A 57,671-nucleotide genomic window follows, 5' to 3' on the forward strand; every position below is an offset into this window, starting at 1 on the left:
CTGCACGCAGAGGGTGCCGGTCAGGTCGGCGCGGACGATCTCGTCCTGCTCCGGCTGGATGGTCGCCACGATGTCGCGCATCGGACCGACACGCGGGCGTTCGATCTCGCTCTGGAGCAGCTTGCTGGCCGCCGGGTCGCCCGAGCCGCCCGCCGCCGGGTCGTCGAGGTACTCGTCCTCGTACGCGGAGAGCCGCCCGCCGGTGTACCCGAAGCGGCGCCGCAGCCGCAGGTCCATCGGGTCCTTGCGGGTCGCGCGGTAGAAGGCCTGCGAGACGGGGGCGCGCCAGTCCAGGACCATCGGGTCGCCGTCGACGTCGTGGACGTGGCGGCGCCCGATGTAGAACCGCTCGCCGGCCGCGCCCTCGGCCAGTTCCTCGCCGGGCGCGCGGAGGTAGTCCAGCCGCCCGAAGAACAGCGGGGTGTCGGCGAGGTCGGCGAGGGACTTGATGCGCGCCTCCATCTGCGTCTGCAGCACCTGGGCGTTGACCCAGTTGGCCGCGACGTTGCGGATGTCCAGCGACTCGGCGTCCTCCCGCATGGCCCGCAGCGCCACCCGGGACGCCGTCAGGTGGGCCTGTTCGCGCTCCAGCGGGTCGGTGGCGGCGCCGGTGTCGGGCGGGGCTGCGGGGGCGGGGGACTGCGGCTGGTCGGGGACGGGCGTGGGCACGGCGTTGCCTCCGGCGGAATTCGGACACGATCACGGCGCACGCGGGCCCGGCGGCAGCACAGCAGATCCCTGCGGCCTGGGTGGGCGGGCGTGGTTTCCGGCCGGTTTCCGTCCGGTCGGGCGCCCGGCGCGGCGGCGGGGCGGGGCCCGGACGGCCTGGGCGGGCCGGTCCGGGGCGAAGCGGCGATTGTAGCCACCGTGCGGCGGTGGCGCGACGTCTTTTCCGGGCGGCCTCTGGCGCAGTCTGTTCGCCGCCGCGCGCCCGGCGGGGCGAGTTTCGCCGGCGTCACGCGGACGGGGAAGCCGATCCGTTAGCGTCGCGCGGACGGGGAAGCCGATCCGTTAGCGTCGCGCGGACGGGCCGGACGAGGTGTCGAGGAGGGGCCAGCGGTGACTGCCGTCGAGGGCACGGAGGCAGCGGAGGGGACACGGCCTGGGGACGCCTGGTCGAGGAGGGCGCCGGCGGCCGTGCCGGTCTCCCGCCGCGCCCTGCTGCTCGCCGGCGTGGCGGTGGCCCTCTCCCTCGCCGGGCTCCTCGCCTTCTGCCTGCTCAGGCCGCCCTACATGGCCGACGTCGTCGTCTACCGCGCAGAGGGCCACGCCGCCGCCACCGGTGGCGACCTCTACGGCTTCACCGTCACGCCGTGGCACCTGCCCGCCACCTACCCGCCGTTCGCGGCCCTGCTGTTCATCCCCGCCTCCTGGCCCACCCTGCACGGCCTGAAGATCGTCACGCTGGTGGTCAACCTGGCGCTGCTCGCCGTCGTGACGTACCTGTCGGCGAAGCTGGCCGGCCGCTGGACGCAGTTGCGGTCCGCGCGCCGGCTGCCCGCCCTGGTCGGCGCCACGGCCCTCGCGGTGTGGCTCGAACCGGTCTTCCAGACCCTCACCTTCGGGCAGGTCAACCTCGCCGTCACGGCCCTGGTGCTGTACGACCTCACCCGGCCCGACCACGCGACGGGCAAGGGCTTCGCCATCGGGCTGGCCGCCGGCATCAAACTCACCCCCGGCTTCTTCGTGCTCTACCTGCTGGTCACCGGCCGGGTGCGGGCGGCGGCCACGGCCCTCGCCGGGTTCCTGACCTCGGCGCTGGTCGGCGCGCTCGTACTGCCCCACTCCAGCGTCGACTTCTGGGCGCACCGGATGTTCGAGACGGGCCGGGTGGGCAAGGTCTGGATCGTCGACAACCAGTCGCTGCAGGGCGCCGTGGCCCGCGTCCTGCACCTGCCCGCCCCCGGCATGCTGTGGGCGGTCCTGGCGCTGTGCACCGCCGTCGCCGGGCTCTACCTCGCCCGGCGGCTGCACGGTCTGGGCCAGGAGGCGTGGGCCGTGCTGTGCGTCGCGGTGACCGCGCTGCTCATCTCGCCCATCAGCTGGTCCCACCACTGGGTGTGGTGCGTGCCGCTGCTGGTGGTGGCGGCCTCCCGGGTGCGGGGCTCGCGCCGGCGGCTGGTGCTGCTGGTGGCCACCGCCGTCGTCTTCAGCGCCCGCACCATGTGGCTGCTGCCGCACGAGGGCACCCAGGACCTGCACTTCGCCTGGTGGGAACAGCCGCTCGCAGCGCCCTACCCGCTGCTGGGGCTCGCGTTCCTGGCGGGGGCGCTGGTCACGGTGCGGCGGCACGAGCGCCGGGCCGTGCGCCGGCGGACGGCGCCGGCCACCGCGGTGGCCTGAGGCCGGGAGCCGCCGCTCCCGGCCGGTCCGCCGCCCCCGGACACCTGCCGCCGGCGGGGGTCAGGCCTCCTCGCCCGCCGCCAGCAACTCGTCCGCGTCCATGATCCGGTAGGCGTAACCCTGCTCGGCCAGGAAGCGCTGCCGGTGGGCGGCGAAGTCCTGGTCGACGGTGTCGCGCGCCACCACCGAGTAGAAGCGCGCCTCGTGGCCGTCGGCCTTCGGCCGCAGCACCCGGCCGAGGCGCTGGGCCTCCTCCTGGCGCGAGCCGAAGGTGCCGGACACCTGGATCGCCACGGTCGCCTCCGGAAGGTCCACCGAGAAGTTCGCGACCTTGGAGACCACCAGCACCGACAGCTCGCCCTGGCGGAAGGCCTCGAAGAGCTTCTCGCGCTGCGCGTTGCTGGTGTCGCCCTTGATGACCGGGGCGCCCAGGTGCTCGCCCAACTCGTCGAGCTGGTCGATGTACTGGCCGATCACCAGGGTCTGCTCGCCCTGGTGGCGGCGCACCAGTGCCTCGGTGACCTGCTGCTTGGACGCGGTCGTCGCGCAGAACCGGTACTTCTCCTCGGTCTCCGCCGTGGCGTACGCCAGCCGCTCGGAGTCGGTGAGGTTGACGCGGACCTCCACGCAGTCGGCGGGCGCGATGTAGCCCTGCGACTCGATCTCCTTCCACGGCGCGTCGAACCTCTTCGGCCCGATGAGCGAGAAGACGTCCGACTCGCGGCCGTCCTCCCGCACGAGCGTCGCGGTCAGCCCGAGGCGGCGCCGCGCCTGGAGGTCGGCGGTGAACTTGAAGACCGGCGCCGGCAGCAGGTGCACCTCGTCGTAGACGATCAGGCCCCAGTCCCGGGAGTCGAACAGCTCCAGGTGCGGGTAGACGCCCTTCCGCTTGGTCGTCAGCACCTGGTACGTGGCGATGGTGACCGGGCGGATCTCCTTCTTCGTCCCGCTGTACTCGCCGATCTCCTCCTCGGTCAGCGAGGTGCGGCGCACCAGCTCGTGCTTCCACTGCCGGGCCGAGACGGTGTTGGTGACGAGGATCAGCGTGGTCGCCTTGGCCTGCGCCATGGCCCCCGCGCCCACCAGCGTCTTCCCCGCACCGCAGGGCAGCACGACGACGCCGGAGCCGCCGTGCCAGAAGTTGTCCACGGCCTGCTGCTGGTAGGGGCGCAGCGACCATCCGTCCTCGTCCAGGTCGATGCGGTGCGCCTCACCGTCGACGTACCCGGCGTGGTCCTCGGCCGGCCAGCCGAGCTTGAGCAGGGTCTGCTTGATCTGCCCGCGCTCGGAGGGGTGCACCACCACGGTGTCCGGGTCCAAACGCTCCCCGACCAGCGGCTGCACCTTCTTGGACTTCAGCACCTCCGCCAGCACCGGCCGGTCGGTGGTGGTCAGGACCAGGCCGTGCGCGGGGTGCTTGGTGAGGGTCAGGCGCCCGTAGCGGGACATGGTCTCGGCGATGTCGACGAGCAGGGCGTGCGGCACCGGGTAGCGCGAGAACTGCACCAGGGCGTCCACCACCTGCTCGGCGTCGTGCCCGGCGGCCCGCGCGTTCCACAGGCCGAGCGGGGTGACGCGGTAGGTGTGGATGTGCTCCGGCGCGCGCTCCAGCTCGGCGAAGGGCGCGATGGCCCGCCGGCAGGCGTCGGCCTGCTCGTGGTCGACCTCCAGCAGGAGTGTCTTGTCGCTCTGGACGATCAGTGGCCCGTTCACGCGTGTGTGACCCTTTCTGCGACCTCGCCCCGCCGCCCCGGCGGCTGGTGCCGGACGGGCGGCGGTCGACGACCCCCTACGACGGCGGACGCCCCGGGACGCGGGGCGGCCAAACGTCCAGTGTGCCGCATGGCAGCGGGGAAGCGGGTGGCTCGGGACACACGCCCGGCGGAGGGTCCCGGAGCGCCTACTGCGGGTAACGCGGCAGGTCGGTGGTGGAGATCGTCCACTCGCCGATGGCGACGTCCTCGCCGTAGACGAAGTCCTTGCGGATGGCGTAGCGGGGGCCCTCGGGGGTGTCGTGGATGTCGGAGAGGACGGTGCCGGTGCCGGTGCGCGGGTCGAACACGGCGTAGCAGGGGACGCCCATGAGCGGGTAGTCCCGCATCTTCCCCACCCAGTCGTTGTCCGGGTTGGAACGGGAGACGACCTCGATCGCGGCGAGCAGTGAGCGGGGGGCGAAGGGGCCGTCGTCCGCCATGTCGGAGAGAGCGACCACGATCACGTCGGGATGGCGGAGGATGCCCTGGTCGGGGGCCTCGACATCCGGGGTGCCGGTGTGGGCGGGCAACTCCGACGGCATGGTGTGCTCAAGGCGGCGGCGGACGCGCAGGGCGGTCAGTTCGTGGCGGCCGTTGGGTGTCGTCAGGTCGTGGACGATCCCCTCCCGGGTGATCTCCAGCTTCCCGGTAACGTCCTCCCGCACCCGCTCGACGACGTCACGCATCGCCCGGTAGCGGAAGCCCGCCTCCGGTACCTCCGATACGACGGGCGTGTCGGGAGCAGCCCCCACGGTGCGGTTCCTCTCCCTGGTCGGTCCTCGTGCTGGGCGAGCGCCGGCGGCTCGGGCTCAGGCCACAGTGTCCACCCTCGCGCCTGTCCTGCCATGCCTGGAGGCGCGGGGGCGGCGCCCACCGCCGTCCCGTCCTCACCCCGACGGATCCTCCGCCAGCTCCGCCACCCCCGTCACGCGGTGCAGCGGGAAGGTGCGGACCTCGTCGGCGGTGTGGTCGTAGGCGGTCACGAAGCCGCCCTCGACGCGCAGCGGGGCGATGACCCGCTGGCTGGCGGAGCCCTCGGCGCCCACGAAGCCGATCCAGACGGCGCTGCCGGTCAGCGCCGCGGCCTGCATCGCGGCCAGGGTCTCCGCCGAGGTGGTGCGCGGCAGCTCGCCGGGTGCGGCGCCGCTCTGGGCCACCGGGCGGCGCTCCGCGGTGGCGGCCATGTCGCCGGCGCGCACCGCCCGCACCGCGGCCGACAGCAGCCGGGCGTCGGGTGGCGGCGGGCCCTCCGGGACGGGGACGGGGGCCGAGCGCGGCGGGGTGCGGTAGGCGTCCGGGCGGGCCACGAGCACGTCGCCCTCCTGGGACTCGGCGGCCGGCGCGTACCCCAGCGCCCGCAGCCCGGCCAGCAGCTCCTCCGGCGGCAGTGTCGAGGCCAGCACGGTCGGCGCCAGGCGGCGCAGCCGCAGGCCCTCGGTGCGCCGGCCCGCGGCGGCGGCGGCCAGGATCTCGGCCAGCACCGCCTCGTCGTCGCAGCGCACGTAACTGGCGACGGCCCCGACCCGGACCTGGCCGTGGCGGCGCGCCACGTCGTCGATGAGGTACGCCAGGGGCTGCGGCACCGGCGTCGCGCTGTGCCGGGCGAGGAACTCCTGGAGCTCGGCGGCCGACCGGCCGGCGTCCAGGGCCCGGCGCACCGAACCCGGCGTGAAGCGGTACACCGTTGCCCCGCCCTTGGACTCCACGTCGGCGAGGACGTCCAGGGCGTCGGCGAGCGGACGGCGCAGCGGGCCGGGCGCCACCGCCGTCAGGTCCGCCTGGAGCAGCACCTGGTCGGTCGGCTCGGGCAGCAGCGGTGCCAGCGCCGCGGCGGCACGCCGGCGCTGCTCGGGGGCGGGGGCCGGGCCGGCGGCGGCGTCCCAGCTCCCGTCCCCGGTGGCCGGGGCGGCCTCGTCCGCCGGGAGGCCCAGCAGGGCGCGGGCGGGCGAGGCGAGCGCGCCGCGGCCGGTCACGCCGAGGGTCTCGGCCTCCTCCAGGGCCCAGCGGGCCAGCCGGGTGCGCAGGTCCTCGCCGCCGTCCTGCGGCGTGCCGGCGGGCGGCTGCGGGGTGCGGGCGTCCCCCTCGGCGGGGCCGGGGGCGCGCAGCGGGCGCTCCCAGTGCATCCGGTCCAGCAGGGCGCGGGCCGGCACGGAGGTCCCGGCGGGCAGCTGCGCCAGCAGGGTCAGCGCGCGGCGGCGCACCTCGGGGGCGGCGGAGCGGTCCAGGTGCGGGCCGAGGGCGGACAGGCCGCGGCCCTTGGCGTCGGCGCCGCCGACCAGGCCGGGGGTGCGGGTGGCGGCCAGCCACGCGGCGGCCAGCTGGACCCAGCGTTCCGCCTCGGGTTTCTCGCGCCACTCCTCGGCGTACGGGGTGGGCGCGTACCGTTCGTCGGCCTCCCCGTCGGAGGCCAGCAGCCCGGCGGCGTACGCCAGCTCCAGCCAGAACGCGGCCTGCTGTTCGGGCACGTCCAGCGCGGTGGCGGTGCGCCGCAGGTCCCGCACGCTCAGGCCGCCGGCCCGCAGCACCGGCGGGCCGCCCAGGTGCCACTCCTTGAGCAGTTCCTCGACGGTGGCCAGCGCGGTGAACGCCTGGCCCGCGGCGGCCTGGTCGACGGTGTGCGGGTCGCGGGTGGTGGCGGGCGCGAGGGCCGGCGGCAGCGGTTCGGGGGCCCGGTGGGCGCGGCCGGCGCGCAGGCCGAGCGCGGCCTCGCGCGGCAGCACCACGCCGCGGGCGCCGTGCGGCAGCAGCAGGCCGCGGTCCAGCAGCCACCGCAGGTGCGGTCCGGGCCGGTCGGTGACCGAACCGTAGGGCGGCCCCCACACCAGGCGCCGCAGGACCGCGGTGGACTCCTCGGGCGCCTGGTCGAGGAGACGGGCGAGTGCGGCGCGGTCCTCGAAAAGCGCGGACAGGGCCGCCACCGCGCTCACCGGGTCGTGGGTCGGTGGCAGCCCGGCGGCGGCCAGGACGTCCTGGAGCCGGCCCGGGGACATGCCGGCCGCCGCCTCCGCCACGGTGGGTCCGAGACCGGTGGGGGAGGGCCGGGTGGGGGCGGGGGAGAGCAGCTCGCGGGCGGTGCGCACCAGCCGCAACCGGTCCTCCGGGCCCCACACCAGGGCCCGGGTGCGCAGGGTCGCCAGGGCGTGGGGGAGCCGCTCGGCGACGGCCTCGGCGTCGGCGGGCGGGCCGTGGTCCGTCCCGTCGGCGAGGGGGGAGGGCGTGCCGTCGCCCGTCAGCAGGGCGAGCAGGGTCGCCGTGGGGCAGGGGTCGGGGGCGACGGCGAGTGCCTCGGCGGTCTGGAGGGCGAACCGGTCCAGGCGCTCCACCGCCCGGGCCACGGACGCGCGCGTGCCCGCCCGGGTGGCGAGCTGGGTGAGGTCGCCGGGGACCGGGTTCAGCAGGTCCGGCCGGGCCCGCAGCAGCGCGGACAACTCGTCGTCGGTGCGCGCGCGGAGCTCCTCGGCGAGCGTGCGCGGAGCGGAGGAGGGGCTCATCCGTCCCACGGTACTGGGCGTGGCTGTGCGGTGGGCCCCCGGCGGGCCGGGGCCGGGCCGGGCGTCGGAGCTGCGGGCCGCGGCTGCCGGGTCTACAGCCGGTAGGCCGGCGCGGCCCCGCGCGTGTCCAGCAGGAGCTGGGCCTTCATCGCCAGCCCCTGGAGGTCGTAGACGCGGTGGTGCTGGAGGAGGAGGGTGAGGTCGGCGTCGGCGGCGGCCTCGTAGAGGGAGTCGGCGCGCGGCACGGGGCGGTCCAGTACGTGCCACTGCGGGACGTAGGGGTCGTGGTAGGCCAGGTGGGCGCCGAGTTCCATCAGCCGGGAGGCGATCTCGCGGGCGGGCGAGCCCTGCTGGTCGGCGAGGTCCGGTTTGTAGGTGACGCCGAGCAGCAGCACCCGGGCGCCGCGGGCCGACTTGCCGTGTTCGTTCAGCAGCGCGGCGCCGCGCTGGACCACGTACCGCGGCATGCGCCCGTTGACCTCCTGCGCCAGCTCGACCAGGCGCAGCGGGTAGCCGGGGGAACGTCGTTCACAGGGGAGGTAGTTGGGGTCGATGGGGCCGGTGGGGCCGCCCACGCCGGGGCCCGGGCGGAAGGACTGGAAGCCGAAGGGCTTGGTCTCCGCGCACCGGATGACGTCCCACAGGTCGACGCCGATGTCGTGGCAGAGCACGGCCATCTCGTTCATCAGGGCGATGTTGAGGTGGCGGTAGTTGGTCTCCAGCAGTTTGGTGGTCTCGGCCTCGCGCAGGCCGCGGGCGCGGACCACCTTGTCGGTCAGCCGGTGGTAGAACGCGGCGGCGGCCTCGGTGCAGGCGGGGGTGAGGCCGCCGATGACCTTGGGGACGGTGGCGTAGGGGTGTGTCCGGTTGCCGGGGTCGTGCCGGGTGGGCGCGTGGGCCAGGTGGAAGTCGCGGCCCGCCCGCAGTCCGGAGCCCTCCTCCAGCAGGGGGCGCAGGTAGTCCTCGGTGGTGCCGGGGTAGACGGCCGACTCCAGGATGACGGTGGTGTGGGGCCGCAGGTGCGCGGCGAGGGCGCGGGCGGCCTCCCCCACGGCGCCGAGGTCGAGGGCGTGGTCGACCCGCGGCGGGGTGGGGGCGCAGATGACGGCGGTGCGGACCCGGCCCAGCGCCGCGGCGTCCTCGGTGGTGCGGAAGCCGGCGGCGAGCAGACGGCGCATCTCGGCGGCCGACAGGGCCCCGTCGGCGGGCGTGGTGTGGGGGACGAGGGGGTCGGGCCGGTGGGAGAGGGACGGCTGGGTCTCGGCAGTGCGGTGTCCCTCACCGTGGGCTGCGGCGGGCTGGGGGACGTAGCCGATGGTGGCGAGGCCGGCGGCGGTGGCGGCCTGGGCGAGGGGGAGGCCGAGGTGGCCGAGTCCGATGACGGCGAGGTCTGCGGGCATGGGCTGGCGTCCTTCCCGACGGTGCGGGCCTGGCACAAGAACGCCGACTCCGCATGTCCGATTGACTCATAAGTAGACTAAACGGACATTCGTTGCAGGTGGTGGATTGAGCGACGGGGCGGGTTCGCCGCCCGAACGGCCCCGGTGAACCCCGCCCCCGCCCCCGGATCGGCGCTCCGCGCTGTGCCGCCGGCCGAGCGCGCCGCCCCGCCCGCGCCGTGCTGAGGTGTCGTCACCGCGAAGCCGGGGATACCCGCCGTAGCGCGTCACGTCGTGGCGCGCCGGCGCACCCGCCCCCGCGCGGCGCGCCGATGCGGCGACGGGAACGGGAGGCGCGCAGTGGTGAGGACGGCGACACTGGGACCGGTCGGACGAGCCGAGGCGCTCGCACGGATGGCGGAAGGCGAGCTGGACGTACTGGTGGTCGGCGGCGGGGTGGTCGGCGCCGGCACCGCCCTCGACGCCGCCACCCGCGGCCTGACCACCGGCCTGGTCGAGGCGCGGGACTGGGCCTCGGGCACCTCCTCCCGCTCCAGCAAGCTCATCCACGGCGGCCTGCGCTACCTGGAGATGCTCGACTTCTCCCTGGTCCGCGAGGCACTGAAGGAGCGCGGCCTGCTGCTGGAACGCCTCGCCCCCCACCTGGTCAGGCCGGTGCCCTTCCTCTACCCGCTGCGACACCGGGGCTGGGAGCGCTGGTACGCCGGCTCCGGCGTGGCGCTCTACGACGGCATGTCGGTCTCCTCCGGCCACGGCCGCGGCCTCCCCCTGCACCGCCACCTCTCCCGGCGCGCGGCCCTGGGAGTCGCCCCCTGCCTGAAGAAGGACGCCCTGGTCGGCGCCCTCCAGTACTACGACGCACAGGTCGACGACGCCCGCTACGTCCTCACCCTGGTCCGCACCGCCGCCGCCTACGGGGCCGCCGTCGCCGGCCGGGCGCGCGTCACCGGCTTCCTGCGCGAGGGCGAACGGGTCGTCGGCGCCCTGGTCCGTGACGACGAGGCGGGCGGCGAGTACGAGGTGCGGGCCCGGCAGGTCGTCAACGCCACCGGGGTCTGGACCGACGACACCCAGGCGCTCGTGGGCGAGCGCGGCCGGTTCCACGTCCGCGCCTCCAAGGGCGTCCACCTCCTCGTCCCCAAGGACCGCATCCACTCCGCCACCGGGCTGATCCTGCGCACCGAGAAGTCCGTACTCTTCGTCATCCCCTGGGGCCGCCACTGGATCATCGGCACCACCGACACCGACTGGGACCTCGACAAGGCCCACCCCGCCGCGTCCAGCGCCGACATCGACTACCTCCTGGAGCACGTCAACTCCGTCCTGGCCGTCCCCCTGACGCGCGACGACGTCGAGGGCGTCTACGCGGGCCTGCGCCCCCTGCTCGCCGGCGAGTCCGACGCCACCAGCAAGCTCTCCCGCGAGCACACCGTCGCCCACCCGGTGCCCGGGCTCGTCGTGGTGGCCGGCGGGAAGTACACCACCTACCGGGTCATGGCCAAGGACGCCGTGGACGCCGCCGTGCACGGCCTCGCCGGCGGCCCGCCCGGCTCGACCTGGGGCCGGGTCGCCGACTGCGTCACCGAGGAGACGCCACTGGTCGGCGCCGAGGGCTACCGCGCCCTGTGGAACGCCCGCGCCCGCACCGCCGCCCGCACCGGCCTGCACGTGGCCCGTGTCGAGCACCTGCTGGGCCGCTACGGCTCGCTGGCGGAGGAGGTCCTGGAACTGGTCGCGGCCGACCCGGCACTGGGCCGCCCGCTGACCGGCGCCGACGACTACCTGCGGGCCGAGGTCGTCTACGCCTGCTCCCACGAGGGCGCCCGCCACCTCGACGACGTCCTCACCCGCCGGACCCGCATCTCCATCGAGACCTTCGACCGCGGCACCCGCTGCGCCCGCGAGGCCGCCGAACTGATGGCCCCCGTCCTGGGCTGGGACGCCGAGCAGACCGCGAAGGAGGTCACGCACTACGAGAAGCGGGTGGCGGCCGAACGCGAGTCGCAACGCCAACCCGACGACCTCACCGCCGACGCCGCACGCCTGGGCGCCCCGGACATCGTCCCGCTGTGACATCCGGACATCCCGGGCGCCGGCCCGCCGTGCCGCTCGGCTTCCGTCCGGTCCCCACGGCGGTGAGGCGAGGGCGGACGGCGTCCCGGGGCGCGGCGGCGGGACGCCCCGCCGTGCCCTGTCACCCGGACGTTCACCCTTCCCCCTTCCCGTCGCCACAGTCTCACCACGCCCCGAGAGACGGCCCCGGGCGGGGCCCTGACGGGCGGTCGGCGGGCCCGGGCCGTCCACCCGGGACTTCCGCACTCCCGTGAATGAGGGACAATGAAACCTCTGCCAGGGTGGGTCGTCCGAGTTGAACTGTTTTGGGCAGTGGAGTTCATGTGAAGGCAGTCAACTCGGCTGGATAACAGAGGGGATTCCGTGGGCGACGAGGGCGAGAAGGACGGCGAGAAGGGCAGGCTGCTCGCCGACCGCTACCGGCTCACCGCAGTCCTCGGCCGAGGCGGGATGGGCACGGTCTGGCGCGCCCGCGACGAGGTCCTGGGACGCGTGGTCGCGGTCAAGGAGCTGCGCTTCCCCGGCGGCGTGGAGGAGGACGAGAAGCGCCGCCTGATCACCCGCACGCTGCGCGAGGCGAAGGCCATCGCCCGCATCCGCAACAACGGGGCCGTCACCGTCTACGACGTCGTGGACGAGGACGACCGGCCCTGGATCGTGATGGAACTGGTCGAGGGCCGCTCCCTCGCCGAGGTGATCCGCGACGACGGCCCGCTGGAACCCCGCCGCGCCGCCGAGGTCGGCCTCGCCGTGCTCGACGTCCTGCGCGCCGCGCACCGCGAGTCGATCCTGCACCGCGACGTGAAGCCCTCCAACGTCCTCATGTCCGACGACGGCCGCGTCGTCCTCACCGACTTCGGCATCGCCCAGGTCGAGGGCGACCCCTCGGTGACCTCCACCGGCATGCTCGTCGGCGCCCCCTCCTACATCTCCCCCGAGCGGGCCCGCGGCCAGAAGCCCGGCCCGCCCGCCGACCTGTGGTCCCTGGGCGGCCTGCTGTACGCCTGCGTCGAGGGCGTGCCGCCCTACGACAAGGGCTCGGCCATCGCCACCCTCACCGCCGTCATGACCGAGCCGCTGCAGCCGCCCAAGCGCGCCGGCGGGCTGGAGAAGGTCATCGCCGGCCTCCTGGTCAAGGACCCCGACAAGCGTCTCGACGACGCCGGCGCCCGCGCCCTGCTGACCGAGGCGCTCGCCGAGCCGGAGCCCAAGGCTGCCGAGCCGCCCGCCGACGCCACCCGCGCCATGGCGCTGCCGCCGGCCCCCGCGACCTCGTCCCCCGCCGGGGCCAAGGCATCGAAGGCGACCCGGAGCGAGAGCGGCAAGGCCGCGCAGGCGGGCAAGGCCGCCGCGGGCGGAGCGGCCGCGGCAGGTGCCGCCGAGGCCGCCGCGAAGTCCCGGGCGAAGCCTTCCGGCGCCGCCCCTGCCGCCTCCGCGGCCGACACCGCCCCACCGAAGGCGCCCGGCGGCGGACCGGCTGCCCCCGCACCCGCCGGCGCGGGCCCGGCCGGCGTACCGCGGCGCGTCATCGCCATAGCGGCCGTCGTCCTCGTCCTCGTCGTGCTCGGAGCGGTCCTCGTCTACACCCTCGGGCAGGGCGACGACGAGCGCGCCGGCCGCCACGACGGCAAGAAGGCCACGCCGACCGCGTCCGGCAGTCCCAGCGGAAGCGCCCAGGCCACCTCCCAGGGCGGCCAGGGCGCGGAGTCCGGCGCCTCGAAGGACTCCTCGGGGCACGACTCCGGCGACGACAGCGACGGCAAGGCGTCCGCCGGCAGCTCGGGCGACTCCGAGGGCTCCGGCGACGGCAAGGGCGGTGCCACGGTCCCCGACGGCTACGCCACCGTCTCCGACGGCGACTTCCACTTCACCATGGCCCTGCCCAAGGGCTGGAAGCGCACCGACATCGCGGGGCAGCACTCCGGGGGCATCTACAACGCCGGCAAGGGCGAGTACCCCCGGGTCCAGGTCGACTACAACAGCAAGCCGTCCAACGACGCGGCGGCGGCCTGGCGCTCGCTGGAGCCCGCCATCTCCTCCTCCAGCAGCAACTACCACCGGATCAGCATCAAGTCGGTGAAGTGGCGCGGCTACCCGACGGTCGCCGACTGGTCCTTCACCCGCACACAGGGCGGCACCACCATGCGCGTCCTCAACCGCGGTTTCAAGGTGGACGCCCACCACGGCTACGCCATCATGATCAGCTGCCCCGCCGCCGACTGGTCGGGCGCGGAGTGCACCAGGCTCCGCGAGACCGCCTTCGCCACCTTCGCCGTCAAGGACTGAGGCGGCACCACCCACCGGCACGAACGGCGCCCCGGAGAGCACGGTTCCGGGGCGCCGCCGTCCGCCGGGCCGCCTGCCCGCGCCCGGCCGCCCTGCCGGCCCGCGCGAGGGCTTCCGGCGGCTGCGAGCCCTTCGGGGGGCGGCTGTTGGGCCGAGGGGCCTCCCTCGGACGGCCCGGGCACGTATCGTGAGAGACGACGGACGGTATGTGGCCGCACTCTTCGGATTCCTGACGGGTTCCGCCCGTATCCGGACCGCGGCGCACCCGGCGTCGGCGCGGGCCTGTCGGCCCGACCGAACCGCCGGGACGGTCCGCCGGGCGTCACGGACGACTTGAGGCGCTGCCCGGCAGAACGGACGGACGGAAAGCCGGGACCGTCCGGCGGGCCCGGCTGACGCGCTGGGCCGGCGCGCCGGACGTCCGGTGGGGACGTCCGGTGGCGTGACGGAAAGGGACACGGGGGAGCGGAGGAGCGCGGCGGGCAAAGGCCCGGTACGCGAGAGGTGTTCCCGGCCGCACCCGGAGGGGTATGCGGTCGGTCGACGGGGGCCTTGCGGTGGGGGAGGTGTCGTGGAGGAGTACACGGGGTGGGTGCTCGCCGAGCGCTACCGCCTGCCCGCACAGTCGGCCTTCGGACCCGACCCGGTCCAGGGCCCCGCTTTCGACACCTTCAGCGGACAGGAGGTGTGGGTCCACCAGGTCCTGCTGCCCGAGGTCGTCGACGCAGAGGTCCTGGAGCCTGCCGAGGCCTCACCCGGGGACCTCTCCGGGAGCCCCGCCGACGTCGACCACCCCTCGCGGGGGCGCGCCGACCGCAGCCCGAAGGACCCGGTGGTCCGCCGTGCCCTGGAGGCGGCGACCCAGGCGGCGCGCCTGCCCGACCACCCCTTGCTGGACCAGGTGTTCGACGCCTTCGAGGAGGCCGGCAGCCTCTGGATCGTCAGCGAACGCGTACCGGCCCGGCCCCTGGCCGCACTCCTCACCGACCGGCCCCTGACCCCCCACCGGGGCGCCGAGATCGCCGTCGACCTGCTCACCGCCGTCCGCGCCCTGCACGTCCACGGGTGGACCCACCGCAACATCACCCCGCACACCGTCCTGGTGGGGCCCGACGGCAGGGTGACGCTCACCGGGCTCGCCACCGGCGCCGCCCAGGACGCCCTGTGCGGCTACGACCGTGTTCCCGCGGACGAGTCGCTCTCCGCGGGCGGGGAATCCCCCGGGGACGCAACCGGTCCCGCCGACGCTGACGTGTCCGGCACGGCGGCGGCCCCCGACACCCCCTCGTCCGCCGTCACCGCCGACGCCCGGGAGGCCCGCGCCGGCCACCGGCCGCCCACCGGAACCGGCGCACAGGCGCACGCACCCGGGGCCGTGCCCCCGCAGCAGACCCCGGACGCCCCGGCCACCGCCCGGCCCGAACCCGCCTCGGGCGCCGGCGCGGCGGTGGCGCGGACCGAGGCCGACGAGGCCCTGCGGCGCGCCCGGGCCGGTGCCATCGCCGCCTACCGGGCAGGCGCCCGAGCCGCCGCGGCGCATGCCTCCATCGGCCCGCGCGTGCGCAACGCACACCTGGCCGGAACCCCGCCCACCCCAGGGGCCGGCCCGGCACGCGCGATCCCGCCGGCCGAGGAAGCCGGCCGCACCGACCCGCCCCCCGGGCCCGGCGCAGGGGCAGCCGCGGGCCTCGCCCCGGGCGGAGCCGCAGCGACGGACCCTGCCGGCGAGGGGCCCCGGGCGAACGCCCGCGCCGAGGCGCCGTCCGCCGCCGAGGCCCGCAACGCGTCCTCGCACCCGGCCGGGACGGCAGGCCGCCCCGCGACGGGCGGAACGCCGGGACAACCACCGCGGTTCAGCCCCTACGCCGACCACATCGACACCACCGCACACCACTCGACCTGGCCACCGGTACGCGCCGGCGAGGCACCCGGGACGCCCCAGGGGCCCGCCGGGCCTGTCCGCCCCACCGACCCCGCTGGTCCCGCAGGCACCGCGGGCCCGGGCGGAGTCGCCGGAACGCCCCTCGCCGGCGCCGGCCCCGCCACTCCCGGGCCGCGCGACGCCCCTTTCACGGACAGCTCCGGCCTTCCCGGGGGCGGCCGTTCCGGTGGTGCCGGTTCCGCCGGTGCGCCTGAGCCGGGCGCGCCCGTCGGTCGGGACGCCGGTCGGAACGGTGGCCGGTGGGACGGCGCCCGTCCGACGTCCCAGGGCTCCGCCGCCGCACCCGGTGCCGCTCGCCCAGGTGCCGCTCCCGCGACCGCGCCCGGCAGGCCTGCTCCCGCCGGGAGCCGGAGGACGGCGGCCACGGCACCGCCCCGGGGGCCGGCCTCCCGTCCGTCGGAGCCGCTCGCCGCGGAGCGGGCCCGCCACACGCGGCTCCTGGTGGTCGGCCCGGTCAGCGAGCGCTGGTCACCCGAGCAGGCGGCGGACCCGCGCGCCGGGCGACCCGCACCACCCCTCGGTCCGGCTACAGACCTCTGGGCGGTGGGCGTGCTCCTCCACCGTGCCCTCACGGGCAGGTCCCCCTTCCCCGAGGAGGACGGAGACGAACTGCTGCACCTGGTGAGCACCCGAGCCACCCCGCCCGCCCCCGGGTGCGGCCCGCTCCAGCCTGTCGTCGAGGCGCTGCTGCGGGGCGACCCGGCGCGGCGGCCGGGCGTCGAGGAGGTGCGTGCGCTGCTGCGCGAGGTGGTGCGCAACGCCCCCGAACCGCGGGCGGGCAGCCACCTGGTGGCCGTCCCCGCGCCCGGCACGGACGCCGACACCGACCCGCACCGGCTGCCGATCCGGCGTCGCCGCGGCGAACTGGTGCGCAAGGGACGGCACAAGAAGAGCCGCAAGCGGGGCCGCGACCGCAGGGCCACTCGCGACCCGCAACCCAGGGAGACAGGGCGGCCCACGGCTCAGGAGCCCTTGGCCGCCCCCGACCACCTGGCCGCGCCTGAGCGCACGACCGGCCCGGAGAACCTGGCTGGTCCCGATCGTATGGCCGGCCCCGCCCCGGCAGGCTCCCCTGACGGGCCCTCGTCCGTCCCCCCGGACCGCTCGGCCGCGCCGTATGCCGCCCGCGCTCCTCGCGGCCGTCAACCGTCCGACGCCCACCCACCGGCCGGGCAACCCGCCGCGGCCCCCGGCCGGCCCCACGGCACCGGCGGCCCGCAGCGCCCCGGAGCGCCCGCCGGTGCACCCCCGCAGGCAGGCGCGGTCCCGCCGCGCCCCGGCATGCCGCAGGGCCCCGGCGCTCCCCAGCTGCCTCCGCTCCCGGCGGCCTACCGGCCCGCCCACCCGACGTCGCCCGCCCCCGCTCCCGGGCGTCCGGCCGCCGCGCCGCGCCCCGCCACCCCGTACTCGCCGCGCCCGCCTGCCCAGGCACCCGGCGGCACGCCCTCCGCCCGGGCTTCACGGCCGGGGCAGGGGACTGCCGGCAGGCCGGCCCCCACGCACGCCGCAGACCCGGCCAACGGTCCCGCCGCCAGGTCGGGGACCGGTGCCGGGCCGCGCCCCGCGACCGGTCAGGGGCCGGATGCCGCCCCAGGCTCGGGTTCGGGGGCGGTCCGCCCCGAGGCTGAGGGAACCCCGCCGGCACCGAGCGTGCCGCGCGGTGCCGGCGGACGCGACGGAGGCCCCCGAGTAGAGAAGGACGAGAACGCCCGGCCGGGAAGAACAGCCCCCGTCGCAGACGATGGCGCCTCACCCCGGGTGCCCGGTGCCGTGCCCCCGTGGGACGCCGGCACCCACCCGCTCGAAGCTCCCGAAGCACCCGGGAAGCAGGAGAGGCGGGAGGGGCAGGAGAGGCCGCAGGGCCCACAGGATTCGGCGGAGTCGGCGGAGTCGGCGGATTCAGTGGAGTCGGCGGAACCTGCCGCGCCGGCCGAGCGCGAGGCGCCTCGGGCACCCGAGGTTCCCGGGGCACCCGCACCCGAGGTGACTGGAACTCCCGCACCCCACAGGAAGCCCGCGGCACACGCGCCACAGGAACCTGAGGCACCCGCGCCGGGGGATCCCCGGACGTCCGAGGCGCCCGCGCCCGACGAGTTCCAGGCACCCCAGGCATCCCGAGCGCCCGCGCCCGAGAAGAACCAGGCGCCGCAGGAGCCCCGGACACCCCGGGAGCCCCAGGCGCCTCAGGCGCACGCGTTCGGGGAGCCTCAGCCCCCCGCGCCCGAAGGCCCCCCGGAGCCCGACCCGCACGCCCATGTCGCGGACCCGACCGAGGAGCCCGCTCGCCGTGGCCCCTCGCATCCGGAGGCCGGTCACGCCGCGGAGGCGGGGGCCTGGCGTGGTGGTCCGCCGCCACTGCCCGCCCCGCCGCTCACGAAGCCGCCGGCCGGCCACCCCGGCCAGGGGCGGCCGTCGACCCCCCGCTCTGCTTCCGCCGCCGGACCCGCGCCCGCGGCTCCGGCGCCTGCCGAACCCTGGGACGCCGTCGCGCCCCGGGCCGTCGGTGAGTCGGCTCCGCCGGCCCCGCGGACACCCCGGACACCGCCCCCCCGGCTCCCTGCCCCGCCCCGGCCCCACGACGCACCGGGGCAGCTTCCCGCACGCCCACCGCGAGAGGTCCCCCCACCCGCACGCCGGGACGAGGCCGCACGCCCACCGCGTGACGTGCCCGTGCCGGCACGCCGGGACGAGACCGCTCCCGCACGGCGGGACGAGACCGCTCCCGCACGGTGGGACGAGACCGCTCCCGCACGGTGGGACGAGACCGCTCCCGCACGCCGGGACGGGACCACTCCCGCACGGTGGGACGAGGCCGGGGGTGCCCGGCGGGGCGAGCCCGGCGACGGGTACCGCCCCGCAGCCCGGGGGCCGTTCCGGCCCGAGGCGCCCTTCCGGGAGGCGGCCGTGCCCGGCCGGGCGGATGCCCCGCGGGACACGAGCAGCAGCCCCTCCGGTCCGGTCCGCGCGCATGACCGCAACGACGCGCTCGGGTACCACGACGCGCTCGGACGCCGCGCCCCGTCCGACCACCACGACCCGCTCGGGCGTCCCGACCCGTACGGCACTTCCCGCCGGTCCCTTCGGGACGGTGAGGACGGGCCGGCGGAGTACGAGGTCCTGGATCAGCCGGTGCGTGGCGGCGGCGCCGGGCGCAGCGGACCGCGTCGGCTGGGCGCGCTCCTGGCCGGCGGGGTGCTGCTCGTGGTGGCGGCGGTGGTGCTCTACGCCACCGTGTTCGCGCCCGGCGGCGAGGGCGGGGCCGCGGGCCACCGGGTGACTCCCGCGCCGGCCGGTTCCGGTGCCGCCTCCGCCCCGGCCGGGGCGGACGGCGGGGGAGGGCAGAGCAGTACGCCACCGACCGGCGCGCCCTCGGAGGGCGGCGAACCCGGCGCGGTCGCCGACGGGTTCGAGCTGCGCAAGGACCCCGCGGGATTCGAGGTCGCCGTCCGTGACGGCTGGCAGCGGCGCGGGGCGGACGAGCACGGCCGGGTGCGCTACGTGGGGGGCGACCAGGAACTGGTGGTCGTGGCCGGGCGCGACACCACGGCGAGGTACGGCACCGACCCGATGGCCTACCAGCAGGACAGCGAGGCCGAGTTGGCGCCCTACCGTGCGTCGAGCTGGTCCTCGGCGTCCGGTCTGCGGCGCATCGACGTCGGCGGCACCGCGATGGCGGAGGGCACCTTCACCTGGCGGGACGCCAGCGGACGCGAGGTGTACGTGCGGAACCTGGCGATGATCCGGGACGGCCGCTACCACGTCATCCAGGTGATCGGCCCCGATGACGACCACCGGACGGTGGACGCGCTCTACGAGCAGGCGACCGACTCCTACCGACCGGCCTCCTGAGCCGCACCCGCTTCCGCGACCGGTCCGGCCCCGGGCGGCCAGCCGGCGCCTGCGGCTCACCCGGACGGAGCAAGGGATCGTCACGCACTGCAACTGGAGGGCGGCTCGAACTGGTGGTGGGACCACGGGCTGACGGAAGGCGCCGGGGCCGGGCCGCGCGGCCGGGACGGGGGCGGCGCCGTCCGTCCAGGGAGAGGGCGCCCCTTGACTCAGAGCTCAAAGATCGCGTGCTGACGGGCTGTTCGACTCACGGGCATCGGCGTCGCACAGTATGCAGTAGTCCTACTCCCTTGCGTTGGTATATGCCTGAAGCGCTTGTTGGCGGCCTGCCGGTCAACCATGCTGTCTCGCAACCGGGTCACGCAGCGTGACCCTGTGGAGGCGCGAGGCGAGGTCTCCGCCGGTTCGGATGGTGTGAGCGGTGCAGGTGCTTCAGGTGCAGCTTGAGGTAAGACCCGACCCCGCGGAAGTGGGACGGGCACGGCGATGGACGCGCACGCGCCTAGCCGGCATGGGCATAGGAGTCGACGAGCCGTTGACCGAGACCCTGGTGTTGCTGGTCTCCGAACTGGTCACCAACGCCGTCGTCCACACCGGCGCGTCGGCCTGGCTGCGGGTGTGCCGGCCCGTCGACGCCGCGACGCCCGGCACGGTCCGCGTCGAGGTGCTCGACCGTTGCGCCCGCCCCCCGCACCCCCGGCACGCCGCCGAGGCGGACACCGGCGGGCGCGGCCTGGAACTGGTCGACTGCCTCGCCGACCGCTGGGGGTGGCAGGCGGACGGGACGGGCAAGCGCATCTGGTGCGAGGTCGACCTGGTGACGACCGCGGGCCGCGGCTCCCGCGGTGAGGACGCCCAGAGGTCCTGCACGGCCGCCGGAGGATTCTGAACGCCGAGGCGAACGGCGGCCCCTGCCAAGGGGGTTCGGCTGGATGGGAAGTCACGCGGACGAGCGAATTCCGCACCAGGTGTTGACGTGGGGTGTCCGAGTGATCACCCTTGGGTGAGCGACCGCCGCGAGGGGACGTCGAGGTGCCGGGGGGCTGGCGAGCTACTGCTCGACGGCCTCGGCGAGTGCGGACCGCTGACGTGGTCGGGCGGTGTTCGGGGGCGCCGCGCTCGGGGCGTGCACCGCCGCCCGCCGCTCGACCAGGTCCCCCCGAGCCGCCGCCCGGAGGTGTGCGCAGGGCAGGCCAGGACAGGACGGGCCGGGAGCGCGGGTGTTCAGGGCCAGAGCAGACCGCGGCGCCAGCCCTTGGGGGAGCGGCGGTAGAGCAGCCGGACGTGCCGGCGGTACCGGGCGTCCCCCTGGAAGAACTCCACCTCGGCCGGGCGCAGGGTGTAGAGCGTCCACCTCGGCACCGGTGCACCCGGATCCCGGTGGGCCTGCTCCCAGGCGTCCTGCGAAGCCCGCGCCAACTCCCCCGCCGAGCCCAGGGGGCGGCTCTGCCGGCCCACGAGCGCGGCGGCGAGGGCGCCCGGGGAGCGCCTGTGCAGGTCGGCGCTGCTCGCCTGCTCGGAGGCGGTGGCCACCGGACCGCGCACCCGCACCTGACGCCCCACCCGCGGCCAGTAGAAGCACAGGGCGGCATGCGGCCGTTCGGCGAGGTCACGGCCCTTGGCGCTGTCGCGGTGGGAGGCGAAGTGCCAGCCCGCCTCGTCCGCCTCGTGCAGCACCACGACGCGCGCGTCGGGTTCCCCGTCCGCACCGGCGGTCGCCAGCGTCATCGACTGCGGTTCGGGCACCCCCGCCTCGGCGGCGTGCCGGAACCACTCCCGGAACAGTGCCACCGGCTCGTCCGGGGCGCCGTCGGGATCGAAGTCCGGCAGCGGGTGCTCCCAGACCGGCAGGCGGCGGGCCAGTACGCCGACATCGCAGACCGGACGCTCCTGGCCGGCGGTGGATCGGGCCGGGGCGGGTGAGGGGTTGTCGTGCTCGGGCCCGGTGGCGCGCGGAGTGTGCTCGGTCATGGACGCGAGCGTAGGGCAGGACAAGGCGTACGCCGCAGCGCGGACGGGCGGGCGTGGGCGGGCCGCAGCCGCCGGCCGGTCCGGTGCGCAGGAGGCGGGCGATGACGGCGGGAATTGCGGGACATTACTGTCCCGGTGCGCTCTTCGCATTTCCTGGCAGGCCGTGCCGGAGAATTGCCGAGGGTGAGGGGCGCGTGTGTTCGGTCGCTGCCGGACAAGTCGGTTGAGGTGTTTCCCGATGATCTCCCGGTGTTCCGGTCCGGGCGACCTGGATTCGGTGTTCCGGTGTTCCGGTGTTCGGGTCCGGGCGACCTGGATTCGGTGTTCCGCTGTTCGGGTGCCGGCGGCCGGGATTTCCGTGCGCCGGTGTTCCGGTCGGGGCGGGTGGCCGGGTGCGCGTCCTTCCGGTCCGGTGTGCCGGTGCGGCTCGCGGCGTTTTACGCGAGGTGTTCCTCGACCTGCCGCCGAACCCCTCGCCGGCCGCGGGGGATCAGCGGGTCGGCTTCTTCCCGGTCACGCCGAGGTGCACCAGGAGCGCCAGCGTGGGCCGCAGTTCCGACTGCTTGACGCCGACGCTGGAGAAACCTTTCTGGTGTCCGGCCACGGCGGAGAGCATGGAGACCAGGGCAGCGGACATCGCCGGTGCGCTGACGTCCTTGTCCACCCGCCGCTTGGCCTGGAGCTCCGTGATCGACTCGGTGAGGGAGTTGGTCACGGTGGTGAGGATCCTGGTGCGGATGCGGTTGAAGCGCTTGTCGCCCTCGGCCGCGCCCAGGTCGACCACGCGCAGGATCGCGTCGTTCTTGCGCCAGAACGACAGGAACCCGTCCACCAGGTCCTCCGCGGTCTGCCAGCCGGCCTTGCCGGTCCACGACCGCCCCTCGACCAGTTCGCTCAGGGAGGCGGCCTCCCGGGCCATCTCCTCGGCGAGCTCCAGCACTGCCCCTTCGACGTCGGGGAAGTACTGGTAGAACGTGGCCGGTGAAGTGCCCGCCTTCCGGGCGACGTCGATCACCTTGACGTCCCGGTAGGGAGACGAACTGAGCATGTCGCTGAGGCAGTCGAGCAGCTTTTGCCGAGTTGCCTGACCACGGCGGCCCGCAACTCTCCCGTCTACGGTTCGCACTTGTCCTGTCATGTCGTCAGCTTATCGATGAGGGGGCGGCGCGCTATTCGGCCGCATGCAAATGGGGCGAGAGGGCGCGAGAGCTGCCGTGGTTATCCGTTCCTTTCCTGTGCGCGCGCCGGTGATTACCGGCGGAAAAACCCGGCGGAGGTCCGTCGCGTTCACGGGCGGAGCGGTTCCTTTCGCCGTGGCGGGGGCGCGGGGGAGCGCCCGCCGGCCGTGGCGCACGCCGGGCCGGGGCCCGGCCCGGACGGCGGGTACGCCGTTTCGGTGACGAGGGGCCCGGTGGCCGGTCCCCGGCGGCGGTCGGGGCCCTGAGGCGATGGCGGTGACGCGCGCACCGGACGGGGCCGGGCCCCCGGGACGGCCACCCGGGCAGGGTGACGGGTGGGGAAGGTGGGGGTGAGCGTCGTAGGTGACGTGTAAGTTCGCACCAGGTGGGGTGTGGCGGCAGCGGTGGATCAACCGGTGCCGCGCGCAGGCCGGGCGGAGGCGAGGACACCGTTAACCGCGGGTAACGCAGGGGAGGGCGGGAGATGCGGGAGCGGGCGGCCGGCTCGGGCGCGCCACGGGCCGCCCCCGCCTGCGTGTGCGCCGTCCCCGCCAGGAAGAATCAGGAAGCCTGCGGCCGTCGTGGGCCAGGTGGTGGAACACCGCACGGGGCGAGGCCCCTCGACGGTCCGGGGCGCAGCGACCGACGGCGGACCGGGCCGTGGCCGCGACCACGGCCCGCCCGTGGGTGGCAGGATCATTGGCAACGCCCCACGGGGAGGTGGCAGGCAAGGTGCAGCAGCTTACGCAGCACGATCCGCGCCGGATCGGCCCGTTCGAGGTGCTCGGCCGTCTCGGTGCCGGCGGCATGGGGCTGGTCTATCTGGCGCGGTCGGCGTCGGGACGACGGGTCGCCATCAAGACGGTCCGCACGGAACTCGCCGAGGACCAGTTGTTCCGCGTCCGCTTCACCCGCGAGGTGGAGGCGGCCCGGGCGGTCAGCGGCTTCTACACCGCTGCCGTCGTCGACGCCGATCCCCGTGCCGCCGTTCCCTGGCTCGCCACCGCCTACGTGCCGGCTCCCTCGCTGGAGGAGATCGTCGGCGAGTGCGGCCCGTTGCCGGCCCAGGCCGTGCGCTGGCTGGCGGCCGGCGTGGCCGAGGCGCTGCAGTCCATCCACGGTGCCGGGCTGGTCCACCGCGACCTCAAGCCGTCCAACGTCCTGGTGATGGAGGACGGCCCCCGGGTGATCGACTTCGGCATCGCCAGTGGTGTCTCCAACACCCGCCTGACGATGACCAACGTGGCCGTGGGCACCCCCGCCTACATGTCGCCGGAGCAGGCCACCGACTCCCGCAGCGTCACCGGCGCCAGTGACGTCTTCTCCCTGGCCTCCACCCTCGTCTTCGCCGCCACCGGCCACGCCCCCTACCGCGGCGGCAACCCGGTGGAGACGGTCTTCATGCTGTTGCGGGAGGGCCCCGACCTGACGGGCCTGCCCGAGGAGCTGCGGCCGCTCATCGAGTCCTGCCTGCGCCGGGAGGCCGCCGAGCGCCCCACCCCGGCCGACCTCCAGTCGCAGCTCGCCCCCCACCTGTTCGGCTCGGGTTCGGACGACAGCGGCACCGCATCGGCCTGGTTGCCGCCCACCGCCGTCACCCTGATCGAGGCGCGCCGCAACGGCCGCACCGCCCCCTCGGCCAACGGCGCCGGCCCCGCCGAGGCCCCGGCGCGGCCCCTGCCGCCGCAACTGCCGCCCGCCGTCCCGCCGCCGCCCTCGCAACCCCCGGTCGCCCCGCCCGGCCCGCGGGCCGCTGCCCCCGCGCCGGCCGGGGCCCAGCCGGCAGCCGGCACCGGGCCCGCCGGCGCCGAGGGCTGGGCCGGCGGTCTCGGGCCGGGCGCGCGACGCGGCGTGGACCCGCGCACCGCAGCCCCCGCCGCCCCACTGGGCCCTCCGCCCACCGCCCCGCCCACCGGCTCCGCCCCCGGCGGCGGTGTCCGGCTCGGCGGCGGCTCGCAGATCGGGCCCGGCCCCCGGGCCACCGACCCGCAGGCCAGAGCGCACGGCGCCGACGTGGCCACCGACTGGGTCCGTCCGCCCGGAGCGCGCCCCGCCCCGCGCCACGGCGGCCCGCCCTCACCCCGGCAGGGCCCCGGCGACCAGCCCGCCCGCCCCGGCCCGCCGACGACGCCCCCCGCGCCCGCGGTACCGGCCGAGGCGGAGGGCGCCGGCCGGTGGCGGCCGTGGCGCTTCCGGATGTCCAACGACGTGTGGGGCACCCCCGTCGTCGTCGACGACCTCCTCTACGTCACCTCCTTCGAGGTGCACGCCCTCGACACCGCCAGTGGGCGACGCCGCTTCAAGTCCCGCGAGGTCGCCTGGACCATGGCGGTCGCCGAAGGCCGCGTCCACGCCACCGACGGCCCGAGCCTGTACGCCCTGGACGCCGTCGAGGGCACCGACTGGTGGCGGGTGGGCGCCGACGGCTGGGTGTACGCGCTGAGCGCCGGCAACGGCACCGTGGTGACCTGCGCCCGTGGCGGCACCCTTCAGGGGTGGGAGGCGGCCACCGGCGAACCGCTGTGGCGCACCACGGGCCTCCCGACCGAGTTCGAGACCCCGCAGACCGCCGCCGCGCTCCTCCACGAGGGCACCGTCTACGCCTGGCTCGACGACCGTCTCAAGGCGCTGGACGCCCGCACCGGCGCCGAACGCTGGTCCTACCCGGTGGGGAGCGTCGAGGCCTGCGCGGGCGCCCCGGTGCGGCTGCTGCCCGCCTCCGACGGCGCCGTCTACGTCTCGGCGGGCACCCGCGTCCTCGCCCTCGACGCGGCCCGCGGCGACCTGCGGTGGCGGTTCGAGGCGCCGGCTGCCTTCTACAGCCGGCCCGCCTTCGTCCCCGGTCCGGCCGTGACCGGCGGCGGGGTCTACCTCGCGGACTACCTCGGCACCGTCTACGCCCTCGACGCCGCCGACGGACGCGACCGCTGGCGGATCGCCACCGAGCCCCGCCAGTCCACCGAGCCGGTGCTCGTCGCCGACGGCGCGCTCCACCTCGGCAGCGGCTCCGCGGTCTACACCCTGGACACCGTCACGGGGACCCCGCGGTGGCGTTTCCAGGCAGGGGGGACCGTGGTGGGCGCCCCCGTCGCCGCGGAGGGCCGGCTGCACTTCGGTGCCGCCGACCACTGCCTCTACACCCTGGACGCCAGGGGCGGGCAGCTGCGCTGGAAGCTGGAGACCGGCGGGGAGATCACCGGGGCGCCCGTGGTCACCGGCGGGGTGGTGTACGCGTGCAGCAAGGACCACTGCGTCTACGCCCTGGACGCGGCCAAGGGCACCGGCCGCTGACGGCCCTGCGTCCGGCCGTCCCGGGCCCCTCGTGCGGCCGGGGAGCGGCCGGCACCTGACGGCGGGCGGTGGCCGGCCACCGGCTTGGCCGACGTGGCCCGGCGCGGCGTCAGGGCGGCCCGTCCTCCTCCTCGTCGCGGGAGTGGTCCTGGTCGCTGCCCCACCACAGGCGCGGCGCGTGCCGCCCACGGCTCCCGGTGGCCGGGCGGGCCGTCGCCCCGGTGGAGCCCGGCGGCGCCGGACGGTCGCCCCCGTGCTGCGGCCCGGCACCTGCCGGCGGCACCCGCGGGAGCTGCTGCGTGCTCTCCGCGTCCCCGGCAGCGGCCGGCGGGCCGGCTCCGTCCGCGGCGGGTGCCCGGCCGGACTCCGCGGGGCCGGGCCGGGGCTCCTGCACCGCGGGAGGGCCCTGGTCCGGGGGCGCCACCGGTGACCACGGCGCAGGCGGGGTCGGGGCGTCGGACGCGGGTGGACGGCCGGCCCCCTCGTCGGCCGGATGACGGCCGTAGGGGGCCTGGGGGGAGTAGGGCTCGTAGGGCTGCCCGTAGGGCGCCTGGGGGCCCGCGGTGCCGGGACCGGGCCCGGGGTGGCCCTGCCCGCCCTCGGCCCAGCCGCCGGCCGCGGGCGCGGGCCCGCCCTCCCCCTGGTGGCCCCAGTCCTGACGCGCCGGCGGACCGACGGGGTAGCCCTGGTCGTCGTAGTCGCGGTAACCGCCGTAGGAGGTCACCTCGGGGTAGGGCTCAGCGGCCTCGCGGCGACGCCCGGCGCCACGCCGCCGGTACCGGGTGCGGCCGCGCATCACCGCCGCCGCCAGCAGCAGCAGGAAACCCGCCACGGCGGCCGTGCCCACACCCACCCCCAGCCCCCGCCCGCCGCTGCCCACGCTCAGGCCGCCCGCCGCCTGCCCCTGACGGACCATCCACAGCACGGTCACGGCGAGCACCACGAGCCCGGCGAGGGTCACCAGCGCCCGCGAGCGAAGGAAGAGCCCCAGGAGCGTCACCAGCGCCGCGAACAGCATCGGCAGCAGCAGGGAGCCGAACAGGCCGGCCTCGGTGCGGGTGATGCCGTTCACGACGTCCTCGATGCGCACCGAGCTGCCGAGGCGCCCGTTGTACCAGGGACGGAACGGGCTCCACAGGGCGGCGACCGCCCCGGCCAGGGCGATCAGTGACCCGAGAAGGTTGCGGACCACCGGCGTCGCCTCGCTTCCGTCGTCCCTCCCCCTCGTCCCGCGCCCCGTCCGGGTACGCACTCCCCGACGCTACGGCCGGGCGCCGGGCGCTGCCAGACGGCGGGGTCCGGACGTGGCGGGGCCCGGACACGGCGGTGGCCCGGGGCACACGGCCCCGGGCCACCACAGGAACTGACGGGCCGCTCGGCCCCGGCCACGTACTGCCACTCCCCCGCGGGGGCGTACGTGCGGGCGACACCGATCCCTCGTCCCGTCCGGGCGCGGCCCACCTCGGTGAGCCCGCTGCGTGCGCTCAGGCCACCGGGGCGGCCTCGGGCTCGCCGGCCTCGTCGGCCGGGTCGGCCGCGTGTGCCGGGTGGGGAACTGCCGTGGCGCCCTCGTCCCCGGCCTGCTCCGCGGTGCGGGGTGCGGCGATGGGTGAGTGGCTGTTGACGGTGCGGAGGTCGTCGTCGAGCGGCTTGCGGGGTGCGGCGATGGGTGAGTGGCTGTTGACGGTGCGGAGGTCGTCGTCGAGCGGCTTGCGAGGCGCGGCGATGGGCGAGTGGCTGTTGACGGTGTGCAGGTGCTCGTCCGTCTTCTCCGCCGTACCGGTCACCTTGTCCTGTGGGCTCATGTTCCTCGCTGTCCTTCCGTTGTATGCAACAGAACCGCCCGCCCGGCGACTCCCCCGAGGGCCGCCGGACGGGCGGTTGTCTCCGCCCGACAGGAGGGCGGAGACCTGGCCGTGTCGACGTTCCCCCGTCCCCCCGTCGTCGACTGGCTTGTGCACCACTATCCGCGCAGGGGATGAACGAAAGATAAACGTCGTCCCGGAGAGGCTGTCACATGCTCGGCGAAGGAGCGCGGGAGAGCAAGCCTGCGACCTCCGCGCTGCGGGGCGAGCCCATCTCCTCGTAGAGGGCCAGGGCGTCCCGCCATCGGACCATGGCCCGCTCCCGCTGCCCCAGCTCGTGGAGCGTCCGGCCGTGGAGGGTCAGGATGTCGGCGCGCCAGCGGGGCGCCCCGGAGGGGCCGAGGGTGGCCAGTGCCTGCTCTGCCCGCACTGCCGCCTCAGCGCTCGAACCGGCCTGGAGCAGCACCTCCGCCAGACGCATCCTCGTCATGGCTGCCCAGAAGGGCTGACCGCACGCCAGGAAGATCTTCAGCCCCTCCTCCAGCCGCGCGACGGCAGCCTCCCGCTGGTCCGCCTGGTTGAGGGCGATACCGAGCGAGTACAGGCCGTTGGCCAGCCGGACGCTCGCCTCCGTGCTGCGGTAGATGTCCACACTCTCCTGGGCCAGCTCCACCGCCTGTCCCACCCGGCCTGCACCCAGGTGGGCGCGGGCGAGGTTGCTCAGCGCGGCGGCCACCGACTGCACGTTGCCCATCTCACGGAAGGCGTCGAGCGCCTGCTCCAGGTAAGCCTGAGCATCCTCGTACCGCCCCGACGCGATGGCGTTGACGCCCCGCTCGTTTGCCGCCTGCGAGGTGGCGAACCCGTCCTGTGCGGCCGCTCCCAGCAGCATCGCAGACGTGGCGTGCGTGTCGGCGATGTCCAGCCTGCCCGCCACGGTGTGCGTGGTGGAGAGCACGATGTGGGCTCTGGCCTGCGCCACCACGTCCTCGTGCCGTTGCGCGGCCGTCAGCAGCGTCTTGGCCGCACTCTTGTACTGAAGGGCGTCCTCACCGGCCTCGGCGAGATAGTCGGCGGCCAACAACAGGTCAACGGCGCGGCGCACCGATGTGCGCCCTGTCGACTGCATGGCACAGGAGAGCAGACAGCGTCCCTCGGAGTACATCCACCGCAGTGCCGCGTCCCCGTCGGGAAAGTCCAGCCCCGGGGTGGTCGAGGTGAGCAGGTGGCCGGCCAACCAGTCGTCGGACTCCTCCAGGGCGTGCACTCGTACCGCCGTGGCCAGGTAGAAGTCCAGCAACCGCCGCAGCGCCGCCTCCTGCTCCGAGGGCTGCTCGTCCCGCTCGGCGCACGCCCGGGCGAAGAGCCGCACCAGGTCGTGGAAGCGGTAGCGGCCGGGTGAGGAGACCTCCAGCAGGCTGACGTCGACGAGCGACTCCACCAGTTCCTCGGCCGTGTCCTGGTCCAGGTCCAGCAGCGCCGCCGCGGCGGCCAGCGAGACGTCCGGGCCCTCCGCCAGGCCCAGCAGGCGGAAGGCGCGGGCCTGGACGGGCTCCAACTGGCTGTAACCCAGCTCGAAGGTGGCCTTCACCGCCAGGTCCCCGACGCGCAGCTCGTCCAGCCGGCGCCGCTCGTCGGCCAGCTTCCCGGCGAGCAGGGAGACGGTCCAGTTGCGGCGTGCGGCCAGCCGGGACGCGGCGATGCGGATGGCCAGCGGAAGGAAACCGCAGGCCGCCACGACGTCCAGCGCGGCCTCGCGTTCCACCCCGGCCCGGTCGGCGCCGACGATCCGGGTGAACAGGGTCAGCGCCTCGTCGGTGGTCATCACGTCCAGGTCGACCAGGTGCGCGCCCTCCAGGTCCGCCATGCGCGCCCGGGAGGTGACCAGCGCCGCGCAGCCCTCGGTGCCCGGCAGCAGCGGCCGGACCTGGGCGGCGTCCCGGGCGTCGTCCAGCAGGGTCAGGACGCGGCGGCCCGCCAGCGTGGAGCGGTACAGGGCCGCGCGTTCCTCCAGGTTCTCGGGCACCGCCGACTGCGGTACCCCCAGGGCCCGCAGGAAGGCGCCGAGCACGGTACCGGGCGCCGCCGGGGTGGGGCCGGCGCCCTGGAGGTCGGCGTAGAGCTGGCCGTCGGGGAACCGCTCCGCGGCGGCGTGCGCCACGTGCACGGCGAGCGTCGTCTTCCCCACGCCGCCTATCCCCGCCACCGCCGAGACCGCCATCACCCGGCCCTCCGCGGAGGCGAGCTGTTCGCCCAGTTCCGAGACGAACCCCGTCCGGCCGGTGAAGTCGGCGACGGCTGCGGGCAGTTGCCGCGGCGCCGGCAGCGCGGGGAGCGTAGCCTCCCCGACCGGCGCCGGAGCCCCCGCCAGCGCCGGGTCCGCGCGCAGCATCCGCTGGTGCAGGTCGGTCAGCGTCGCGCAGGGGTCCACCCCGAGTTCGTCGGCGAGCAGCCGCCGGGTGTCGGTGTACACCGCCAGCGCCTCCGCCTGCCGGCCCCCGCGGTAGAGCGCCAGCATCAGCAGCTCCCGCAACCGCTCCCGCAGCGGGTGCGCCGCCGTCAGAGCGGTCAGTTCGGCCACGGCCTCCGCGTGGTCACCGAGGTCGAGGTCGAGGGCGAGCCTGGCCTCCAGCAGCGTCAGCCGGCGCTCCGCCAGCCGCGCCCGCTGCGTCTCGGCGAACGGGCCCGGCACCCCGGCCAGCACCTCACCGTCCCACAGCCCCAGCGCGTCGGCCAGCCGGGACCGGGCACCCGCCCGGTCCCCCAGGGCCCGCGCCTTCTCGGCCTCCAGCGCGTACTGCTCCGCGAGGTCCGCGTCGAGGACCAGCGGCCGGTCGGGGGCGGGACGCAGCGCGTAGCCGCCGGACTCGCTGACGAGTATCGCGGCGTCGGCGCCGAAGGTCTTGCGCAGCCGTGAGGCGTAGGTGCGCAGGGCCGCCACCGCGGCCGGCGGCGGCTCCTCCCCCCACAGCGCGTCCACCAGCTCCGACACCGTCGCGGTGCGCGGGCCGCGCAGCAGGAGCGCGGCGAGCAGGGCACGCTGCTGAGGGGAGCCGGTGGCCAGCGGAGCCTCGGCGCGCCAGGCTCGGACGGGACCGAGCACGGCGAAGCGGAGAGGCTCCCTCCCTGGGTCCTCGGTCATGGTGTCCCCGCCCTCCGGGCCAACTTCCGAAGGGTCAGTCTGCCCTGTCATGCGCGCTTACGTCATCAGCGGGCGGGAGCCGTTCACAAAGCTTCCGCTTCGTCGGCGAACGTGACCGGCACCCGCCCGACGCACCGAGGACAACGCGCCACGCGGTGGCCGAGAACGTTCGGTTCTCGGCGCGAGAGACGAGGAGACGGCCGAGTCCGGCCACCGCCGGCCGGGCGCCGCCGCCCTCCGCCGCCGCCCGGCGCACCGCCCCACCGTGCCGGTGCGCCCCTCACCACTCGCCGAGGAAGACCGGGTTGGTCATCGCCGCCATCGCACCCGGCAACGGGCCACCGGCCGCAGGGTGCCGGACCTCCGCGCGGACGTAGGCGGCGTTGCCGGGCGTGGTCCGCCAGACCACCGTCGCCTCCCCCGAGTCCGGCAGTGCCTGCTCGTGGCGCACCCCCTGGTCGGTGACGAACCGCACCGAGCAACCCGCCGCGCCCGCCACCCGCAGCGAGAGGGCCACCCCCGTACCGTCGGCCACCCGCAGCCGCTCGCCGATCCCCGCGTGCTCACCGTGTTCCCCCGACGCCGAGAACGCCAGGTCGACCGCGGCGGACTCGGCGATCCACACCCGCCCGGCCCGGATGCCGTCCTGGATCGCGGGGACGGACAGGTCCTCGGCCAGCACCACCGTCTGCGGCAGTCCCACCACGTCCGGGTCGCGGTGCGCGTCGCTGTGCCCCACCCCCGGCAGCCAGCCGCCGCGGCGGCCCTGCGCGTAGGCGACGAGCGTGTTGTCCCACTCGGCCACCGTGACCTCGTCGTCCGGCGTGAACGGGCCGTTCCACACCTCCACCGCGTCGGCCTCGTTGAACCCGAACTTCCAGTTGCAGCCCACACAGGTGGCGTGCGGATGCGCGGGGATCACCAGCCCGCCCGCCCGGCGCACCTGCTGCGCGTACCGGCCGAAGGCGTTGTCCCGGGCCCGGTAGCGCCAGTCGATCCAGGTGCCCGGCTCCACCCCCATCGCCAGCACGTGACCGTTGCGGGTGGTGATCTCCTCACCCGTGATGACCAGCAGGTCCTCACCCCACAGCCCCTGCCACGCCCCGTGCGCCGTGTGGGTGTTGTGGTCGGAGCTGGTGACGAAGTCCAGCCCCGCGCGGCGCGCCAGGGCGGCGATGTCCGCCGGGGTGTACTTCCCGTCGGAGTGGACGGTGTGCAGGTGGTTGTCGCCCCGGTACCAGGCCCGGCCGCGGCCCCGTGCCCGCCGCGGCGGGTAGACCGGCCGCGGCGTGCGCCCCGCCTCCCCGAAGGTGAGCGCCACGGTCACCTCGTACGCCATGCCCTGCGGTGCGACGGTGTACGGGCCGAGCACCACGTGCCAGGTACCGGCGCCCACGGGCCCCGCCACGTAGCCGGGCGTCGCCTCGTCGGCGCGGACGAAGAACTCGGTGCGGGCGCCCCCGGACCAGCCGCGGAACCCCGCCGAGCCCAGCGCCGTGCCCCGCTCGTCGAAGAGCCCGACGTCGCAGGCGTTGCCCTGGGTGCCGGCGGGCACCTCCGGCCGGTCGTAGCTGTAGGACACCGCCAACTGCCGCACCCCGGGCGGCACCTCGACGGGCACGTAGACGAAGTCGGCCGCCCCGGCCGCCAGGCGCCCCCGGACGGTACGGGTGCGCGTGGCACCCTCCTCGGCGCCCGCAGCGCCGGCCTCTGCCGCGTCAGCGAAACTCACCGTCGACAGCGTAAGGGCCGCGGCGGCTCCTGTCGCCAGCACGGAACGGCGGCTCGTGCGGGCCTGGTGGTCTCTCATGTGCTTCTCCTGCTCTGCCGGCCCGGTCGGGTCCCGGCGTCGTCCGAGCGCACTCTCCTGCCACCGGATGACGGGACCACCAACGCCGCCCGGCGTCCAGAGGTCCCGCCGGCGCCGGCTCGGACCAGGACGCCGCCCGTCCCGCCCGGCAGCCCCGCACCCCGCCCCGACACCCCCTGACCTGGCCGGGACGTGAGGAGCCGCACACCCGACGCGTCCCGTCGCCCCCCTGCGTCGGCGCGGTGCCTTCGTATCCTCGACGGATGACTTCCCAAGCGCAGCGACCCGAGGACAGCGACCGGAGCACCCGGCCCGGCACCGACGGCACCGGGCAGCCGGCGCCCGCCGGGAACACCCCCCGCCCCGCCCCGCCCGCCGCCAACGCCATGCGCCGCGCGCTGCGCCGGGCCCGCGACGGGGTCGCGCTGGACACGACCGAGGCCGCGGTGCTGCTCCAGGCGCGCGGCGAGGACCTCAGCGACCTGTGCGCCTCGGCCGCCCGGGTGCGCGACGCGGGCCTGGAGGCGGCGGGCCGCTCCGGCGTCATCACCTACTCCAAGAGCGTCTTCATCCCCCTCACCCGGCTCTGCCGGGACAAGTGCCACTACTGCACCTTCGTCACCGTCCCCGGAAAGCTGCGCCGGGACGGCCACGGCATGTTCATGTCGCCCGACGAGGTGCTGGACATCGCCCGCAAGGGAGCCGCCCTCGGCTGCAAGGAAGCCCTCATCACCCTCGGCGACAAGCCCGAGGACCGCTGGCCCGAGGCGCGCGAGTGGCTCGACGCGCACGGCTACGACGACACGATCGCCTACGTCCGCGCCGTCTCCGTCCGCATCCTGGAGGAGACCGGGCTCCTCCCGCACCTCAACCCCGGCGTACTGACCTGGGCGGACTTCCAGCGCCTCAAGCCCGTCGCCCCGTCCATGGGCATGATGCTGGAGACGACCGCGACCCGGCTGTGGTCCGAGCCCGGCGGCCCGCACCACGGTTCGCCCGACAAGGAACCCGCGGTGCGGCTGCGGGTGCTGGAGGACGCCGGGCGCTCCTCCGTCCCCTTCACCTCCGGTCTGCTCATCGGCATCGGCGAGACGTACGAGGAGCGGGCCGAGTCCCTCTTCGCCCTGCGCAAGGTCTCCCGGGCCTACCACGGCGTCCAGGAGCTGATCATCCAGAACTTCCGCGCCAAGCCGGACACGGCGATGCGCGGCATGCCCGACGCCGAACTCGACGACCTGGTCGCCACGGTGGCCGTGGCCCGCCACATCATGGGCCCGTCCGCCTGCCTTCAGGCCCCGCCGAACCTGGTCGACTCCGAGTACGGGCGGCTGATCGGCGCCGGCATCGACGACTGGGGCGGGGTCTCCCCGCTCACCATCGACCACGTCAACCCCGAGCGCCCCTGGCCACAGATCGAGGAGCTGGCCGCCAAGTCGGCCGGCGCCGGCTTCGAGTTGCGCGAACGCCTCTGCGTCTACCCGGAGTTCGTGCGGCGCGGCGAGCCCTGGCTGGACCCGCGCCTGCGCCCGCACGTCGCCGCGCTCGCCGACCCCGAGACCGGGCTGGCCCGCCCGGACGCACCGGTGACCGGCCGCCCCTGGCAGGAGCCGGAGGAGGCCTTCGCCCTGGCGGACGGCACCGGCCGCACCGACCTGCACGCCACCATCGACACCGAGGGCCGCACCGGCGACCGGCGCGAGGACTTCGACGAGGTCTACGGCGACTGGGACGCGCTGCGCGAGGCCGCCGCGCCCGGCATGGTCCCGCAACGCGTCGACGCCGACGTCCGCGCGGCCCTGGCCACCGCCGCCGACGACCCCACCCACCTCACCGACGAACAGGCCCTGGCCCTCTTCCACGCCGAGGGGCCGGCCCTGGACGCCCTGTGCCGGGTCGCCGACGACGTGCGCAAGTCCGCCGTCGGCGACGACGTCACCTACATCGTCACCCGCAACATCAACTTCACCAACGTCTGCTACACCGGCTGCCGGTTCTGCGCCTTCGCGCAGCGCCGCACCGACGCCGACGCCTACACCCTCTCCCTCTCCCAGGTCGCCGACCGGGCCCAGCAGGCCTGGGACGTCGGCGCCGTCGAGGTGTGCATGCAGGGCGGCATCCACCCGGACCTGCCCGGCACCGCCTACTTCGACATCGCCCGGGCGGTCAAGGAACGCGTCCCCGGCATGCACGTGCACGCCTTCTCGCCCATGGAGGTCGTCAACGGCGCCTCCCGCACCGGCATGTCCATCCGCGAGTGGCTGACCGCCGCGAAGGAGGCGGGCCTGGACACCATCCCGGGCACCGCCGCGGAGATCCTCGACGACGAGGTGCGCTGGATCCTCACCAAGGGCAAGCTGCCCGCCGCCACCTGGGTCGAGGTGATCAAGACCGCCCACGAGCTGGGCATCCGCTCCTCCTCGACGATGATGTACGGCCATGTCGACCAGCCCCGCCACTGGCTAGGGCACCTGCGGCTGCTCGCCTCGATCCAGCAGGAGACCGGCGGCTTCACCGAGTTCGTGACGCTGCCGTTCATCCACACCAACGCACCCGTCTACCTCGCGGGCATCGCCCGGCCCGGCCCCACCAGCCGCGACAACCGCGCGGTGACGGCCATGGCCCGGCTGCTGCTCCACCCGCACATCCCCAACATCCAGACCAGCTGGGTCAAGCTCGGCACCGAGGGCGCCGCCGAGATGCTGCGCTCGGGCGCCAACGACCTGGGCGGCACCCTCATGGAGGAGACCATCTCCCGCATGGCGGGCTCCTCCTACGGCTCCTACCGCTCGGTGAAGGACCTGCTGGCCATCGCGGAACTCGCCGGCCGTCCGGCCCGGCCGCGCACCACCCTGTACGGGGAGGTCCCCGCCGAGCGCCAGACCTCGGCGGCGGCCTCGGACGGTCACCTGCCCGAACTCCTGCCGCTGGCGGACTGAGCGACCGCTGCCGCCGGGGCGGGGCCGGGCGGCCCGGGCGCGGGCGGACGCCGGGCGCGGGCGGACGCCGGGCGCGGGCGGCCGTGACCGTCCGCGCCCCGGGCGGGGGGCCTGCGGTTCCCGGTGGCGTGCGGTGGGCCTGTGGTTCCCGGGCGGTGGGCCTGTGGTTCCGGGGGGGTGGGCCTGTGGTTCCCGGGCGGTGGGTCGCCCGCCGTGCCGGGCGGGCGGCACGGCACCCGGGCCGGCACGGGCTGCCCGGCGGTCAAGCGATACCAGCAACCAGCCCCGCTCAGCCCCGCTCAGCACGGCACGGCACGGCACGGCAGCTGAACGGTCGAGGTGGGGCCTACCGCTCCCCGTCCCGCTCCACCTCGTGTTGCAGGATGCGCTCCTGCCAGCGGGCCAGGGCCTCCTCGCGGTCGCCGCCGGTCTCCTCGGCCGCGATGATCAGGGCGTCGGCCGCCATCGCGGCCAGGCGCACGGCGACATGGCACACGTCCCGCTGCGAGAGGGGCCGCAGCAGCTCCACCGCCCCGTCACTGTCGCCCGCGAGCGCGCTGGCGACCACGGCCATCGTGGTGCGGTCCCATTCGAAATCGGACATGCCGTGATCCTGCCCACCCGGCGCCCCGCCGAAGAGCGGCACCCGGACGAAAGCCCGCACCGCGGGCCCGTCGGCGCCCCGGGCTCCGGCCGGCCGGCCACCGGGCCGTCGGCCCAATGAGCCCCGACCAGGGCCGGGACCGCGCCGGCCGGCGCTCGCCCGCCGCCGCGGGAGCCGGCGGACCCGCTCGGCGTCGCGGCAGCTCCCCGGGGCCACGCGCTGGATCTGGCCCACGGAGGGCACCTACCGCACGGAACCCCCACGGGCACCACCGCAGACGAGACCCGCTGTTTGCGTGAAAACTTGGGTTTCCGACCGAACTGCGACTCCCGGCGACTGCGGATGACCGCAGATGACTTCCGGTGGCTTCCTGCGGCTGACGAACGGTCCCGTCCGGTCGATTACAGTGCTCGCCGGGGGTGCTCGCGGTCCTCCCGGAGCACCGCGCCGGCATCGGCCGGAACGGCGGCTTCCGGGTGCCACGCCGCGCCCCTCGCCGGGAGTCGGCCAGGGGAGGGACACAGTGGGCACAGCGGCAGGGGCCACCGCCATCTGGGGCCGCACCGAGCAGCAGGACTTCCGCAGCCGGGTGCGCGGCTGCCTGCTGGGCGGGGCCATCGGCGACGCGTTGGGCGCGGGGATCGAGTTCTCCTCGCTGAACGCCATCCGGGAGGCGCACGGCGCGGAGGGCGTGACCGACTACGTCCCCGCGTACGGCCGCCGGGGCGCGGTCACCGACGACACCCAGATGACGCTCTTCACCGTGGACGGCCTCATCCGCGCCCAGGTCCGCCGCGACACCGGCGCCTGGCACCCGCCCACCGACGTCCACCGCGCCTACCTGCGGTGGGCCGCCACCCAGCGCGACTGGGGCCCCGACGAGCGCCGCAGCGAGGACGGCTGGCTGGCCCGCGAGGAGTGGCTGTACTCCCAGCGGGCCCCCGGCCGCGCCTGCCTGAACGGGCTCGCCGACGAGACGATGGGCACCCTGGAGAAGCCCAAGAACCCCGACTCCAAGGGGTGCGGCGCCGTCATGCGCTCAGCCCCCTTCGGCCTGCTGGTGGGCTGGGAGCCGCGACTGGTCTTCCAGCTCGCCGTCGAGTGCGCCGCACAGACCCACGGCCACCCCACCGGCTACCTGGCCGCCGGGGCGCTCGCCGTCATCGTCCACGGCCTGGCCCGGGGCGAGCACCTGCACGACTCCGTCCAGACCTGCCTGACGATGCTGGCGACCCGACCCGGCCACGAGGAGACCGTACGCGCGCTGGAGGGCGCGGTGGCCGCGGTGCGGGCGGGCATACCCGACCCCTCCCGCGTCGAGGCGCTCGGCGAGGGCTGGACGGCCGAGGAGGCGCTGGCGATCGGCGTCTACTGCGCGCTGGTCGCCGAGGACGTGCGCCACGGGCTGCTGCTCGCCGTCAACCACGGGGGCGACAGCGACTCCACCGGTGCCATCTGCGGCAACCTGCTCGGCACCCTGCACGGTGAGACGGTGCTGCCGCCGGTCTGGCTGGTGGAACTGGAGGGCCGCGCGACCATCCTCCAACTCGCCGACGACTTCGCCGTGGAGATGACGCAGGGCCCCGCCCTGCACAACCCCGAACACGCCGCCCCCGCCTGGCTGGAGCGCTACCCGCGGGGCTGACCCGGACGAGGCGCCCGAGGAGGTGCGGAGTGCGGCGCGGCCCATTCCGGGAGCCGGCCCGCAGCACCCGCCGGCGCCCCCGACACTCGTGGCGGCCTTCCCGCCCGGACGTCCCTGAGCGGGCGCCCGGGCGGGGAGACCGCCACGGACCGTCGAGCGCGGTCTGGCTCAGCTGCCCTTGGGGGCACCGCTGTCGACGCCGCCGCCCACCGTCTCGTCCCCCTCCGGAGACGGGCCGGGCACCGGCAGCGCCGCCCCGCCCGCGTCCGGGCCCAGGTGCAGGTGCGCCAGGACCGCGTCGCGCTCGGGGGTCGCCTCGGGCCTGACGAGGCCGATCAGCATGTAGAGGACGAGGGAGACCGCGACCGGCGCCGCGATCTGCACCTGCAACGAGGTCCCGGCGATGCCGTAGTTGGTCAGCCAGAAGGTGAACAGTCCGAGCGCCCACGAGACCAGCGCCGCCGTCGGGCCCGACTTGCGGAAGCGGGACATCATCCCCAGCAGGAAGGGGATGGAGATCGGCCCCACGAGCCCCGCCACCCACTTGATGACAACGGTGATGATGTCCTTGAACGTGGGCGAGTTGACCTGCGTGGCCACCGCCATCGACAGCGCCAGGAAGCTGATCGTCGACAGCCGGGCCGCCACCAGGCCCGCCCGGTGGCCCCAGCCGCGCGCCCGCCGGGAGAGCGCCGGAGCGATGTCCCGGGTGACCACTGCCGAGATGGCGTTGGCGTCGGAGGAGCACATGGCCATCGTGTGCGAGAAGAACCCGACCACCACCAGGCCCAGCAGGCCGTGCGGCAGAAGGCGTTCGGTGAGCAGGGCGTAGGAGTCGGAGGCATCCGGCTTCTGGGCCTTCACCAGCAGCGGCGCCGCCCACATCGGGAAGAACAGCACCACCGGCCAGATCAGCCACAGCACCGAGGACAGCGTCGCCGACCGCCGGGCCTCCGCCGCGCTGCCGGTCGCCATGTAGCGCTGCGCCTGGTTCCACATGCCGCCGCTGTACTCGAAGGTCTTGATGAAGAGGTAGGCGAGCAGGAAGGTGAGCGTGTACGGGCTGGGCGTCGGGTTGTGGTGGGCGGCGGGGAGGTCGTCCCAGATGCCCCACAGGGCGCTGACGCCCCCCAGCTTCCCGAGGACCGCGACCAGCATGGCCACACCGGCCAGCAACTGGATGATGAACTGCCCCAGTTCGGTGAGGGCGTCCGCCCACAGACCGCCCACCGTGCAGTACACACCGGTGATGACGCCGGTGATCAGGATGCCCTGGATGAGCGACATCCCCGTGAAGATGGACAACAGGGTGGCGATGGCCGCCCACTTGGCGCCCACGTCCACGATCTTCAACAGCACACCCGACCAGGCGAGTGCCTGCTGCGTGGCGAGGTTGTACCGGTTCTTCAGGTACTCCAGGGGAGAGGCGACACCGAGCCGCGAGCGCAGCAGGTTCAGCCGCGGCGCGAACAGACGGGCGCCGATGCCCACGCCGACGGCGATCGGCAGGGACCACGTCACCACCGAGGTGATGCCGTACTGGTAGGAGATGCCGGCGTACCCGGTGAACATCACCGCGCTGTAACCGGACATGTGGTGGGAGATGCCGGAGAGCCACCAGGGCATGCGTCCGCCGGCGGTGAAGAAGTCGCTGACGTCGTCCACCCTCTTGTGCGACCAGACGCCGATGGCGACCATCACGCAGAAGTAGCCGACGAGCACGGCCCAGTCGAGACTGTTCATGCCCCCTCCAGGGGTTCCGTCTTGTGAACGGTGCTGGGTTGGGGGACTCTTCGCCAGAAGGTCCTACGAGGCTTTGCCCCTGCGGAAACAGAGGATGTGCAGGGGATTGAACAGCCCTGGGGGCGACCGGGTCAAGGTCCACAGCCGGTCACGCATATGAACCGAGGTCAGCGTACCGAACCATTTTACCTGCTCTTTACCTGACGGCTTGTTGTCCCTGCCGGTACGCGGCACACACGATGAGCACCAGGGACCTTCGCCAGTTCCGCACCACAGACGACCGCCGGAGGGAGGGGCGCCCGTACGGACGAGCAGCCGGAGGGTGGCCGTCCGCACGGACGACCCTCCAGGGGTGGCCGTCCGCACCGGACACCGTCCGATGGACGTCCGTCCGACCTGACAGACGAACCGCACGGCACCGGCGCACCCGCCGCGGACTCCCGCAGGCGCACTGCGTCCGGGGCCGGCAGCCGGCACGAGGCACACCGCACGGACCCCGGAACCCGGGACCGGGCGGCCGGAAGGAGCACCGACACCCAACCGCCGCAGTGCGCAACGCGGTTCGGCCGCCCTCGCGCCGCCATCGGGAACACCCTGCACATGCGAGGAAGGATCGCCGCGGGACGGGTGGTCACCGCGGCTGGGCGCTCGCCGGCTGAAGCGTTCGGCTGAAGCGTTCGGCCGAACGCTCCGGCTGACCGCCCGGGGCCGAACGCTCGGGCTGAGCGCTCCGGCTGAGCACTCGGGGAGCGGACGGCCGCGAGCCGGACGGTGGTGAGCCGGACGGTGGTGAGCCGGACGGTGGTGAGCCGGATGGTGGCGAGCCGGGTGGTCGCCGTGCGCGGGTGGGACGGCGACCGGTCCGGACCGCCCTGCTCAGCCCCCGACCGCCGCGAGGCCGCGACCCAGCCGACGCAGTCCCTCACGTATCTCCTCCGGTGCATGGGTGACGAAGGAGAGGCGCATCGAGGTGACGTCCGGCGGGCCGCAGAAGAAGGGCGCCCCCGGCACGTACGCGACGTCCCGGCGCACGACCGTCGGCAGTGCCGCAGTGGTGTCGAACCCGGCCGGCAAGGTCGCCCACACGAACATGCCGCCCTCCGGCCGGTTCCACCGCGACCCCTCCGGCAACGCCTCACCGAGGCCGTCGACGAGGGCGTCCCGGCGCTCCCGGTAGGCCTCACGCACCCGCTTGAGATGCCCCGCGAGGTCGGCCACCTGCAGGTAGCGGGCCGCAGCGGCCTGGTCCACCGTCGAGGTGTGCAGGTCAGCCGCCTGCTTCGCCAGCACGCAGGCGCGCCGCAGTCCGCCGGGGGCGCGCAACCACCCCAGCCGCAGCCCCGGAGCCACCGTCTTGGACAGTGAACCGAGCAGCACCGTGCGGTCCTCCGCCCCCGGGTAGCAGGAGATCCACGGCACCGGCTCGCCTTCGAACCGCAACTCGCCGTAGGGGTCGTCCTCCACCACCCACAGGCCGTGGCGGGCGGCCACCTCGGCGACGGCCGCCCGACGGTCCGCCGGAAGGGTGCGTCCGGTGGGGTTCTGGAACGACGGCACCAGGTAGAGCAACCTGGGCTGCTCCCGCACCACGATCTCCTCCAGCGCGGCCGGGTCCAGCCCGTCCGCGTCACCGGGGACGGGCACGGCCCGGGCTCCCGCGAGCGAGAACACCTGGAGGGCCGCCAGGTAGCAGGGCTCCTCCACCAGCACCACGTCCCCCGGCTCCAGCAACGCCGTGGCCAGCAGTGACAGCCCCTGCTGCGAACCGGTCGTGACCAGCAGGTCGTCGCCGGAGGTGGGCAGACCACGCCCGGACAACCGACCGGCCAGCGTCTCCCGGAGCAACGGGTCACCGTCCGTCGGCGAGTACTGCAGCGCGCGCCGCGGTTCCTCCCGGAGCGCATGGGCGAAGGCGGCGGCGAGCCCCGCACTGTCGAACAACTCGGGGGCGGGCAGCCCGCCGGCGAAGGACACCACCTCCGGCCGGGCCGTCAGCGCCAGGATGTCCCGGACGGGCGAGCTGCCGGTGCTCCGGACCCGGGCGGCGAGTGCCGGCGGCGGTGCCGTGGTGGCACGGACGGGGGCGGGGGCGGAGGGTGACGGGGAGGCGGGAGAAGGGGAGGTGGAGGGGGTGAGGTCGGCCGTGGCGGTCAAGAGGGCTCCTTCAAAGGGGCGGGACGGACTCCTTCGGAACCAGGATGGCGGTCCATGGGCGCGGCGCACGAGGGGCCGCAGGCATACGTCGGGGTGCCGGACGTCACCAGGCCAGGACGCTGTGGAGCCCCGGCCCGGGGCACTCGCGGGACGGCGGCGGCGATGACGCGCACGACCGCGGGTGACTGTGAGCCTAACGGCCGTTCCCGCAGGCCGCAGACGGTTTTCGGGGCGGTGGGGGGGCGCGGGCGCGGCGGGGGGGGGGAACGGCTGTGTGCGACTTGGGGGTTGGGGATCCGGGGTTGGCCCTGGGGTGAGGACGGGTCGCGGGGCACCGGTCTCCAGTGCAGCCTGCCGGAGCCGGCCCCGGACTCCGCGCTTCGAGGTCCGAGGTTCGAGGTTCGAGGTCCGAGGCCCGAGGTTTGAGGTCCGAGCCTCACGGGGCCCGACGCCATCAGGTGCCAGGGAAGGGGACTGGTGCGGGGCGGACAGAAGGCGGCGAGCCCCTTCGCGCGGAACGCTGCGCGAAGGGGCTCGCTCGGTGGTGAGGCCGCTGTCGTGAGGAGCTGCCGGGACCCGGGTGCCGGCAGCGGGACGGCGGGATGCCGAGTCGACCGCGCCGCCGTGCCGGTGGGGCGGCCCGGGGGTCGCCCACGGTGCCGGGGCCTACCGGAGCCCTGGTCAGAAGGCTCCCGTCAGGACCCTCGGTCAGGCGCCCCGCACCGCGTCGGCCGGACTGCCCCCGACACGCGAATCCGTCAGGTCGGACAGGGCAGGTCGGACAGGTCGGGTCGGACAGGTCGGGTCGTGCCCGTCAGACCCAGTAGGCCCGACCGGTGCAGGTCATGCCGCGCCGATCTCGCGGACGAAGACACCCCACGTCGCGTCGGCGAAGGCCAGCCGCGGGCCGTCCGGGTTCTTGGAGTCCCGGATCGCGATGGCGCCGGCGCCCGGGACAGCGAGCTCGACGCAGGCGCCGTTGCCGCCCGAGTAGGAGGACTTCCGCCAGGCGAAAGCCGAGTTGGGTACCTCGACCAGCTCCGCGGAGGTCGCGGTCGTAAGGGTGCGGGAAGTGGGGAAGGTCCGCATAGCCATGTTTGCTCCGACTCACTATGAGATGCCGTGGATCCGGTGGTCATGACGCTACGCGCCAACATCACGGGCATCAGGAGACGTTCACTCGTCCGCATGGCTTGTACGGCGATCACTCCACGGGCAACGTCATCTCCCTGTACCGTGCGCCCTTTTTAAGCGGACTGAATGATTCCATAGTGCGCTTCCCAGCATTCCGGACGTTCCGGGCCAGTGGTGCCGGGCGGTGTCGCCTCGCGGTGTCGCCCCGCAGGGCGGATCTCTCCTGCCTCTACAGGGGACGGTCCGAGTCGGCGTGGTGCTTGGCCGCCAGGGCGATGAACTCCCGGCTCTGCTCGGCGCTCAACGCCTGCGCGCGGAGATGCTCGTACATGATCGTGTACTTCTGGACGTCGTTGACCTTCTCCAGGTACAGGTCGCTGGTGACGCCCTCGATGTAGACGACGCTGGAGTCCGCCGCGTCGTCGAACTCCAGGATGGAGAAGGTCCCCGACATCCCCGCGTGCGCTCCGGTCTCGTACGGCAGCACCTGGATGTTCACGTGCGGGAGCTGACTCACGGCCACGAGGTGTTCGAGCTGCTCGCGCATGACGAGGTGGCTCCCGACCACCCGGCGCAGGGCGCTCTCGTCCATCACCACCCAGAGCCGCAACGGGGCGTCCGGAGCGTTGACGCGCTCCTGGCGTCGCATCCGCACCTGGATGCGCTTCTCCAACTGCTCGGGCGTCAACTCCGGTACCGCGCCCGGGATCACCGCCTCGGCGTACCCGGGCGTCTGGAGGAGTCCGGGCACCAGGAGCGACTCGTACACCCGTAGCGAGGCGGCCTCGGTCTCCAGGCCGATGTAGACGCTGTAGGGGATGTCGCCGAAGGCGTGCCACCAGCCCTGCTGCCGGGAGTCCTTGGCCATCTGCATCAGCGAGTCGACCACCCGGTGGTCCTCGACCTCGTACACGCTGCAGAGGTCCCGCACGTCGCGCTGGCTGATGCTGCGCCGGCCGTTCTCCAGTCGGCTGATCTTCGACTGGGAGACCAGCAGGCGCTCGGCGACCTCCTCTGCCGTCATGCCCCGGAGCTCACGGAGCCTGCGTAGCTCCTGGCCCAACCGGCGCCTCCGGACAGTGGGGTTGACGTTCGACGCCACGGGACGTGCACCTCCGGCTACCGTGCTGCTCTTTTGTCTGCTCAGCAGACTGCCACCCGGGACGGGGCGTGCGCAGTGAAACGGGCACAGTAGGCGACCGAACGTGCGCACCGGGTGGCTCCCCGGAGCCCGGGTGGTCCGATCGCCGGGTGGTCCCCGGGGCCCGGATGGTCCGATTGCCGGCTGGTTCCCCGGAGCCCGGATGGTCCGATCGCCGGGGGAGGCTCACGCAGCGGGCGAGGTCGGATGGGGCGAGCCTTCGGGGTGCGGGGCTTGGGGCGGCTTCGGGTAGGCGGGTGGATTCGGGCGTGCGGTCGGGGCCCGGGGGCGCGGGGCTGGGTGGTGGTGTGCGGGTGGTCGGCACTGGCGCCGACATATGTGCTTCCGCGAAGAACGCAAAGCGAAGGGGTGGGGTCTCCCGGCGAGGGCGTGAGAGGCGCGGCCGGCCCGAGGAAACGGGCGTCGGTGGGCGGCGGTGCCACGGCCTGACGGTCCCGTGGCGTGCGCGCGCCCCGTCCGAGATGCGGCCGGCAGGGTTCCGGGCCGGCTGCCGCGCTCAGTCGCCGTGCCATGGCGCAGCCCCCGGCCCCCGGCCCCGGCCCCCGGCCACCGGCCCCAAGCCCCCAGCCCACGACCTCAGCCCACGGGCACCCTTCGTCCCTCCGTGGTACGGGCACCCTTGGCCTCTCCGCGACAGGGGCAACCTCAGCCTCCGCGATGCGGGCTAGCCCTCGGCCTCCGCGATGCGGGGTAGCCCTCGGCCTCCGCGGCGGCGCCGAGAAGTGGAGAAGACGGGCAGCGCAGGGGCCTGGGGGCGGAACCGGCGTCTGAGAGCAGAGGCTCTGAGAGCAGAGGAGGGGTGGGGCCGGGTCGGGAAGTGACCAGGCCCCACCCCTCCTCCAGCGGCTCCCGGTGGGGATCTGTGGGTGTGGGTCGTGGGTCGTCAGTGAGCCGAGGCGGCGGAAATGCGCCCGAGCTGGGTCGCGTCCCGTCGGTTCGGCCGCGGCCGGGACCCGTGCCGGCAGTGCTGTCGGTGCCGCCGGATCCGGGGCGGCAGCCCGCGAAGCCTCAACGGGCTCCGACGCGGGCCATGGTGCTCTGCCGCGAAGAGGAGACCGCACCGGCCGGCGCGGTCGGGCCCCGTAAGGCGGCCGAGGGTCCGGCCTGGGCCGCCGCGGTGGCCCGCTTCGACTGCTGGGCCGCCACGCCGTTCTGGACGTCCATGACGGCGTGCGCCACCAGTCCGCCCATGGGGTCGTGGCGGATCAGGTCACGCAACCGGGAACGGGACGATCGCCCTTCGTTGCCCGGGTAGAGGTGCTTGCCCAGCCCGACGGCGTGCGCCAGGGCGGCGAGTGCGGCGGTCCGGGGGTCCGGTGGGACTCCGGTCCTGATGGCGTTGTCCAGGCGGGCGCGGATGCCGCGGCTGATGGCGGTGTCCGTCGCCTGGTAACGGGTGGTCGGTAGGACCCCGCACATCTGGCCGGCCACGGCATGCACCATGCCGCACCGCTCAAGGTGTGTGAGGTAGGTCTGTCGTAGCCCCAGTCGGGGCCCGCCTATCCAGTTGACCGCGCGCACCGGGCTGCCACGCCGTCGCAGCAACTCGAGCGCGGAGTCCAAGGTCGGATCTCCGGTCGGCCGTGGCAGCACCACGGCGATACGATCCCCGTCTGGGGCTATCCGTCCAGCCATCGCCAGCTCTACCAGCTGCGCTCCGGCCAGACCAAGGTCAAGCGACTGCGGCTGCGCTGTGGTGCCCGTGGTCGGGTCCAAAGCGAGCAGCAGAAGCTCCTCCGGAATGGTTCTGCGGCTCCTGCCCATCCAAGCCTCCCCGCGTGGATGAATGACAGGGTGACCCCTCTCACATTCATCTGTCGAGAGCGCCCGAGGGGTTCGGGCGGGAACCAGTAGGTATGTCGTTCTCGTCCAGTGAAGGGGGCAGTGCCGACCGGCGGGCCGGTGGGCGTCTGCGTCGCGTGGCGGCAGGGGAGAGTTTCGCGAACGTCGGACACTTGGGAACACTGGTCTGCATACGGAAACGGTCCGCACAGGGGCATTGGTTCCGGCAGGCGCGAACAGAGCACGGGTGGCACCGGCAGGGCACGGGTAGGCAGAGGCGCGAGCAGTGAAGGAGACAGCGGTGGTGGGCGAGTCCCCCGACAGGTCGGAGCAGAGGAAGTCGTCGGGGGAGACGGTCGCGGAGGACTCCACCCCCCTCGTCGAGGGCGCCGGCAGGCAGGGCCCCGGGCAGGGGCAGGACACCTCGGCGCCCCGCCCGGACCAGGACCCCGGTCCGGCCACCGCCGGCCCCGACGGGGACAGTGGCGCGGCGGACGACCCGCGGGTGTCGGTTTCCCGGACGGAGACTTCCGGGACGGGGGCTTCCGGGACGGAGACTTCCCGGGCGGGGGCTTCGCAGGTGAAGGCTGACTCCGGTGACAGCGCCCCGCCGCGTTCCGGCCTTGCGCAACGTCGGCCCAGGGCCGGTCGCAGCACCGCCGACCGCACCGGGTCCGCCTCCGCCGCCGCGTCTACGTCCGCGTCCACGTCCGCGTCCACGGACTCTTCCGGCTCCGAGGGGGCGCCGGGCAAGGGCGGCTCGGGGGCTGCTGCGGGTGACAAGGACGCGCGTCTCCGCGCTGCTGTGGCGGCCTGGGTGTCCTCGGACGGGGACGACGCCGGCGAGGCGGTCACCGCTCCTTCCGCGGGAACGGAAGACTCCGCGGGTTCGGTGGACGGGAAGGTCGCCGGAGGCGCCGAGAAGGAGGCCGTCGCACCGGCGCGTGCCAGGAGCGCTGCGGCGATCGCCGCAGCGACGAAAGGCCGCGCGCAGGCGGTCCGCGACCAGTCGACCGAGCCTGATGCCGGAGGTGCGGGGGCGGGCGACGGTGAGCCGCCGGCCGACCAGCCCACGGCCGTCTTCAAGCTTCCCCGGGATGCGGCGGAGGTGGCAGTGGTCCCGGCCGGGGGGGCCGGCGCTGCGAACGGCGCTGTGAGTGGCGCTGCGGCGGAGGCGACCCGCGAGGTGGACAGCGACACCCGAGTGTTCACTACTGCGAATAAGCGGGCGCGGGGTGGCGACTCTGCCAGCGCGGTTGAGGCCGCCAGTGCGGTGGAGAGCGGCACCCCCGTAGAGGTCGACGAGCCTGCCGAGAACCCTGAGGCCGGCGAAGCCGAAGAGGCGCCGAAGGCCGTGAAGGGCGCCGGGAACGCGAAGGGTGCCGGGAACACGAAGGGTGCCGGGGGAGCCAAGGGGTCGGGAGACGCCGAGGCTGCCGCAGGCTCGGACAAGCCCGCAGGCTCGGACAAGCCCGCAGGCTCGGACAAGCCCGCAGGCTCGGACAAGCCCGCAGGCTCGGGGAAGCCCAGTGTCTCCAAGGGGGGCGTCGAGAACGCTCCCCAGGCCTCGACGGGTGCCGAGGCAGCGGGTGCCGAGAGCGCCGGGGCCACCGGGGGTGCCGAGGACGGGCAGGGCTCCACGGGTGGAAAGGGCCGTGCTGGTCACGAGGCCGACAGCAAAGCGAGGACGGCGGCCGAGAAGCCGGTCGACCAGCCCACCACGGCGCTGAAGGTCCTCAAGTCCGAGGCTGGTGGCGACGGACTGGAGAAGGGCGGCAGTGGGAGCGCCACAGCGACGAAGCCGTCCGCCGGCGCTGCTCCCTCCTCCGCCACACCCGCCGCCGAGGTGTCGGGCGCAGGTGTGGCCGCGGGGGCAGCGGGCGGTAAGGCTGCCGGCGAGGCGGGCTCGGGGAAGGCCGAAGCGAAGGCCGCCGAGAAGGGGAAGTCGGCCGCAGGAGTCGGGAACGGTACGAAAGCCGGCCCAGCCACGGGGACTCCCGCCGGCGACAAGACCAAGACCGGCGACAGGGCGAAGCCTGGCGGCAAAGCGGAGCCGGACGACAAGGCGGAGTCGGACGACAAGGCGAAGTCCGGTGAGGCGAAGACTGAGGACGCCGAGCGCGAAAGCGAGCGGACGAGCCGGTTCGTCGCACTGAAGTCGGCCGATGCCCTGCCGACCCGTCCGCTGCCGCCGGCGGCACCCAGCACGCCTCCGTCTCCGCGGAAGCCGTCCACGCCGCCGGGAGCCGCAGGGGGCGGGGCCGGTACCGGCGCCGACGCTGCGTCCACTGCTGGTGGAGCGACCGGGACCCCGTTGCCCGAGACCGAGCGGACGAAGCAGCAGCCGTTGCCGCCCCTCGACCTGCTGGCGCAACTCACCAACACCCCACCGCCGCCCGAGACGCCCCTGCGCGTGGCGGTGCGACGGTTCAAGATCTGGACGCCGCTGGTGGTGCTGCTGGCGATCATCTTCGTGGTCGTCCAGGCGGTCAGGCCGTTGCCGGCGCCCACCCTCGCGCTCGGCGGACAGGCGACCTTCACCTTCGACGGGCACTACGCGATGCCGTGGCCGGACAAGGGGCAGAGCGCGGCGAAGGTCGTCGGCGTGGGCGCCTTGGGAAGCTCCGGCAGCGAGAAGCCCGTCGCCACGGCCAGTGTCGCCAAGGTCATGACGGCTTACGTCGTCCTTGAGGGCCACCCCCTCAAGGCGGGTCAGCAGGGCGAGAAGATCACCGTCGACGCCACGGCTGAGAAGCAGTCGAACAGCGAGGGTGAGTCGACGGTGCCGCTGAAGAAGGACCAGCAGTTCACCGAGCGCCAGATGCTCGAAATGCTGATGATCCCCTCCGGCAACAACGTCGCTCGTCTCCTGGCCCGCTGGGACGCCGGCTCTGAGGGTGCCTTCGCGAAGAAGATGAACGCCGAGGCGAAGAAGCTCGGCATGACCCACACCACCTACACCGACCCCAGCGGCCTGGACAAGACGACCGTGAGCACGGCCGTCGACCAGCTCAAGCTGGCCGAGATGGTCATGCAGAACGAGACCTTCCGCCAGGTCGTCGCCATGGAGAACGCCAAGATCCCCGGCCTGCCCAAGGAGATCTACGCCAACAACGATCTGCTGACCACCGAGTACGGGGTGGTGCGCGGCATCAAGACCGGTTCCAGCACCGCTGCCGGTGGCGCCTTCATGTGGGCTGCCTACAAGGGTGTCGGCGACCAGGACCGCCTGATCGTCGGTGTGGTGATGGACCAGCGTGCGCCCAACTCCAACCCTCCGGCCGACCTGCACGTGGCCCTGTCCAAGAGCCAGGAGATGATCCACAGCATCCGCGACGACCTCAAGCTCGCGACGGTCGTGAAGAAGGGGCAGGTCGTCGGCTATGTCGACGACGGGCTCGGCGGACGCACCCCGGTCGTGGCCACGAAGGACCTCAAGGCCGCGGGTTGGTCCGGGATGAAGGTCGACTTCTCGCTGACCGACGACGGCAAGACCCTGCCGCACGAGGCGAAGGCCGGTACACGGGTCGGCGAACTCGTCGCCGGCAAGGGACCCGAGGCCATCAAGGTGCCCATCGCGCTGCAGGAGGACCTGGCAAAGCCGTCGTTCGGCTCGAAGCTCACCAGGATCAGCTGACGGACGAACCGGGCGACGTGACACCTGCCCCGGCCTGATCCGAACCACGCAACACCGGACCCGCACGCCACGACACCGCGTGCGGGTCCTGCGCGTTCACGGCTTGGGAGCTTGGGAGCTTGGGAGCTTGGGAGCTTGGGAGATTGGGCGGCTGAGTGGCTGGGCGGTTGGGCGCTTGAGTGGCTGGGCCGGGTGGCTGGGCGGCCGGCCACGGAGTCCTCGCAGTTATTCGTTCGCGGGTGGCAGCGAGCGTTGCTAACCTTCTGGAGGCCGTGCGAAGGAACGAGGAGGTGGTACCCGTGAACGAATTCACATGGGTGCTCTCCTCTGGAGTCACGGTCGGGCGATAGGTCGTCCGGGAGCGCCGTTCAAGAGCCTCCCGAAAGGCACGATCATGCATTTCACTTCCGAACAGCGCCTCGACGACGGTGTTCTCGAGCGCACGTTCAGTCTCGGCGAGATCCCCGGCATCCTGTGGACGCCTGAAGCTGCGTCCGCATCCGCACCGGTGCCGCTGATCCTGCTCGGCCACCCCACGCTCGGACTGCACAAGATGTACCCCCGGCTGGTGGGGCGGGCCCGGCAGGCCGCGGCGGACGGTTTTGCCGCCGCCACCATCGAGCTCCCCGGGAGCGGCGACCGGCCCCGTTGGCCTGTCCTCGAGCAGGCTCGCGCAGACCTGCGCCGGGTGATGCAGGCCGGCGAGCCGGTCGGTGACGAGATCGTTGATGCCCTCGTCCTCCCGCTGGTCGAGAAGGCGGTCCCGGAATGGCAGGCCGCCCTGGACGCCCTGCTCTCGCTACCCGAGATCGGCGGCCCGGTCGGATATGCGGGGGGAGTGATCTCCATCGGGACCCGGCTGGCGGTGGTCGAGCCACGTATCTCGGCCGCTGTGCTGTTCGCCGGGAGTCTCGTCCCGCGCGTCATGTTCGAGGAGGCCCGTGAGGTCACCATTCCGCTGCACGTCCTGCTGCAGTGGGACGACGAGCGGAACGACCGGCAGGCGGCCCTGGACCTGTTCGACGCCTTCGGCTCCACGGAGAAGACGCTGCACGCCAACCTGGGCGGGCACACCGGCGTCCCGCAGTCAGCGGGGGACGCCGGAGCCCAGTTCTTCAAGCGGCATCTGAGGTAGCCGCCGCGCCGCCTGCCGTCGCCAGAACGCCTGCGGACGGTAAACGTGGGGGCCGGGATGCTGCTCGTCGTGACAGGTCCCGGCTCCCTGCTGCTCTTTCCCACGCGGGCCCACGAGGGCCCCTGCCAGCCCGGCAGGGCCGGCGCTGCCCGAAGCCCGGGCGGGGCGTGGACCAGGCCAGGAGCCTGAGCATGGAGCGGGGCGAGGCGGGGCGGGTTGGGGTTGGGGTTGGGATGGGGCTGGGGCTGGGGCTGGGGTGGGGTTAGAAGGTAAGGGGCTCTCAATTCTTGGTCGCCTTGCCTTGGGGCCCCCACCCCTCCCCCTCCCCCTCCCCCTCCCGCCCCTCCGCCCCCCGGCCTCACGACGTGCAGCCCAAGGCCCACGAGGCCCAAAGCCCAAGGCCCAAGGCCCACGAGCCCAAGGCTCAAGGCCCAAGGCCCACGAGGCCACGAGCCCACGAGGCATCACCTGCCCACGGGCCCTCAGCACGCGAGGCAGCCCGTCACAGCGCATGCCTGCCACCGAGGCCGACCGAGCCGATGCCACGCAGCCGGCCAGTCAGCCGCACCGCCTGCGCCTGCGCCCCGGCCGGCCCCCGCTGCGCCCGGAGCCCTGCTCAACCGCCGCAGAGCCGGCTGGCCCTTAGCTGTCCCCGACCTTCCCTCGCAGCGCCTCAGCTCTTCCTCCTCATCGACCGCCTCGGCAGCCCGGCCACCACTCCGCCCGGCCACCACTCCGTCCGGTCACCACCCTGCCCCGCCGTAGCCCCGCATGGCCCTTGCTCGCAGCCGTGCGGCCCCACAGAGGTCAGAGGGGAGGAACGGGGACGGGGAGGGAAACGGAAATTTCTCAGTCGTCTGCGTCGCCCGCCGGTGGTGCGGAGTCGGGGAACTCGGCGCCCTCCTGGGGGTCGGTCTCCTCTCCGGAGCCGGTTGCTTCGGCGATCACGGTGAGGATCTGGTCGCCGTACTTGGCCAGCTTGTTCTCACCCACACCGTTCACACCGGCCAGCGCGGCCTCTGTGGCAGGGCGTGCCCCGGCGATCTCGCGGAGAGTGGCGTCGTGGAAGATCACGTAGGCGGGGACGCCCTGTTCCCGGGCCGTCGCCGCCCGCCAGGCGCGCAGCGCCTCGAAGAGCGGGAGCGCCTCCTCGGGCAGGTCGACCGGTGCGCGTCGCTGCTTGCTCTGCCGGCCACCGGACGCTGCGTCCCCCGACGCCCTGCTGCGACTCGGCTTGGCCGGCTCGCGGCGCAGCGGCACCTCCTGCCGCCCAGCGAGCACCTCGGCGCTGGACTCGGTCAGCACCAGGGTCCCGTGGTCGCCTTCCACGGCGAGCAGACGCCTGGCCAGCAGCTGCCGTATCACCGCGCGCCACTCCGCCTCACCGAGGTCGGCGCCCACCCCGAAGACGCTGAGCGAGTCGTGGTCGAACTGGATGACCTTGGCCGTCTTGCGGCCCATGAGGATGTCGATGATCTGGCCGGCGCCGAACTTCTGTCGCCGTTCGCGCTGCAGCCTCACCACCGTCGACAGCAGCTTCTGCGCCGCGACCTTCCCGTCCCAGGTGGACGGCGGGCTGAGACAGGTGTCGCAGTTGCCGCACGGTTCGCCCTCCTGACCGAAGTAGGCCAGCAGACGGACCCTGCGGCACTCGACCGTCTCGCACAGCGCGAGCATCGCGTCCAGGTGGGCGGAGAGTCGCCGCCGGTGCGCGTCGTCGCCCTCGGAGCCGGCGATCATCTTCCGCTGCTGGACGACGTCCTGAAGGCCGTAGGCGAGCCAGGCCGTGGACGGCGCCCCGTCACGGCCGGCACGGCCCGTCTCCTGGTAGTACCCCTCGACCGACTTCGGGAGGTCCAGGTGGGCCACGAAACGCACGTCCGGCTTGTCGATGCCCATGCCGAAGGCGATGGTCGCGACCATCACCAGCCCCTCCTCGCGAAGGAACCTGGCCTGGTGCTCGGCGCGCTTCGCAGCGTCCAGACCGGCGTGGTACGGCAGGGCGTTGACGCCGTTGCGGACCAGGAACTCGGCCGTCTTCTCCACCGAGGCCCGCGAGAGGCAGTACACGATGCCCGCGTCACCGGCGTGCTCGCCCCGCAGCAGGTCGAGGAGCTGCTTGCGCGGTTCGGCCTTCGGCGCGATCCGGTACTGGATGTTGGGCCGGTCGAAGCTCGCCACGAAGTGACGCGCGTCCTCCATGCGGAGCCGGGAGGTGATCTCCTTGTGCGTCGCGTGTGTCGCGGTGGCCGTCAACGCGATGCGCGGCACCGTCGGCCACCGCTCGTGAAGCATCGACAGGGCCAGGTAGTCGGGCCGGAAGTCGTGTCCCCACTGGGCGACGCAGTGGGCCTCGTCGATGGCGAACAGCGACACCTCGCCACGGTCGAGGAGGTTCAGTGTCTGCTCGACACGGAGACGTTCGGGTGCGAGGTAGAGCAGGTCCAACTCGCCCGCGAGGAACTCGGCCTCGACCAGGCGGCGTTCTTCGAGGTCCTGGGTGGAGTTGAGGTAGCCGGCCCGCACCCCCAGCGCCCGCAATGCGTCGACCTGGTCCTGCATGAGGGCGATGAGGGGGGAGATGACGACCCCGACGCCGGGCCGGACCAGTGCCGGAATCTGGTAGCAGAGGGATTTGCCGCCACCCGTCGGCATGAGGACGACGGCGTCCCCGCCTCCGACCATCTGGTCGATGACGGCTTCCTGCTCGCCGCGGAAGGCGTCGTAGCCGAAGACCCGGCGCAGTACCCGGAGCGAGGGCGAGAGGCCGTCGTCCTCCGCCTCGGCCACCGACGCCGCCCAGGCGGACGCCGGGCTCTCAGGTTCCTTCGCACCGTCCTCGGGAGGCCGCGCGGCGGGGGCTCGGTCGTCGGGAGGGCCGTCCGACGCCGGCCATGACGCGTCCTCGCCGAAGTCCGCCCCCTGCCACGGGTCGGGCTCGTGCAGGGCCGGGCCCCACATGTCGTCCGCGTCGGCGGGACTGCGCCGCGTGCTGGTCCTCGTCACGTCCATGCCGGTGCCTTCCGTCCCCGTGTGCTGCGGCGGCGACCGTGCCGCCCTTCGTTCCGCCCTGCACCCCTGAAGCCTACGAGGTGTGGCGGCGGCTTGCCGGAGGCTGTGGATAACTCGGGAAAGCGCTGGTCAGAGGGTGAAACGGCGCAGGAGGGTCATACGACGTCGGGGTCGAGGCGGGCGTTGACCAGTGCTGCGGCGGCGCCCGCGTCGTCCACGGTGATCACGAAGCAACGGCCCGAGGTGAGGTCGAGCCAGAGTGCGTCGCCGGCGCGGAGGGAGACCGCGGTCGTACCGGGCTTCCAGCGGTATCCCCAGCCTCCCAGGCGCAGCGGGTCGCCGCGGTCGGACCACGCCCGTGCGACCGACCCGTACGGCACCCGTCGTCGCAACAGGGGGATGGCGACGGAGGAGACCAGCACCCCCCGCCGGTCCACGACCACTCGGACCGAGCCCAGCGCGACGAAGGCCAATGCGGCGACGAACAGCCAGATCAGGGCGTATCGCAGGTCGGTGAGGACCACTTCGGCCACCACCAGGCAGACCGCCGCGACGCACCCCGTCACCAGCATCCAGGGAACCGTCACCGTCCGGCGCCACACCTCGTCCCGCTCGCCCGCCCCTGCGGCTGATGTGTTCATGCACCTCATCATCCTGGGCCGCCACGGACACCAGGAAGGCGGGGTTCCTCCGCTGTGACGGACCTCGCACCACCCGTGCCGTCCACGCCTCCGCGAGGCCGGCCGCGGCCGGCGCACCCGAACAGGTCGCGGGCCCGAGTCCGGCCCCCACGCGCTCCGGTCCCCACGCGCTCCGGGCGGACCCGTCGGGCCGGCTCCGGTCCCGCGCTCGGGCAGAGCCCGTGAGCCCGGCCGGAACCCGTAAGGTCTGCGGGCCGGGGCATCGGGGTACCGAGGTACCGGAACACCCCGCGGGAGGCAGCGTCCGGCCCGGACACGTGCGGGCCGGGACAGCCCGGACGCCGTGCCACCAGGTCACAGTCCGGCCGCGCGTGCCCTCGGGGACGGCCCGGACCCCGCGCGCCACCAAGGCCAGGGGCCCCGGGGAACGGGACAGTGAGAAGGCGAGGCGGCATGCGCATCGGAATCGGACTCCCGAACACCACCCCCGGCGTCGACGGGCCGCTGCTGCTGCAGTGGGCGCGGCGCGCGGAGGAACGCGGCTTCGCCTTCGTCTCCACCATCGGCCGCGTCCCCTATCCCTCCTACGACTCGCTCACCGCACTCGCCGCCGTCGGCGCGGCGACGTCCCGCATCGAGCTGCTCACCAACGCGGTGCTGGCCCCCACCTATCCCGACGCGGTACTCGCCAAGATCACCGGTACCGTGGCGCAGCTCAGCGGGGGGCGCCTCACCCTCGGCCTGGGCGTCGGAGCCCGCGAGTCGGACTACCGCGCCTCCGAGCGGGACTTCGCCTCCCGTGGCGACGTCTTCGACCGGCAGCTGGAGTACCTGCACCGGGCATGGCGGGGGGAGCCCGTCGAGGCCGGGGACCACGAGGGGGAGCAGCGCGCCGTCGTACCGCCCGGCCGGGAGGTGCCCGTGCTCGTCGGCGGCCACGGCCGGCGGGCGGTGCGCCGGACCGCTCGCTGGGGCGCCGGCTGGACCGGTGCCGGCGGCGGCCCCCGGCGTGCCGAACCCATGGTCGGGCAGGTCCTGGACGCCTGGCGCGAGGCGGGCCGGCCCGGAGAGCCGCGCCTGCTGGGCCTGGCGTACTTCTCGACCGACCCCCGCCACGACGAGGCCGCAGACGCCTACCTGCGGAAGTACTACGCCTATGCGGGAGACCACGGGAACACCATCGCCGAGGGCGCGGTGCGCACCCCGCGGCGCATCCGCGAGATCATCACGGAGTTCGAGTCGGTGGGGATGAACGAGGTCGTCTTCACCCCGACCCTGGCCCACCTCACGGAGGTCGACCGTCTCGCCGACCTGGTGCTGTGAACCACCCCCCCTCCCCGCCCGCACGCCCACCCGCGCTTCGACGGCGGCCACAGCCACAGCCACGATCACCCAGGCAGGACCTCGCAGGTGACGTCGGTCGAGAAGACCTGTTGCCCGTTCTGAGACGCCTCCACCCGCATCCGGGGGCGGGCATCGCCGTCGGGGTCCACCGGGATGACGGAGAGCAAGCACGGGGAGTCGAGTTCGGTGTACCTGGTGAAGGTGCTCTCCAGGGCGACGGGCAGCAGCCGGACCGGTGCCCCCTCGGCCTGGACCGCCTGTGTCGCGGCCTCCAGCAGCACCATCCCCGGTATGTGGTCGTGGGGGTGGTCGAAGAGCACCTCGTGGTCGGTGACGGCCCGGAGCTGGTAGCCGCCGGGGGTTTTGGTGGCCGACACCACCACGTCGTGGGGGTCCAGCCGGTCCACCTGGGCTGCGGGGACGGGCGGTGCGGGCGGGAGAGCCTGGGCGAAGGCTGCCAGCGCGTCCTGCCGTCCTCTGCGCAACCGGTTGTAGACGGCCGGCGGATGGGTGTTGTACTTGAACTCTCCTGTGCCGATGGGCTCGCCGTCCTGGAAGCCCTCGACAAGCGCCGTCAGGTACACCGACCCCATACGTCGGCGCGTGACCTGGGTATGTGTGACCCGCAATTCGACTACCGTCGTACGGGAACCCCGGATCCAGCGTTCGGAGTTGATCGAGGTGTGCACGTAGTCCCACCCCAGCCGGTCCGCCAGTGGCACCCGATAGGCGGTGTGGGAGAGGACTGCCAGGGCCTGGCGGGCACCCTCGGTGAAGAGGAGAGGGCTCGCGATGCCGGTGGCGAGCGTGTAGAACGCGTGGGAGAGGGGTCGTTCGATCGTCACGACGTGAGTGTCGGGTACGACCTCGCGCCACTCCCGCACCATGGACTCGGCGGATGACCTCTTACGGGTCAGTGCCGCCGTTCCAGGTGCGGGGCGATCCTTGGGAACCCTCTGGACGGTGATGCCAGCCATGCGCGTACTCCCCAGGACATGAGCGCCTGTCGAGCCGTGGTGGCTTCGTGCTGCGCCGGAGCCCCACACCTTGACCTGTGGCCAAAAATAGAGAGTCTTCTTTTCTCTGTCGAGAAGAACGGATGAGATGCGATGGCGGGAAGGGTCGTCAAGCAGGAGCGTGCGATACGGACGAGAGCGACCCTCATCCGGGCGGCGGCGGAGGTGTTCGCCGAGTCCGGCTTCGCCGGGGCGAGCGTCTCCAACATCGCGCGGCGTGCCGGCCTCACCCTGGGAGCGATGTACTTCCACTTCCAGAACAAGGAGGAACTGGCCCGGGAGATCGTTCTCAGCCAGCCGGCCACGGTCGTCCCACCTCTGGAGTCCAGGGGCCTTCAGCACGCCGTCGACATAACGCTGACCTGGGCGTACGGGATGCTGGACAACCCCGTTCTGCTAGCCGGGGCGCGGCTGGTGACCGACCAGGAGCAGTTCGTCTCACCCCGGGACAATTCCCACGCCCAGTGGACGGAGATCATCACCCAGGACTTCCTCGAAGCCCGCCGGCTGCGGGAGCTGCGGTCGGGGGCGGAGGTCGCCCCCATGGCCCGGCTGATCGTCAACGCCTGCACCGGGGCGCAGATGCACGCCTCCCTGGAATCGGGCCGACGGGACCTGCCGCAACGTGTGGAGGAGACCTGGCGGTGCGTGCTTCCGTCCCTGGCCGTGCCCAGCACAGCCAAACGCCTTGAGTTCGGCGAGGCACGGGGCAGAGGGCTCTGAGGGCGGCGGAACCAGCCAGGACACCGGCCTCCAGATCCCGAACGGCCTGACGTCCCGGCGCTCCGAGGCCGCGGTGCTGCAACGTCGCGACGTCCAGGCATAGCGCCCCTCCCAGGTCATCGCGCACAATCGGGCGGACGATCAGGAGGACGGCAGTGCTCAGTGGCAAGACAGTGATGATCACGGGAGCTTCCAGCGGCATCGGGGAGGCGGCTGCGCGCTTGTTGGCCGGCGAGGGGGCGGCGGTCGTCCTCATGGCCAGGCGCGAGGAACGGCTGCTCGCCCTCGCCGGTTCGATCACGGAGGCCGGGGGGCGTGCCACGGTCGCGGTCGGTGACGTCCGTTCCTCCGAGGACGTCCGCCACGCGGTGACGACCGCGGTGGAGACCTACGGATCACTGGACGGTGCCTTCAACAATGCCGGTTGGGGCTCCGTCGGCCCCTCCCTGCACGAGATGGACGACGCGGACTACGACCGCATGATGGATGTCAACGTCCGCGGCGTGTGGAACTGCCTTCGCCACCAGATACCGGTCATGCTCCAGCAGGAGGCCGGCGGCTCCATCGTCAACACCTCCAGCACCGCAGGCATGTTCGCCACCGGTGCCACCGCCCCGTACGTGGCCTCCAAGCACGCCGTCGCAGGGCTGACGAAGGCCGCCGCCGCC

33 protein-coding genes (2 of these 33 running past the window's edge) are annotated in these 57,671 nt (G+C 74.3%); 13 read left to right on the forward strand and 20 right to left on the reverse strand.

The genetic code is table 11. The features are described from left to right. Nucleotides 1–669, reverse strand: partial view of a HelD family protein gene (locus ACFV3R_RS15740; RefSeq protein ID WP_385581856.1) — the beginning only. It extends 1,455 nt beyond the left edge of the window; 669 of the gene's 2,124 nt are visible here — the first part of the coding sequence; its start codon is at nucleotides 667–669; the stop codon falls past the left edge of the window. Nucleotides 670–1,137: 468 nt separating this feature from the next. On the opposite strand from ACFV3R_RS15740, the gene ACFV3R_RS15745 reads away from it, so the two are divergent. Beyond that, nucleotides 1,138–2,343 (forward strand): glycosyltransferase 87 family protein, encoded by a 1,206-nt coding sequence (locus ACFV3R_RS15745; RefSeq protein ID WP_385581859.1) that lies wholly within the window; start codon nucleotides 1,138–1,140, stop codon nucleotides 2,341–2,343. 60 nt (nucleotides 2,344–2,403) lie between these two features. Here ACFV3R_RS15745 and ACFV3R_RS15750 read toward each other — a convergent pair whose 3' ends face one another. From ACFV3R_RS15750 to ACFV3R_RS15765, 4 genes are all read right to left on the reverse strand, one after another. Continuing rightward, nucleotides 2,404–4,056, reverse strand: coding sequence for a DNA repair helicase XPB (locus ACFV3R_RS15750; RefSeq protein WP_385581863.1), 1,653 nt, complete (start codon nucleotides 4,054–4,056; stop codon nucleotides 2,404–2,406). A 187-nt stretch (nucleotides 4,057–4,243) separates the two neighbouring features. After that, nucleotides 4,244–4,783 (reverse strand): Uma2 family endonuclease, encoded by a 540-nt coding sequence (locus tag ACFV3R_RS15755; RefSeq protein WP_385582237.1) that lies wholly within the window; start codon nucleotides 4,781–4,783, stop codon nucleotides 4,244–4,246. Between the two features lie 201 nt (nucleotides 4,784–4,984). After that, nucleotides 4,985–7,588: a helicase-associated domain-containing protein gene (locus tag ACFV3R_RS15760; protein WP_385581866.1), complete on the reverse strand. Its 2,604-nt coding sequence runs from the start codon at nucleotides 7,586–7,588 to the stop codon at nucleotides 4,985–4,987. 92 nt (nucleotides 7,589–7,680) lie between these two features. Continuing rightward, complete coding sequence (locus tag ACFV3R_RS15765) at nucleotides 7,681–8,988, reverse strand: nucleotide sugar dehydrogenase (RefSeq protein ID WP_385581869.1); 1,308 nt, start codon at nucleotides 8,986–8,988, stop codon at nucleotides 7,681–7,683. 342 nt (nucleotides 8,989–9,330) lie between these two features. On the opposite strand from ACFV3R_RS15765, the gene ACFV3R_RS15770 reads away from it, so the two are divergent. The 4 genes from ACFV3R_RS15770 to ACFV3R_RS15785 all read left to right on the forward strand — a co-directional run bounded on the left by ACFV3R_RS15770 (nucleotide 9,331) and on the right by ACFV3R_RS15785 (nucleotide 20,027). Next, on the forward strand, nucleotides 9,331–11,061 hold the full coding sequence (locus ACFV3R_RS15770; protein ID WP_385581872.1) for a glycerol-3-phosphate dehydrogenase/oxidase: 1,731 nt from the start codon (nucleotides 9,331–9,333) through the stop codon (nucleotides 11,059–11,061). Between the two features lie 363 nt (nucleotides 11,062–11,424). Then, a complete protein-coding gene (locus ACFV3R_RS15775; RefSeq protein ID WP_385581875.1) occupies nucleotides 11,425–13,347 on the forward strand; it encodes a serine/threonine-protein kinase in 1,923 nt (640 codons plus the stop codon). A 571-nt stretch (nucleotides 13,348–13,918) separates the two neighbouring features. Beyond that, nucleotides 13,919–19,138 (forward strand): hypothetical protein, encoded by a 5,220-nt coding sequence (locus ACFV3R_RS15780; RefSeq protein ID WP_385581878.1) that lies wholly within the window; start codon nucleotides 13,919–13,921, stop codon nucleotides 19,136–19,138. 421 nt (nucleotides 19,139–19,559) lie between these two features. After that, entirely contained in the window at nucleotides 19,560–20,027 is a 468-nt protein-coding gene (locus tag ACFV3R_RS15785; RefSeq protein WP_385581881.1) for an ATP-binding protein, read from the forward strand. Between the two features lie 335 nt (nucleotides 20,028–20,362). Here ACFV3R_RS15785 and ACFV3R_RS15790 read toward each other — a convergent pair whose 3' ends face one another. Together ACFV3R_RS15790 and ACFV3R_RS15795 are read right to left on the reverse strand one after the other, a co-directional pair. Beyond that, a complete protein-coding gene (locus ACFV3R_RS15790; RefSeq protein ID WP_385581884.1) occupies nucleotides 20,363–21,109 on the reverse strand; it encodes a pyridoxal 5'-phosphate synthase in 747 nt (248 codons plus the stop codon). Between the two features lie 490 nt (nucleotides 21,110–21,599). Beyond that, nucleotides 21,600–22,247 carry a TetR family transcriptional regulator gene (locus ACFV3R_RS15795; RefSeq protein WP_385581887.1) on the reverse strand — a complete coding sequence of 216 codons (648 nt, stop codon included), beginning with the start codon at nucleotides 22,245–22,247 and terminating at the stop codon, nucleotides 21,600–21,602. 772 nt (nucleotides 22,248–23,019) lie between these two features. On the opposite strand from ACFV3R_RS15795, the gene ACFV3R_RS15800 reads away from it, so the two are divergent. Next, complete coding sequence (locus ACFV3R_RS15800) at nucleotides 23,020–25,578, forward strand: PQQ-binding-like beta-propeller repeat protein (protein ID WP_385581890.1); 2,559 nt, start codon at nucleotides 23,020–23,022, stop codon at nucleotides 25,576–25,578. 109 nt (nucleotides 25,579–25,687) lie between these two features. On the opposite strand, the gene ACFV3R_RS15805 is transcribed toward ACFV3R_RS15800, so the two are convergent. The 4 genes from ACFV3R_RS15805 to ACFV3R_RS15820 all read right to left on the reverse strand — a co-directional run bounded on the left by ACFV3R_RS15805 (nucleotide 25,688) and on the right by ACFV3R_RS15820 (nucleotide 32,335). Then, entirely contained in the window at nucleotides 25,688–26,770 is a 1,083-nt protein-coding gene (locus tag ACFV3R_RS15805; protein WP_385581892.1) for a hypothetical protein, read from the reverse strand. 292 nt (nucleotides 26,771–27,062) lie between these two features. Then, nucleotides 27,063–27,383: a hypothetical protein gene (locus ACFV3R_RS15810; RefSeq protein WP_385581895.1), complete on the reverse strand. Its 321-nt coding sequence runs from the start codon at nucleotides 27,381–27,383 to the stop codon at nucleotides 27,063–27,065. Between the two features lie 208 nt (nucleotides 27,384–27,591). Beyond that, complete coding sequence (locus ACFV3R_RS15815) at nucleotides 27,592–30,525, reverse strand: BTAD domain-containing putative transcriptional regulator (protein ID WP_385581898.1); 2,934 nt, start codon at nucleotides 30,523–30,525, stop codon at nucleotides 27,592–27,594. Nucleotides 30,526–30,805: 280 nt separating this feature from the next. Beyond that, entirely contained in the window at nucleotides 30,806–32,335 is a 1,530-nt protein-coding gene (locus ACFV3R_RS15820; protein WP_385581900.1) for a CehA/McbA family metallohydrolase, read from the reverse strand. 386 nt (nucleotides 32,336–32,721) lie between these two features. Here ACFV3R_RS15820 and ACFV3R_RS15825 point away from each other — a divergent pair, with 386 nt between their 5' ends. Further along, nucleotides 32,722–35,271, forward strand: a complete 2,550-nt coding sequence (locus ACFV3R_RS15825; RefSeq protein ID WP_385582240.1) for a bifunctional FO biosynthesis protein CofGH — start codon at nucleotides 32,722–32,724, stop codon at nucleotides 35,269–35,271. A gap of 346 nt (nucleotides 35,272–35,617) precedes the next feature. On the opposite strand, the gene ACFV3R_RS15830 is transcribed toward ACFV3R_RS15825, so the two are convergent. Next, the gene (locus ACFV3R_RS15830) at nucleotides 35,618–35,875 is read right to left on the reverse strand and encodes a hypothetical protein (RefSeq protein ID WP_385581903.1); all 258 of its coding nucleotides are present in this window, start codon (nucleotides 35,873–35,875) and stop codon (nucleotides 35,618–35,620) included. 523 nt (nucleotides 35,876–36,398) lie between these two features. Here ACFV3R_RS15830 and ACFV3R_RS15835 point away from each other — a divergent pair. Then, nucleotides 36,399–37,520 (forward strand): ADP-ribosylglycohydrolase family protein, encoded by a 1,122-nt coding sequence (locus tag ACFV3R_RS15835; protein WP_385581906.1) that lies wholly within the window; start codon nucleotides 36,399–36,401, stop codon nucleotides 37,518–37,520. A 168-nt stretch (nucleotides 37,521–37,688) separates the two neighbouring features. On the opposite strand, the gene ACFV3R_RS15840 is transcribed toward ACFV3R_RS15835, so the two are convergent. The 5 genes from ACFV3R_RS15840 to ACFV3R_RS15860 form a co-directional block, all read right to left on the reverse strand. Further along, complete coding sequence (locus tag ACFV3R_RS15840; RefSeq protein ID WP_385581909.1) at nucleotides 37,689–39,263, reverse strand: sodium:solute symporter family protein; 1,575 nt, start codon at nucleotides 39,261–39,263, stop codon at nucleotides 37,689–37,691. Nucleotides 39,264–40,139: 876 nt separating this feature from the next. Continuing rightward, nucleotides 40,140–41,417 carry a PLP-dependent aminotransferase family protein gene (locus tag ACFV3R_RS15845; RefSeq protein WP_385581913.1) on the reverse strand — a complete coding sequence of 426 codons (1,278 nt, stop codon included), beginning with the start codon at nucleotides 41,415–41,417 and terminating at the stop codon, nucleotides 40,140–40,142. A gap of 843 nt (nucleotides 41,418–42,260) precedes the next feature. After that, entirely contained in the window at nucleotides 42,261–42,455 is a 195-nt protein-coding gene (locus ACFV3R_RS15850) for a DUF397 domain-containing protein (RefSeq protein WP_385582243.1), read from the reverse strand. Between the two features lie 325 nt (nucleotides 42,456–42,780). After that, entirely contained in the window at nucleotides 42,781–43,653 is an 873-nt protein-coding gene (locus tag ACFV3R_RS15855) for a helix-turn-helix domain-containing protein (protein ID WP_385581916.1), read from the reverse strand. Nucleotides 43,654–44,721: 1,068 nt separating this feature from the next. Continuing rightward, on the reverse strand, nucleotides 44,722–45,477 hold the full coding sequence (locus tag ACFV3R_RS15860) for a GPP34 family phosphoprotein (protein ID WP_385581918.1): 756 nt from the start codon (nucleotides 45,475–45,477) through the stop codon (nucleotides 44,722–44,724). Between the two features lie 835 nt (nucleotides 45,478–46,312). Here ACFV3R_RS15860 and ACFV3R_RS15865 point away from each other — a divergent pair. Next, on the forward strand, nucleotides 46,313–49,132 hold the full coding sequence (locus tag ACFV3R_RS15865) for a serine hydrolase (RefSeq protein WP_385581921.1): 2,820 nt from the start codon (nucleotides 46,313–46,315) through the stop codon (nucleotides 49,130–49,132). 394 nt (nucleotides 49,133–49,526) lie between these two features. Beyond that, nucleotides 49,527–50,267, forward strand: coding sequence for an alpha/beta hydrolase (locus tag ACFV3R_RS15870; RefSeq protein ID WP_385581924.1), 741 nt, complete (start codon nucleotides 49,527–49,529; stop codon nucleotides 50,265–50,267). 849 nt (nucleotides 50,268–51,116) lie between these two features. Here the strand turns inward: ACFV3R_RS15870 and recQ are convergent. Together recQ and ACFV3R_RS15880 are read right to left on the reverse strand one after the other, a co-directional pair. Next, nucleotides 51,117–53,279 (reverse strand): DNA helicase RecQ, encoded by a 2,163-nt coding sequence (recQ, locus tag ACFV3R_RS15875; protein ID WP_385581927.1) that lies wholly within the window; start codon nucleotides 53,277–53,279, stop codon nucleotides 51,117–51,119. Between the two features lie 155 nt (nucleotides 53,280–53,434). Continuing rightward, a complete protein-coding gene (locus ACFV3R_RS15880) occupies nucleotides 53,435–53,920 on the reverse strand; it encodes a hypothetical protein (protein ID WP_385581930.1) in 486 nt (161 codons plus the stop codon). A gap of 453 nt (nucleotides 53,921–54,373) precedes the next feature. On the opposite strand from ACFV3R_RS15880, the gene ACFV3R_RS15885 reads away from it, so the two are divergent. Further along, nucleotides 54,374–55,243, forward strand: coding sequence for an LLM class flavin-dependent oxidoreductase (locus ACFV3R_RS15885; protein ID WP_385581933.1), 870 nt, complete (start codon nucleotides 54,374–54,376; stop codon nucleotides 55,241–55,243). A 65-nt stretch (nucleotides 55,244–55,308) separates the two neighbouring features. Here the strand turns inward: ACFV3R_RS15885 and ACFV3R_RS15890 are convergent, their stop codons facing one another. Further along, nucleotides 55,309–56,241: a ScbA/BarX family gamma-butyrolactone biosynthesis protein gene (locus ACFV3R_RS15890; protein ID WP_385581936.1), complete on the reverse strand. Its 933-nt coding sequence runs from the start codon at nucleotides 56,239–56,241 to the stop codon at nucleotides 55,309–55,311. Nucleotides 56,242–56,373: 132 nt separating this feature from the next. Between ACFV3R_RS15890 and ACFV3R_RS15895 the strand changes: the two genes are divergently transcribed. Beyond that, the gene (locus tag ACFV3R_RS15895) at nucleotides 56,374–57,003 is read left to right on the forward strand and encodes a ScbR family autoregulator-binding transcription factor (RefSeq protein WP_385581940.1); all 630 of its coding nucleotides are present in this window, start codon (nucleotides 56,374–56,376) and stop codon (nucleotides 57,001–57,003) included. 176 nt (nucleotides 57,004–57,179) lie between these two features. Continuing rightward, a protein-coding gene (locus ACFV3R_RS15900) for an SDR family NAD(P)-dependent oxidoreductase (RefSeq protein ID WP_385582247.1) crosses the window boundary here: on the forward strand, nucleotides 57,180–57,671 show its 5' portion. Its footprint extends 243 nt past the window's final position; 492 of the gene's 735 nt are visible here — the first part of the coding sequence; its start codon is at nucleotides 57,180–57,182; its stop codon lies beyond the right edge, outside the window.

Origin of the sequence: Streptomyces sp. NPDC059740 (genome assembly GCF_042733155.1) — a bacterium.
Lineage (GTDB): Bacteria > Actinomycetota > Actinomycetes > Streptomycetales > Streptomycetaceae > Streptomyces.

What these genes read in the sequence shown, in the direction of transcription:
- ACFV3R_RS15795 (WP_385581887.1), bottom strand. Translation starts at nt 22,247, where the DNA reads ATGACAGGACAAGTGCGAACCGTAGACGGGAGAGTTGCGGGCCGCCGT.
- ACFV3R_RS15815 (WP_385581898.1), bottom strand. Translation starts at nt 30,525, where the DNA reads ATGACCGAGGACCCAGGGAGGGAGCCTCTCCGCTTCGCCGTGCTCGGT.
- ACFV3R_RS15820 (WP_385581900.1), bottom strand. Translation starts at nt 32,335, where the DNA reads ATGAGAGACCACCAGGCCCGCACGAGCCGCCGTTCCGTGCTGGCGACA.
- ACFV3R_RS15880 (WP_385581930.1), bottom strand. Translation starts at nt 53,920, where the DNA reads ATGAACACATCAGCCGCAGGGGCGGGCGAGCGGGACGAGGTGTGGCGC.
- ACFV3R_RS15790 (WP_385581884.1), bottom strand. Translation starts at nt 21,109, where the DNA reads ATGACCGAGCACACTCCGCGCGCCACCGGGCCCGAGCACGACAACCCC.
- ACFV3R_RS15890 (WP_385581936.1), bottom strand. Translation starts at nt 56,241, where the DNA reads ATGGCTGGCATCACCGTCCAGAGGGTTCCCAAGGATCGCCCCGCACCT.
- ACFV3R_RS15895 (WP_385581940.1), top strand. Translation starts at nt 56,374, where the DNA reads ATGGCGGGAAGGGTCGTCAAGCAGGAGCGTGCGATACGGACGAGAGCG.
- ACFV3R_RS15760 (WP_385581866.1), bottom strand. Translation starts at nt 7,588, where the DNA reads ATGAGCCCCTCCTCCGCTCCGCGCACGCTCGCCGAGGAGCTCCGCGCG.
- ACFV3R_RS15860 (WP_385581918.1), bottom strand. Translation starts at nt 45,477, where the DNA reads ATGGGCAGGAGCCGCAGAACCATTCCGGAGGAGCTTCTGCTGCTCGCT.
- ACFV3R_RS15765 (WP_385581869.1), bottom strand. Translation starts at nt 8,988, where the DNA reads ATGCCCGCAGACCTCGCCGTCATCGGACTCGGCCACCTCGGCCTCCCC.
- ACFV3R_RS15825 (WP_385582240.1), top strand. Translation starts at nt 32,722, where the DNA reads ATGCGCCGCGCGCTGCGCCGGGCCCGCGACGGGGTCGCGCTGGACACG.
- recQ (WP_385581927.1), bottom strand. Translation starts at nt 53,279, where the DNA reads ATGGACGTGACGAGGACCAGCACGCGGCGCAGTCCCGCCGACGCGGAC.
- ACFV3R_RS15885 (WP_385581933.1), top strand. Translation starts at nt 54,374, where the DNA reads ATGCGCATCGGAATCGGACTCCCGAACACCACCCCCGGCGTCGACGGG.
- ACFV3R_RS15755 (WP_385582237.1), bottom strand. Translation starts at nt 4,783, where the DNA reads ATGCGTGACGTCGTCGAGCGGGTGCGGGAGGACGTTACCGGGAAGCTG.
- ACFV3R_RS15870 (WP_385581924.1), top strand. Translation starts at nt 49,527, where the DNA reads ATGCATTTCACTTCCGAACAGCGCCTCGACGACGGTGTTCTCGAGCGC.
- ACFV3R_RS15830 (WP_385581903.1), bottom strand. Translation starts at nt 35,875, where the DNA reads ATGTCCGATTTCGAATGGGACCGCACCACGATGGCCGTGGTCGCCAGC.
- ACFV3R_RS15810 (WP_385581895.1), bottom strand. Translation starts at nt 27,383, where the DNA reads ATGAGCCCACAGGACAAGGTGACCGGTACGGCGGAGAAGACGGACGAG.
- ACFV3R_RS15840 (WP_385581909.1), bottom strand. Translation starts at nt 39,263, where the DNA reads ATGAACAGTCTCGACTGGGCCGTGCTCGTCGGCTACTTCTGCGTGATG.